This is a genomic window from Maricaulis sp. (assembly GCF_017642925.1).
Lineage (GTDB): Bacteria > Pseudomonadota > Alphaproteobacteria > Caulobacterales > Maricaulaceae > Maricaulis.
Map to the genome: position 1 here is coordinate 1 of NZ_JAEPOL010000004.1, position 56,174 is coordinate 56,174.

Here is a 56,174-nt window from a genome sequence, read left to right on the forward strand (position 1 = left end):
AATCGTCTCCTGCGCGGCCTTCGCCCGGTCTTCGGCATCCTTCTGGTCGCCCCGGGCCTTCTCCAGGTCCGTCTCAAGACCGCTAATCGTCTCCTGCGCGGCCTTCGCCCGGTCTTCGGCATCCTTCTGGTCGCCCCGGGCGGTTTCCAGATCCGCCATCGCGTCTGCGATCACGGCCTCTGCCCGTTCGGCCTCCGCGGTCTTGATAGCCAGTTCGGTTTTCGCCTCTGCCAGCTGGCGCCGGAAACGCTTGTGGGTCGCCAGCAGAATGCTCGTTGCCGCAGCAATCTCTGCATCGATCCGGTCGAGCACCTCCGGCCCGGCCTGCCTGCCTCCACCCTCAAGCACCCGATCGACGGCGCCGACAATTCCCGCGACTGTCGCCGAGAAGCGCGCATCGGCTCCCGAACGGGCCGGCTTGAGAAAGGCCTCCAGGTCGTCCTCGACCTCCTGCCGGTTCCGGGGCCAGGCAAACCCGGCGATGTCCGCCAGGCCGAAGATCCGGTCCGGCCAGTTCACAACATCCGCGCCATAATCCAGAACAAGGTTCGGGGCGTCGCCGAGAACCCGCAGCGTGCTGGTATTGGACTGGGCCCACAACAGACCGGCCTCGTCTGCGCTCATCCCGTCCCGCCGGTCGAGCGAGGCGGCGACGTCGGCGGCCGCACGACGGCAATGGATCAACACGGGCCGGTAGCCAGCCTTCGTGACGGCCTCGATCCAGAAACCCGGGATCAGTGCACAGCGCGGGTCCTTGATGACGATGAGTGGCGCATCGCCATAGACCTCGCCGACGAGCGCGGCAGCGTCCGCAATAGCGGACGTGCCGAAAGACGCCGTAATCCGGCTCTCGGGAACCGGGTCATCCCAGCCGAAATCCTGGGCCTCGAGCAGGCGTTCGTTGAAGTCGACAATCGAGCGCGGCTCCCAATAGCCGGTCTCATTGCCCGCATTGGCCGGCAGCACATCCTCGGGCAGGGCTGCGCCGAACAGGTTGGCGATCCGGGTGCAGGCCGACGTGCCGGACCGGTGCATGCCGAGAACCAGGATGGCCGTCTTCTGGGGGGCGGAGGATTTTGCCATATCGCGCCTGCATGCCTTTTCATTATCCTGCGGACTGTCCGGTCCGGTATCTGTGCGCCGGGTGGCCTACGCCTCGGCGTAGCGCCGGATCGCCTCGCCCATATCGCCGAAATACCGCACCTTGCCCTTCTCGAGGAAAAGCCCCTTGTTGCAGATCCGTTCCAGCAGGCGGTTATTATGCGATGCCAGCACCACGATGCCGGCGGCAGCGACGAGCTCCTCCATGCGCTGGGCGGCCTTTTCGCGGAAGGCCGCGTCGCCGGCGCCGATCCACTCGTCCATGATCAGGATGTCGGCATCCAGTGTGGTCGCGATCGAAAAGCTCAGCCGCAGCTGCATGCCGCGCGAATAGGTATCGACCGGCCGCTCCAGATATTCGTCCAGCTCGCTGTAGGCCGCGATCGGCTCGGACAGTTCACGCGCCTGTTTCCAGTTGTATCCGGCTGCCAGCAGTCGCAACTGGATGTTCTCGTAGCCGGTCGCATCCCCATTGATGCCCAGGCCGGTCTCCATGAGCGATTGCACGACGCCCACAGAGTGGACCTTGCCAGCATCCGGAATGACGACACCGGAAAGCACCCGCAGCAAAGAGGTCTTGCCCGCACCGTTGGCACCGACGACGCCCAGCTTGTCGCCCTCGGCGAGGTCGAACGAGACTCCGTCCAGCGCAAGCTGGTGGGTCGGTTGCCCGCGAACCGCGGTAAACAGCGGATATTTGAGCGTGATGTCTTGTGCAGAAAGTTTGGTCACGTCGCGGCCCGGTCAAACCCAATAGAAAATGCGGTTCTTGTTAAGGCGGAAAACCAGCGCGCTGATGGCGCAGCCGGCAATGGTGATCGCCAGCACGATCATCCAGCTGACATACGGCACGGTGCCGTAGACCAGCGGATCGCGGAAAATCGCGATCACGTGCGTGAACGGGTTGTAGTCGGCATACTTGCCGTACTCGCCGAAAGACGCAGGCACCCACAGGATGGGCGTCAGGAAGAAAAGCAGCCGGACGAGGGTCTGGGTCAGGTGGACCAGGTCGCGAACACGCGCACAGATCACGCCCAGAAGAAGCTGGGTCCAGATGCCGTTGATGATCAGTATGGGAATGGACAGCAGGGAGGTCAGCGCAATCCACGGGTCGGGTGCCGGGAAAATCGCCAGAACGATCAGGATGACCAGCCCCGTCAGCGCCAGCTGGATCACGCTCCGCGTCACGCTCTGCAGCACGTAGATGCCATAGGGCAGATCCGTGCCGGTGATCCATCGCGAACTGGCGATGAAAACATTACAGCCTTCAACCAGATTGGCCTGGATGAAGGTCCATATCAGGAAGCCGGTCGACAGCCAGACGGCGAAGAAGGACATTTCCTCGGCCGACAACACACCGAAGATCACGATCTTCACGCCCACGAACATGGCAAAGGAAACAAACAGCCAGGCCGCGCCGAGCAGCGAACGGTGGAAACGGCGGCGCCAGTCGTGCCAGGCCAGCATCAGCCAGAAGCGCCAAAGGCGGATAACAGCAGGCAATTTGATTTCCGGCTGGGTCTGATGAGCGACGGTCACGCGCGTGGTCTTCCTGTTCTGGCCGCACACAAGGCAGCGGCCGTGGACCGGACTTCCTTGGCACAAGATCGGAGCTGTCGCCAACTGCCGAACGGCAGTCGCGGGTGCGAATCGGATGCTTCCAATAGCATCCCCAGTTGCCGCGGGCACGCACTACAAGACAAGCCAGTCCTCCGCCCATTCCAACCGGACACGGTCCATGCGCGGCGGCGCATAGGGGTCGGCAGTGCCCAGACGGGGATGACGTTCAAGAACACGCTGCCATTCGGCACGGTGCCGGTCGCTGACAGGTTCACGGCCACGGCTCGCGGACTCGTCATGAATGCCCGAGACGTCCGGCGTCCAGACGATCGACAATCCGCGGTCACGGACATCGAGACACAGAACAATATCGCTGAAATCCGTCGGCCAGCCTTCGTCCAGCCCGCCGATCTCGCGGTACAGCCCGGTCCGGATGCCCAGGCACGCGCCCGTCACCGCGAAGACGTCCCGCGGCACGGTATAGAGGCCCAAAGGACCGTCGGTGCGCCGCCCCGGTTCCAGATGCGCCGGCAGCCCTTCCCGCGACAGGGTCAGACCGACATGCTGACGCCGCCCGTCGGGATACCGCAGATCCACGCCGACAGCACCGATACCGGGCCGGGCGAGCCAGCCGGACATTACCGTCGTCCATTCTGCACCGAGACCGCGCACATCATTGTTCAGCATCACCAGGTTGGGGCAGGTGGCCAGTGCCGCGCCGGCATTGACCAGCCGGGAGAAATTGAACACCCCCGCCTCCCGGCAGACGCGGGCGCCGCGATCCCGGGCCGCCTCGATCAGCGCAAGCGCTGCGGCATCGCGTGTCTCGTGATCGACCAGGATCAGCTCGTCCTGCGGCCGCAAACCGGCTTCCACGCTCTCCAGGCAGGCCGCCAGCAGGGCCGGCGCATCCCGCGTGGGAATGACAATCGAGACACCGGTATCGTCCACCGGCACGCCCCCCTGGCGGGTCCAGGGTTGGATGACCTGACTGCGTCCGAGGCACTCGCTGAGATGCACATGATTTTCCGACTGGGCGATGTCCTGGGCGGCACCGGCGCGGAAGGCGATATGCCGCGTCATTGCGCTGGAATAGCGGTCGAGCGCCGCGGCGGCAGCCGGCCGCAGAACCTCGCGGCCTGCCACCAGAAAGTCCCAGGACACGCTGTCCGCGCCGGTCCGCCGGAACACGTTGGCGATACGCCGACGGGCGCCCGGCATCAGGCTGTCGCCGAGGCTGTGCATGCGCTCGAACTCGGCCTGCGACAGGCGCTTGCCGGACTCGTCGAGATGCACGATCCGCACCGGCACCGGCTTGAAGCCCGCCATGCCCGCCGACCAGACAAGCGCCCGCCAGGTCGAACGCGGACGCCGGGCCAGCCGGCGGATCAGCCGGCCGGACGCTGCGGCCAGATGCCGGAGCCGCGCCGGTTCAAGCCGCGCCGCCTGCCGCTCGCCCGTTTCACGGTTTTCCAGCTCGGCCGTGACATCGCCGGCGGCAAGACCGACCAGCGCCGTACCCGGACGCAGCCGGCCCGACGCCTGCCATTCGCCGCCGGCACGCTTCACGAACAGGTCGAATTCCTGATAACTGACCGGCGTGTCGGGCAAACTGACGATAACGGGGCGCAAGCGTCTCACTCTCACTCTTCCCGGAAGGGCCGGATTGAACACATGGCGGAAGACAGCTCGAATTCAGCCCTTCCGGCCGGGAAACCTCTTATGAGCCTGAAGTCGGCCGCCTACCGGGCGGCCCTAAAGACCTACACGCATATCGGCACACGCTTCACACCGCGCCGCCAGCCCTACATGCCCGGCATGCCCGTCCGGGTCGAGGGGTTTCATGGCGAAATTCTCGGCATCGGCGAAACCGCCCGGCAGTTCACCGGCGCATTGATGCAAGCCGGACACGATGCGCGGTCTTGGACTATCGACCCGCGGCTTCGCCCCGCTGGACCGGCCGCGGCCGACCGCACTGCAGCGGCCCTGCGGGTGAGCCATCTCAACCCGGATCAATTACTGGAATTTTCCATGCGCATCGCCAGTCCCGGCGAGCGGCGCATGCCCCATGCCGGCTACTGGGTCTGGGAATTGGGATGCGCCCCGCAGCACTGGCGCCGGGCCGCCCGTCTTGTCGATGCCGTGTGGACGCCGTCCCGCTTCTCCGCCGATGCCATAACGCGCATCCTGCCCGGCGACCGTGTCGCCGAAGTCCTGCCGCCACCGATCTTCGCTGCCGGACCAGTTGAAGCCCCGCCGGGGCTTCCTGGACGGGCAGAGGCCGTCCGGGTGCTGGCGCTGTGCGATCTGCGCTCCTCGGCGGCCCGCAAGAACCCGCTCGGCGCCCTGGCCACGTTCGAGGCTGCGTCGGCCTCGGCAGCCCGCCCGGCGCATCTTGTCCTGAAAGTGACCGGCTCGGCGCAATGCCCAAGCGAGATGGCTCGGCTTGCGGCGCGGGTCGGCGACCGGCCGGACGTCACCCTGCTGGTGAAGGACTTCACCGACGCGCAGATGCTGGGATTGATCGAGGCCTGCCCGATCGCGCTGAGCCTGCATCGATCAGAAGGTTTCGGCCTGCTGGCCGCCCATGCGGCCTATCGCGGCAAGGCGGTAATCGCGACGAACTGGTCGGCCCCGACCGAATTCCTGACCGCCGAAGGCGCCGGCCTGGTCAATTACCGCCTGGTCCCGGTCGAGGACGCACAGGGCATTTATCCCGATGGGCAAAGCTGGGCGGAGCCGGACATCGACCATGCCGCCGACTGGCTCGTCAGGCTGATCGATACGCCCGAGCTGCAACAGTCCATGGGAGAGACCGCGCGACAACACGCCGATGCATGCCTCGGCCCGGCAGCCTGGCAGACCCGCCTGGCTAGCCTTCTCGACGGGCTGGACCCGTCGGTTCCGACTCGATGAACCCCAGTGGATCGCGAACCTGCTCCCAGCCAATCTTGCGCACCGTGAAACTGTCGCTGCGACCATTGCGCTCCATCCGGACCTCGACGTCGTAGAGGCCGACCGAGTGGATCGACTCCCCCAGATAACCGCGCGCGATCGGGACGGTCGCGACGGGACGCGCCTGCCAGCGCACAAGCCAGCCGCCGATCATGATCTCGCCGTCCGGCTGGAGCTGCGGATTGACGGTCTCCAGCCAGGCGAGCGCATTTTCTTTCGCTTCAAGCGCCGCGGCAGACTGCTCGAGGCGGAAGGCAGCGTCTGCCAGCGCTCGCTGCAGCTGGTAGAGCGGGATCATCGCCACGGCGATCAGTGCAATCGCCGCCAGAACCTCGACGACGGAAAAGCCGGCGCGCTTTTTGAGAACCCGGTGTTTCACACCAACCTCCCCGCCACAACAGCCGCGGAGAACCCGGCGACAAGGCCAGGCCCGAACGCATAGCGCGCCGCTCCGGCCTGCCCGCGCAGCAGTGCAAGCAATACCGTAACGGCAACAGCGACAAGCAGCGCCGGACCGACCCAGCCCAGCCCGCACCACAATCCACCGGCCGCGGCGAGGCCGTAATCGCCGGTTCCCAGACCCTGTTTCCGGCTCCGAAGCCAGACCGCAAGACTGCCGCACAAGAGGACCGCCAGCGCAACGCCGGCACCGCCCAGCGCGATGGCCCATGTGGCGTAAGGATGCAGAACGGGCGCTGCCAGGAGCCCCGAGATAAGGAGCCCGGCCGATTGCAGGTCCGCAATGACACCCGACCGCCAGTCAAGCCATGCAGCGGCCAGGGCCAGCGGAACGGCAATAGCGATGGCAACCGCAAGCAGGGCATGCGTGCCGGCCACCAGGGCGGCTCCGCCAGCGACCGGGGCGGAGATGAAAAGCGCGATCCGTACGGGCCATCCGGCCGGGGAGGAGCCGAAGCCGGCGGTGTATCCGCCCAGCCCGCCCGCGAGGAGTACGGTCCCTGTTCCGGCAAGGATGAGCAGGGTGTCGGTCACACCGGATCTAGTTCCCGTCTTCGCCGTTGTCGGCACCGTGCCAGGCGCGGATCTGCATCGGCTCGGACGGTTCCCAAAGCGTCGATGCGGCCCGGGTCTGGTTCTGGAAACCCGTATTGATCGCACCGACGAGCGTATCGACGATACGCTGGCGATCGCTGCGGGTGTTGAGGATGTAGGGCGTTACGAGAACAACCAGCATGGTGCGGCGGCTCGACAGGGTTTCATTGCCGAAGGCATTGCCGATGAAGGGCACGTCCTTCAACAGGGGGACGCCCCCATTGCCGCGCGTGAAACGGTTCTCGATCAATCCGCCCAGAACAGCGGTCTGGCCGTCCTGCAGCGACAGTTCGGAGGTCATGCTGCGGTTGGAAATGATCGGGCTGGCGATCGCCTCGTTCTCATTGGTCTCGGCCGAGGAAACTTCCTGGCTGATTGCCAGGTCGATGCGGTTGCCGCTGTAAACCAGCGGCGCCACGGTCAGGATCACACCAGTCGAACGGTACTGTACCGTCTGGAGAATGTCGGACGAGCCCTGGTTCTGGGTATCCGCAGCGCGCTGCGAGGTGATGATCGGCACGTCGGTGCCCACCTGCACGAAGCCTTCGGAGCCGGATCGTGTGATAATGCGGGGCGTCGAGAGCACATTGATCTGGTTGCTGGACGAACCGGCCGTACCCGTCAGCGTCACCTGGCCGGTATCAACGACAGCAGAGATTCCGCTTTCAGTGTTGATGTTGGCGGAGAATTGCGCGGCCGTATCGGTGTCGAAAACGGCGTCCAGACCAAAATTGACATCATCGGTGAGGGTCACTTCGGCGATGGTCACCTCGATCATCACTTCCGGCAGCGGGGTATCGAGCTGGCGCAGCAGCGACTCGATCTCCGAATACTCCGCGCGGGTTCCAAAGAAGATGATCCGGTTGCCCATCGGGTCCACGGTCAGGCCGTCGCCGCCGCCGATCACGCGGGGCGAATTGTCCCGCTGGCTGCGCTGATTGCGCTGGCCGTCCTCGCTGGTCGGTGCGGTCTGCGACGTCTCGGACGCGCTGCCGGCCGTGCCCGGCGCGGCATGACCCATCGCAACATTGACGACCTGGGCGAGAATCTCCGCGCTTGTATTCTGCACATTGTAGACATGCGCGATCCGCGCCTCGGCCTCATAGGCGTCCGCATCCAGACGGCGCGCCGTGGCGACGACATGGTTGGCCAGCGAGCGCTCCCGCGCAAATACCATCAGCTGATTGGTGTAGTTCAGCGGCAGAAGCGTGATCGCCCGCGGCTGACTGCTGCCCAGCGCAACGTAGTAGCCCTCGACCGTCAGGATGGATTGCAGGTCCCGCGCGAGATCCTGGACGGCCCAGTTGCGCGGCGTGAAGGTGATGACCTGTGTCCCTGCAAAGCGCAGCTCGTCCATCTGCTCGACAATCGCCAGCGCGGCATCGACCGTGTCGGACAGTCCGCTGAGCACCATCGAATTGCTGCCGCGGTTGGACCGGATGGTCAGCTGGTCGTCTTCCGGGAAAGCCTGTTCGAGGATGACTTCCATGTCCGCCGCATCGATTGCCGTCAGCTCCACGAACTGCACGATAGGACGCAGGTCGCTGGGCACGCTGGGCCGGGCACGCGAGCGGACGAATTGCGGGATCTGGGCGCGCAGCTCGTCCATGCCGACGATCCGGAACAGCCCGTTCTCATAGGTGACGGCGAGCCCGTAATCCTTCAGCGCTTCTTCGACGAGGGCGAGGAAAGTGCTCGGCGGCATGTCGTGCACGCTGCGGAGAGAAATGATGTCGGAGCGCTGCGCCACGTCCGGACCGATGGAGAAGGGCTGGTTCAGCACTTCGCCGAAGACCGTGTTGACGAAGCTCGGCAGCGGTTGGGGTGGCAGGGTGACATTGATCGCCGGACCGTCGAGCGTTTCGGTTACCGGGTCATAGCGTCCTGTTCCCGAGGTGCCGCGACCGAGAGAGGGCACGGTACGGGAATCGGTTTGCTCCACGCCCGGTTCGGCACCCGGCTCCTGCAGATCGACCGGGCCGTCGCCCGGAGCGCCGCGGCCTTCGCGTGCATCGCCGCCGGACAGTTCAATCCCCAGCGGACCCGATCCGCTGAGCCAGTCGAACCGCTCTTCCCCGCCCGTGCTGGCACAGGCCGAAAGAACGCTCGCCAGCACCACCGGCATGCTCAAAAACCGCAACTTCATACTAGCCTTCCCTGGAGGGGTACGCATCGAGCGTGCGTGTCCGTCCCTCTCGCTCGAACGTAACAGATGTTGCCGAAATCGCAGCCACTTGCCAATTGTCGGCCAGGACATCGCCGATCCGCAGCATCCGGCAGCTTCCGTCTTCGCGTGCAATGCAGATCGTCCAGCCATCACCGCGGTTGAGAAAAGCCGCAAGTGCCGGATCGGCAAACGCCGCTTCAACCGCGTCGATGCCCAGTGCTTCGGTGTCTGTATCAACAGCCACGGCGCTATCGCCCAGTGGCTCGGCATCCGGATAGAGACCGCTGGCGACGATTCGCCCCACAAGCGCGTCCACCTCATCTGCCGTCCACGGGTCGACCGGCTGGGCAATGCGCGCATCGCGGTCGACCGACGCGGTTTGACGGCGCTCGCTGCCCGTCAGTCCGAGCGCCAGTGCGCCGGCTGCCAGAAACAGCGCCAGGAGCAGGCGGAAGCCCGAGGTCATGACGCCTCCCCGGTGGCCGTCTCGACAATGGCCGGCGCCCGCAGCGTGGCCTGGACGATCGTGTTGCCACGCACCCACTGGAAGTCCGATGGCACGACGGCGCCGTCCAGGGTTTGCAGGCGCTGGAAGAAATTCAGGAACTGGCCGTCCCGGTCCCGGGCCGTCAGTGTGATCTCGAACTCCAGCCGCCCGTCCGCCGCGAGCGCGTCCGGCCGCGCCTGCACCTCGACCCGCACCCGGTCCAGACCGGCCTGGGTGGCGGCGCTCTCGATAGCGCTCTGCAGCCGCGCCGAGACGATGCCCGTCGTCGCGCCGCGCCAGAAACTGGCCTCGACCCGTTCCTTCTGGGCGGCCAGTTCCCCCGCCGCATCGAGCCATTGCTGGCCATTCGCCAGGCTGCGCTGGATCGCAAGCGAGCGATCGAGTTCGCGCACATCCTGCTGCCGTGCCGCGACCGAGGTCGCCAGATTGCTCAGCCCGACCGCTGCCAGCAGGACAACAAGTATCCCGACACCGGCCAGCGCCCGTGGTGTAGCCTGCTCGCGAAGGGTATCGATCAGCTTGCGAAGACTGTCCGGCATCAGCTGCGCCCCCCGTTTTCGAAGGTCGCGAAAATCCGCCAGCGATCGGCCCGGCCGCCGGGCTCGAGGCGCACATCGCGCAGCACGGGCGTATCTTCAAGCGCTTCGACCAGACTGGCCAGCGGCAGGTCGGAATTGCCGGCGAGTTCGATTTCCATCCTGCCATCACGGACCGCGAAGGTTTCCAGTGTGGCATCAAACCCGGCGGCAGCTTCTGCGAACACGGCCAGCGCCGCAGCAGGATGCGGTGCTTCAAGCAGTTCCGCATAGGTCTGGAGCGTCCCTGCCAGCGCCATGGACTCGGCGCGGGCCGCAACCACTTCCGACGAGCTTTCGGCAAGCGTCGCCAGCTCGCGCTCAAGCGCGTCCGCCGTCATCGTGGCGCGCAGCCACTGTCCGCCCAGATACAACGCCGGAACCAGGAGCAACAGAATGGCCAGCGCGAGATAATCGCGTGCCCGAATTCGGGACACGGCGTCGCCGGCCCGGTTCACCAGTGCGGCGATATCGACATCGCCCTTGACGTCCGTGCGCTCGGATGTGTCGCCAAAGGCGGGAACGGCCCGCACGAACCGGCGCCACTGCGCCTCGTCCGGCTCATGATCCCACCAGCGGCTGGCGGCGAGCTGGCCGCCCTGCCAGACCTGCCCCTCGAAACCGCCGTCACGACGCCGCAGGACTTCACCCTCGGCGACAGGGTCCAGCAGCGATTCCGGAACGATATCGACTTCGGCTCCAGCGAGCGGTTCCAGGATGTTTTTCGGCCAGCTCCAGATTCCCACTCGTCCACCGGACCAGACCAGCCGGATATCGGGATCCTTGAACGGGGACCGTGCCCGCGCCGCCAGTTTCGCCGCCTGTATGGCACGCATGTCGCGCTGGCCGGCCGGCGCGGGAATGGACTCGAAGTGACAGTGGCGCCGGCTCAGGACCACACGCTCGCCGACGACAAGACGGCGCAGGGGCGTACCGCGCCGGTCGATCGAACCGGCGGCAGTCACCCGGCTATCGACCGGCTTCAGGAAGCGGCTGGATTGGCTCATCCGCGCTCATCCCCAACACGTCACTCACATACTCGCCTCCAATACGGTATCTGTAGGCAAGCGAAAAGGGCGCCCGAACACTTTCCGGTGTCAGCGTATAGACCGAAATCCAGGCGTGCCGCGCCGACCGGTCATGGACAATCACGGCGAACTGGCCTGTTGCCGAGGTCGGGGCCGACAGAATGTCCGCCGCCGGATCGAGTTGCGGCCAGTCAATTCCCGCGAAATCGACCAGATATCCGTCCTGATAGTCTTCATAGGCCTCCTGCGCATCGTCCACCGAGTCGGTGAGCAGCCGGAGCATGGGCATGCCGGCGAGCCGCGCATTGATCTGGCGCGTGCCGCGATCCATGGTCAAAAGCAGGAGCCGGTCGCGGTCCGCGCAGATGTCCTCGCGCGCCCAGCCGGCGACCTGGCAGATTTCCAGCGGACTGACGATCGGCCGGTTCGGCGGCATACCGCTCTCGGAATAGGCTGCCTGTTCGGCGCCGCCCGGACGCCTCAGATCGTCCTCGTCCTGGTAGTCGGCCAGCGCTGCGGCCAGTCCGGCCTGACGCAGGTCCGGAACGCCCAGCGCCGTCATCCGCGCATCCCGTCCATCGACGCCCAGCAGTCCGGCGTTGAAGAAGGCCTGCTGGTCGAGATAGCGCACGACGAATTCGTCGGCGTAGAGACGCGGTTCGCCGTTGGCACGCAGCAGGGTCACCTGGCTCGGGTCCTCGATTGTCCGGCCGACAAAGCGGTCGGTCGCACTGAGACCGCCGATTTCGATACCGTTTACCGACATCGGACTGGTCAGAGCGTGATAGAGAAAGGTCTGGTCGGCTGACAGCGCCCCGATCTCACGCTCGAAGTCCGCTTCCTGCCGCGCATAGCTTTCGATGCCCCGCTGGACCTGGGATGCCGCAACACCGACGATCAGGGTTATGACCACGATCGCAGCCAGCGCCATGGGGAAGGCGTAACCCTCGCGCAAACCGGCGTGTTCCGCGGACCGCTCCCTCATTGCACCATCTCGATATAGTCGGAGACGCGGGGACGCGGCGGCTGCGTCTGCGGCAAACCTAGAAACAGGTCCACCGTCGGCTCGGTACCGGGACCGGAAACGCGCAGGACACGGGGGATGGGCCGGTAGTAAGGCGCCTGGCTATGGCCGAGCGCCACGAACCCGCCGGCCGGTGGCCAGTCGGCGCTCCATCCGTCGCCCGACCGCCTGCCCGCGAAATAGCTCAGCTGCAGCCGCCCTTCCGGCAAGCGCACCACTTCGAACCGCTCGCCACCCTCTTCATAATAGAGAGCAGAGCCCCGGCCCTCATCTTCCACCGTCAGCCTGTAGGGCTGCACGCCCTGGCCATCGAGCCCGATTGTCCGGGCTGTCAGGCCACTGGCCTGACGGTCATCGCCGGCAAATCCGCCATTCGTGTCGGAGTAGGTGACAAGCGTTCCGGCCACGGCATGGCGCAGCGCGTTGACGTCCAGACGGTCATGCAGGGTCGAGCGGACATGGCGCTCGATGCGCAGTCCCGTCGCAGAGGCCGACCGGACGGTCTGAAGAACGAGGGCGGACACGATCGCTGTGATGGCCAGCATGACCAGGACTTCCATCAGGCTGTAGCCTGCGTCCTGGTTATTGCCACGCCCCCCTGTCAGCCGACTAACCCCCGATAAGCGTCCGATCATCCGCGAGACTCATGAACATGCTGTGCAGCTCTTCCCAGGCGGCCTCATCACCTCCCGGAAGCGGCCGCTGTGCAGCCTGGATCTCATCATAGAGTGCCCGCGCCTCCGCATAAAGCGGCTCGCCTTCAAGCTCGGGCAGGATCGTGTCGGCCTCGGCATGGGTGCGTGACGAATTCAGCCGGTCGGCCAGCGGCGCCATGCAATCGGCGCAGTGCGGCTCTCCGAGGAAATCGGCGATATCGTCGAGAAGCGTCTGCGGTTCAGCTTCCAGGCGGGCGAAATCGACCAGTTTCACACGTGCAGAACCCAGAGCCCGCTCGGCCGCCCAGGCTGTACGCGTATGGTGCAGCCACACAGTCAGCGCTTCGGCGGCCGCTTCAACCGGCTCGGCCCCGACGCGATCGAACTTGGCCAGCGAGGCCACGACGGCGTGCGGCGCGCGCAGATGGTGCAGGAAACGGGCGCCGGGAAACATCGGCGCGAGGGCCCAGATGTAGAAGGTGTTCAGCGGCGTACCGTCGACCCAGTGCTGCTTGGTGTCCGTCTTCCGGCGTTTGATGAACAGCGCGTGCTTGTCGAGCTGGCTCGCCCTGGGGACACCCGACTGGCCATAAAGGTCAAGACAACGGCGGCGGAAGGCATCCTGCACGACGGTATCGATGAACCGGCCATGATGCGCGAAGAAGTCCTCGACCGGGTAGTCGACATTGGACAAGTGCGAGCGCTTGCCGCGGTCCGACCCGGATTTGAAGGCCTGATAGGCCCCGACGCACGACGCCGCAATCCAGGCCGTTTCCGGCATGGGCTGGATGTTGGGATGCTGCCCCAGGGCCCACGTCATGACCGACGTGCCGGACCGGGGCGCACCGATGATGAAGATTGGCCGGACGGCGTCGGACGGTGAACCCTCGGAACCCATGGGCGGTATATCCTCATAAATGCAGACCGGCTTTCTAGGGGGATCGCCGGGCGCGCGCAATTGCAGCAATGAGAAAAGGACGCAACAGGTTCCGGGCGTCGCGCAGCAGCCGCAGACTTGCCTCTGGCACGTCTCAGGCGATCCGCTGATCGAGCGAGCAAGTGCGCCGGGCCAGCGAGAACACGTATTCGCGGCCGCGCGGTGTGGTCACCTGCAGCCGTCCGCCATTGCAGACGCCCGCGGGAGAGAATGTCACCGCCTCGTCGACGAGAATATACCAGCCGACCGGGAGTTCGGCGGCCAGCGCCGCCTCGGCCTCGCCGGCATCGATGATGCGTGCATCGATCTGGCTGGCGGCCCGCAGATCGGTGAGACCGATATCGATACTGCGCAGCACGCTTTGCACGCGCTGCTGCTCGATCATGCGGATAAGAGCCGGGGTGGAAACGGTCAGCGCAACCGCGACGATCGCCACCACCACCACGACTTCGAGCATGGTATAGCCTGCGCGGAGATATCCGGGCATGGCCAGGCCCCGCTAGATGCCGATATCGGCGTCGAGACCGCTGCCGCCTTCGGCATTGTCGGCGCCCAGGCTGTATACTTGGCCACGGTCGGACTGCCCCTCGGCGGCACGATAGCGATAGGGGTTGCCCCAGGGGTCGGTCGGAAGATCCTCGTCCAGATACGGGCCCTGCCACATCGCCGAGACCGAGGGGTTCGGCGTGCTCAGAAGGGCGAGGCCTTCTTCATTGGTCGGATACCGGCCGATATCGAGCCGCATGGAATCCAGCGCCGTCTCCAGCATGTCGATCTGGGTCTCCGCGGAGGTCACGCGAGCACGGTCGAGCTGGCCGAACAGGCGCGGCGCCACCAGGGTGGCGAGCACTGCAATGATCGCCACGGCGACCAGGATTTCCATCAGGGAGTAGCCAGGCCGGGCAACCGAAAACCGCTCGCCGGCCGTTTTGAAGACAGCTTTAAGTCTGGACATCAACGCACATTCCGTTTTCAAACTCGGCCTTCAAGTCTAGCACGCCCGTTTTTGACAAGCGAGATTCCATGCCACGTCACCTGTCGCCGGAAGAAGCCGAGGAGCTCAAGCCGGGCTCGGACAATTACCGCGCCTATGTCGGCCCGCCCCGCCGCTTCGGCCTGCTCACCCTGTCGCAGATGTCGCTGCTCGCAGCTCTGGGCCTGGAAGAAACCGATTATGTGCTCGACTTCGGCTGCGGCTCGCTGCGCCTGGGCCGATCGCTCATCCCCTTCCTGCGCGAAGGCCGCTATTTCGGCGTCGACCCCAATCTCTGGCTGATCGATGACGGGTTCAAATACGAGACGGGCGAGGATCTCAAGGCGCTCAAATCGCCGCAATTCTCCGGTTCCGACGCCTTCGACTGCACCGTGTTCGACCGCGAATTCGACTTCATCATGGCCCAGTCGATCATCACCCATGCCGGCGCCGACAATACCCGCAAGCTGATCGAGAGTGCTGGCCGTGCCATGAAGCAGGACGGCATACTCATGCTGTCCTATCTCAAGGGCGAAGCGGGTACGCCACTGCCGGAGGAGCCCTGGACCTATCCGTTCAACGTGCCCTATCCGGAAAGCTGGCTGCAACAGACGTGCGCGGATGCCGGCCTGGTCTGGCGCGAGCTGGACTGGCACCATGCCGGTGCGACCTGGGCTGCTGTCGTGCGTGACGAACGCCGGCTGCCGCTGAACGATCACAAGCTGGGCTATCGCGGTGTCGCCGCACCGCGCTGGCGGGCCTGATAGGCACCACCGCTAGAGCGCGATGTCGTAGAGGCTGGTCATTGCCATCACCAGGCTGACAACGATCGCGCCGACCACCGCGGCAATGAACAGGACGGCCAGCGGCTCGGCCAGCGAGGTCAGCCGCTTGGCCCGGTCCTTGGTCTCGGTCTCGTACATCTCGGCGACAAAGAGCAGCATTTCGTCCAGCGAGGCGGCCGCCCGGCCGGTCTTCACCAGATTGATCGTCATCGAATCGAAATCGGTATAGGCGCGCAGCGCATCCTCGATCGGCTCGCCCGAGCGGATCGCCCGGCGCACTTCCGCGAGGGCCTGCTGCCAGCGCACCGACGTCAGCGAAGCCTCCGCCAGCGCAAGCGCTTCCAGCAAGGGCGCACCGCCTGACAGCGCCGTCCCGGAAATCCGCGCCCAGCGCGCAATCTCGCTGGCCTTCAGGAAAGAGCCGATCACCGGCATGCGGAACAGGAATTCGCGCAGCCCGGTACGGAAGCCGGCATTCTGCGAGAGCATGTAACCGCCGCCGATCAGCCCGGCCAGGCCGATCCCGGCCTCGACCATATGGGCGCGCAGCCAGACGCCGGTCTCGATCACCACGCGCGAGAAGCCGGGCAGTTGCGACCGGTCATCACCCAGCAGCGTGGCGAAGCGCGGCACCACGAAGAGGAAGATGAACAGCACGGCGACAACGCCCATCACCGCGAGGAAGGACGGGTAGGCCAGCGCATTGCGCACCTCGGCGGCCGCGCGCAGATCCTGTTCCATCTGGCCGGCAATATCGTTCAGCGCGCGCGGCAGATCGCCGGTCGCCTCGCCCAGCTCGACCAGGCGCGGCACATAGTCGGGAAAGCCGCGCAGTGACTGCTTCATCGCCACTGAAAGCCGCGTCCCCGAGCGCAGGGCGCGGCGGATCTCGTCCGCCGTCTCGGCCAGTTCGCGGCAGGGCTCGTCGCCGCCGATCGTCTCGAAGGCCGACAGGAGCGGACTGCCCGCGCGCAGCAGCATGGCGAGCTGGCGCATGAAACGGAAGCGGTCCTGCGGCCTTGCCTTGTTGCGGTCGTAACGCCGGTCGGCCAGCCGTGCCTCGCGGATCTGGAAGGCGGAGATCGACTGGGCTTCGAGCTGGCGCAGCGCATCAACCTCATCGGCCGCCGAGATGCGGCCCTCGACTTCACCGCTGCCGGCTTTCAGTCCCTTGTAGATGAAGGTTGCCATGGACCGCCGCTCCTTGAGGACCTAGCGCCGCGTGAACAGGGCCATGCGCTGGTCGCGCGGATGGCCCCATTCGCCGATGATGGTGAGGTCCCAGCCCTCCGGTGTCGCTGCAGACAGCGCATCGTGGCGGATATCGAACGGGTCACGGTCGTGCCAGGTCGCGATACCGCCCGGCTCGTGAATCACCGGATCGCCGTCCGGGCAGTCGTCGGGCCGGTGGAAATAGGTGATGTAGACCCGCCCGCCCGGCACGAAGTGCGGCGCGATGGCGGAAAGACAATCGGTCAGCTGGCCCAGCGGCAAATGGGTAAAGACCGATTGGGCCAGGCCGAAATCGAAATGCACGCCGAAGGGCGAGACGTCCCAGTCCGCCGTCGCGTGCAGATGATTGGGCGGCAGTTTCGAGCCAAGGCCCGCGGGCAGGATCTCGCGTTCATAGCCGGCATCGAGAAGATCGCGGCTGATATCGATGCCGTAATAGCGATCCGCATCGAGATAACGGGTCAGCGGCACGCCGGCGCGCAGCGATCCGCAGCCGATATCGACCAGCCGGTGATGCGGCTTCAGCCCCTGCCCCACCAGGAAGTCATGCTGCAGCGAACCCAGCTCGTCCCACATGCCGCCGATCACATCGCGGTGCTCGCCGACCTCGACGCGCCGGCGCACGAGATCGAGATTGTGGTATTTGGTGATGAAGTCGGTCTCGCGGGTCATTCCGGCCGCTCTCCCCCGGCGAAAGTCTGCACGTCGGCCACGGCGGACGGGCCCAGATCCCCGAACAGCAATGGTGCACGCTGGGGCACAGCATAGTCCATTTGCCGGATCTGTCGGTACTGGTCCGCATAGATGTCCCAGGTGGTGCGCCCGTCCGGCGCGGCGGGTTTCCCGACACCCTTCGCAGTCGTCACGCCGCCATGATGCTGGTGGAAGGTCCCCTCGCCGACCAGCAGGACATAGAGCGCGTCGGGATGCTCGACGGCGCGGCGGAAGAAGTCGTGGTTCACGATACCGCCGCCGGGAATGTCGAATCGCTCGTCATAGCCCCCGATCGCCTTGTAGAAGGCTTTCGAGACGATGATCGCATTGCTCTCGGCGATCGGAGCCAGCCAGCCCTTGCGCGCCGACAGGCCCAGACAACCGATCTCGAACAGGCGATGCCCGTCCTGCGGCCAGCCGATCGAGTCGAGCAGCGCGTCTTCGGTGGCCGCGTCATAGCCCTGCTTCACCGCCTCCTGCTGCACGATATGGCCAAGGTGATAGCCCATCGTCGCGATCACCGGGCAGTCCGACAGGCGCGCCGCCAGCATCGCCTTGCGCAGGATGCCGGGCGTCGCGATACGGGCACCGTCGATCACCGGGCAGACCCATTTGCCGCGCGCCTTGGCCACCCCGAGATTGAGGGCGTAGGCTGGCGAGCCCGGCGCATTCTCGATGTTGAAATAGCGCACATTGGCCGGCCATCCGGCGCGCACCGCTTCGGGAACAGGCCGGCTCGACCCGTTCTCCATCACCAGGATCTCGATATCGCCCGGCGCCATCTCCTGCTGATAGGGCGCGAGGAAGGACTGCACCGTGCGCGGCACTTCGCGCGGCATGTCGTAGGCGACAATGATGACGGAGATGCGCGGCCTAGACAGCATGGCGTTCGAGCTCCTGCCAGATGTCCTCCACCCCGGCCGGCACCGGGCGCGATGCCGCCTGGTGCTTCAGTGCCCGGTCGAAGAACCGACCGGCGGCCTCGGGACGGGGCAATCCCAGATCGCGGGCAATCGCCGTGACCTTCTCCACATAGAGGCCGCCATCGATGTCATAGCGCACGATCGGGAAATCATGCCGCCGCCGCAGGTCGCAGAGCGCGCGGTTATAGGCCGCCCAGAGATCCAGCGCGGCATCGGGATCCATCGGCTGGCCCCAGGCCTTGGCCCGGGTGCACAGCGAGGCGATCACGGCTTCGGGATGCCGGTAGGTGCCGACAAAGCGGGGGCTGAAGCGTGAGAGCCAGCCCTCGATCAGCATGAGGGAGCGCGGATCCTTGCCGCCCCAGGGTGTGTGCGCAGCCGCCGTGGCCGTTGCATCCGTCAGGGCCGCCAGATCGGCCTCGGTCCAGGCGACGGGCGAGGCGGGCGGCCGGTCCCAGGCGGCGTCGTGGCGTTCCAGCAGGGCATCGTGCAGCTGCATGACGGCGAGATTCTCGCGATTGCCGCGCTGATTGTGCGGCGCCTGCGTATTCACCTCGCCCAGATGGAGGCCGGCCGCTTCCAGACAGCCCGCGAGGCAGGAGGTGCCGGAGCGGTGCATGCCGACGACCAGCACGGGGCGATCGTCGCGGATGCCGTGCTTGCCGGCGGTCTCAGGCATGGGCAGCCGAGGCCTGGCCGAGCACACGCAGGATCTCCTCGGTCGAGGTATAGCCCTGCGCCGCCTTGACCAGCCCGTCCTCATACATGGTCAGGAAACCGTCCTTGCGCGCCGCGGCGATGAGGTCGCTCTCGGGCCTGGCTTCATTGATCGCCTGTCGTACGGCATTGGTGAAGCGGGCGACCTCGAACACGGCGACCCGGCCGGAATAGCCGGTGCCGGAACAGTGCGCGCAACCGCGCGCTTCGCGCCAGTGCGGCTGGTTGACGCTGTCGGGCAGGTCGGCCCCGGCACGGCGCACCTCGTCCAGCCGCGCTTCGCCCTGGGCGATTGCGGCCGGGCCGGCCGGTACGCTGCAATGGCCGCACAGGCGGCGCACCAGGCGCTGGCCCATCAGGCCGCGCAGCGAGGCGGAAACCAGAAACGGTTCGACGCCCAGATCGACAAGGCGTTCCACCGCCGACAGGGCGGTATTGGTGTGCAGGGTGGAGAAGACCAGGTGGCCGGTCAGCGCGGCCTGCACGGCGATACCGGCGGTCTCGCCGTCGCGGATCTCGCCGATCATGATCACGTCCGGGTCCTGGCGCAGGATGGCGCGCAGGCCGCGGGCGAAGGTGTAGCCGATATCGGCGCGCGCCTGGACCTGGGTGATCCCGTCCATGTCGTATTCGACCGGGTCCTCGATCGTGATGATCTTGCGCTGGCCGTCATTGACGCCTTCCAGCCCCCGGTAGAGCGTGGTCGACTTGCCCGAGCCGGTCGGGCCCGTCACCAGGATGACGCCATTGCGTTCTTCCAGCAGCGCCTGGAAGGCTTCCATCGACCGGCCTTCCAGCCCCAGCCCCTCAAGGCTGGGCAGGCTCTGCTGCTTGCGCAGGAGACGCAGCACGATGCTCTCGCCCCAGGCGCCCGGCAGGCTGGACACCCGCAGATCGATATCCTGGCCGGCAAAGCGCACCGACTGGCGGCCGTCCTGCGGCAGCCGCCGCTCGGCGATATCCATGCCGGACAGGAGCTTCACCCGCGAGGCGACCGCGTCGAACCGGCTGCGCGGCAATGTGTTCACCGTGCGCAGCACACCGTCGATCCGGAAGCGGATCTGCACATGGCTCTCGAAAGGCTCGATATGAATGTCCGAGGCACCCTGGCGCAGCGCGTCCTCGAACATGCCGTTGACCAGGTCGATGACCGGCGCTTCCTCGGCCATCTCGCGCAGACGGTGAAGATCGTCGGCATCGTCGGCGCTGGCGACGCGTCCGGACGAGCGCAGCGAGGCGAGCGCACCATCGAGCAGGCGGGTCGGCCCTAGCCACATAACGGCCGGTCCGCGCCAGGCGCGTTCCAGCGCCTCGAGCACCGGCGGATGCAAGGGTGCGCGGGCGAAGACGTTCAGCTGCGGCGGCTCGGCTTCAGGCGAAAATTGCTCGGCGGCATAGGGATCGGCGCTTTCCGACAGCATATTGTCAGCACCCGCTTCCCCCTTCTCCCCGGGGAGACCGTGTCCCGAAGGGACGGATGAGGGGGTATGCCGGCTCTCCCGGCCCGTTGAACGCAGAGAGGTGTCTCCCCCCTCTCCCCGGCCCTCTCCCAAGAGAGAGGGAGCGCTTTCAGCTGCTTGCTCATCCTTGGCTTCGAACCACAGCACGGTGTCGTGTTGCAGGAGCCAATCCGGCGCGAGGCCGAGACGGTCGGCTGCGGCACGGTAGGCGGACGGTTCTTCCGGCAGCACCGCCATGTCCAGGACAGGAAAATCGAGCTGGCGCGACAGGGCCGCGAGAAGCACGTCTTCGGAGAGTGCACCCACGCGCAGCAGGGCCTGGCCGAACAGGCCACCGACCTTTGCCTGGAAGCGCGCCGCGGCCTCGACATCCTCTGCCGTGACATGGCTGTCCTCAAGCAGGATCTCGCCGATACGCCGATTGTCCATGAACGCCCTGCCCTTGCTGCCGGCTACGCCCTCGCCTCAGGGCGGCGAGACTAGACGAGAACGTTGCAAAGAAACAGTGTTCCGCTTCAGCAGGGTCGGCAGGTCTGTCCGGGCAACAGCCGCAGCAGCCGCCGGCGTCCGGACAAAAAGAAAGGGCGGCCGAAGCCGCCCTTTCCCGATTCTCGAAACCGAGACGGATTAGCCGTCCAGGTCCTGGTCGACCGTACCGACCGTCATTTCGGTCAGCGAGCCGTCCGGAGCCGTCACGAAGCGGCGGAAGGTCAGGTTGTCTTCCGTCTGCTCGATCGTGATGCGCAGGTCGGCGCGGCCCGGATCATCAGCCAGCAGGGTGGTGATGGTGCCGGAGGTCATGACCATTTCGCCGCTGGCGGAGAGCGGCGAACCGGTTTCCACGATGCCCGGATCGACGAAGGTGCCGTCCGAAGCCGTCAGCACTTCAACGAAGACGCGAGCGTCGGCGTTGGAGATGTTGCTGATGCGGAACACGTTGTTCGAACCGTTGGCCGCAGCGACGGCCGAGGACGCGAACCACGGAACCACAACGGTGGTGCCTTCGCGAACGACCGAAGCGAGCGTGCCCGTGACGTCGGCTTCGTCGATGAAGGCAGCGCCCAGATCGACAGACACGGCCAGCGAGTAGTCGGACGGGTTGATCACGTCGTCGGCGAGGTTGTCGTCCAGGACGATGTTGGACGGACCAAAGCCACCAGCACCGACTGCCGGACCCAGGTCGGCGGTCGACTCGTCTTCAGCGACGTTGTTGGTGCCTGCTTGACCAGCGATCAGGACATCACCTGCGCCGGGATAGGCCGACACATCGCCAGACAGGGTGGCCGTGATGCCATCAACGTCGGTGGTGCAATTGACGGCAGTGCCGTTGAGGTTGATATCGACACCGACATTACAGTCGAGTTCGACCGTACCGATGAGACCATTGCCGCCTGCACCGTCGAACTGGGTGTAGATCGGGTTGGCGTCCAGATCGGCAATGGTGTCGGTCGGGTTCGCAACGATGGAAACGCTGTAAGCGTCGACCAGGGTGACGAAGCCGAGCGTGGCCGTACCGCCGTCAACCGGCGTGGAACCGGAGTCGGTGACCATGTTGGTGGAGATGCCCAGATCGCCCGCACCGGTCAGATCGATCGGCAGGGAGAAGCCGATGTCATCGCCGGACGCGAAAGAGCCAGCCGACGGACCGGTACCAGGGCCGTCGCAGCCGTCGATGCCGGAAACCAGGAAGGTCACCGACGACGAACCAGCAGCGCCGCCCGTCGAAACGGACGCGCCGGAGGCGCAGGTGGCGTCGATATTGGCCAGTGTAACGGCCTGATCGAACGTACCGTTGGTCAGCGTGACCGTCAGCAGAACGTCGTCGGTCGTGAAGACGCCGGCGGTGTCTTGTTCGATATAGAACTCGAAGTCGCCGTTGTGGGCGCCAGCTGCAAAGTCGAGCTCGGCAGCGAGCGCGACAGTGGCTTCAACTTCGAAGCCCGAGGTGGACGTCGAAGCAAGGCCGGTGTTCGCGGCGACCAGGTCGTAGGCGCTCGCCGAGCCGGCGAGCAGAGCAGCCGAAGCGGCACCTACAAGAAGCTTAGTCATTTTCATTTCTGGGTTCCCCCATCTACAAATTTCTAGCCATGGCTGTTCAGCGCCTATGGCTGCCAGGAATTGCGGACACGAATGAGGCTAGAAACGCAGTCCCAAACGCACCCGCGGAGACGCCCCCTCAGTCACTAGAGCGCCGAACAGGGTGGAGTTAAGTCAGTCGGCGAGCGCAGGTCAAGCCAAAAAGTGGGGCTCGGCACGCCGCCTGCACGGGGATGACGCCCCAAAAGCGCCACATTGTCACCTTCCTGCAACGGTTTGACCGATAATGGTGAAATGCAGCTGTTAAACATGCCGCGTGGTTAATTGCCGCAGAGCCGTGGCGCACGGCCACATCCGGCAGGAGAGGCCCGAAACGCTTTCCGGCAGCCGGGCATGTTTGACGCCTTCCCGGGGGATGGGTATCGAACCTGTGTTCCAGCGGAGTCTACGCAATGGTGTTCGAAATCCCCGGCAAAGCCCAAAAAGCGTCTCAGGCTGCCTTCCTCAAGCAAACCTCGCCAGAGGAGGAGGCTGTCGGCCACATCAAGGCCGGACTTCAACATCTCAGCGGCAACAATCTGAAAGGCGCCATCTCGTCCTTCCGCACCGCGCTCGCCCTCTCACCGCGCAACGCGTTTGCGCTGCACAATCTCGGCGTCGCATTGCTGCACACCAACAATCCGCAAGCCGTCACGGCCTCAGCGACGCTGTTCCAGACGGCCATCCTGTTCCAGCCGAAGAATGAGCAGTTCCGGATCAGCCGCATTACCGCGCTTCACCGGCTGGGCCGAAAGGGCGAGGCTCATCGGGCCGTTCTGGACAGCATTCAGCTGCTGGGGGCAACACCCAAGCTGAATGACGCGCTGGCCCGTTTCAAGCGCGAGAAAATCGAACCGGCCCGTGCGATTGCGCCACTTAAATCCGTACCCAGAGACCGGATGCAACAGCTCGATACGCTGGCCGCCGCGCACAATTTGCAGGAACTTGAGCAGCGCGCGAACCTGCTGACACAGCAGGCCCCCGCCGTCCCTCGCCCCTGGCTGCATCTCTACAACGTCATGATGTCACGGTCGCGTCTGCACGAAGCCGAAGCGTGCATGCATCATATCATGGCGCTGGAGCCCGGTTCGGTCGACATGGTGACAACCCAGGCCAACACCTATCGTGCAATGGGCGAGACCGACGCTGCGCTCTATGCGGTGCGTGCCGGGTTGCGCCGCCTCGGGCCCGATACCCGCCTCTACCGTCGCGGTGCCGAGATGGCGGTTCTTGGCGGAGCATATGCGGACGCCATCCAGTTCGGCCGGGACGGCGTCAAGGCCTTCCCAGAAGACCCCGGTGTCTACACCGGTCTGGGCGGCGCCCTGTCGGCCAGCCGGCGTGACGACGAGGCTCGCGAGGCCTTCATGAAGGCGATCGAACTGGCGCCCGACAGCGAGCATCCCTATCAGGCCGCCCTGTCATTCTTCGACACGCTCAACGATTCCGACGCGATGGAGAGCCTCGTTGCCGAAGCAGAAGCACGCGGCGTGTCCTTGGCCGAGCGGCGCAGCGCCCACGTGATTGCGCGACTGGAAACGCGCCGGAACCGGCACCAGGACGCCTATGACCGTCTTATCCCGCATTATGATCCGAAGGCCTCGGACAACATCAACCGTCACATCGCCATGACCCTCGGCCGGGTCTGCGACAAACTCGGCCGCCATGACGAGGCCTTCCACGCCTTTACACACGGCAACCGCCTGGCAGCCGATTTCGAGCGCGGCCGCGGCGTTGTTCGCGCCGAAGACTATACCCACCGCCTCGATATCTGCAGCGAGTGGCTGGACAGGGTCTCCGAGGACGATTCCATCCATGCCCGTCCCTGGGACGAACCCGCCGATGCACCGGTGATGGGCTTTATCGTCGGCTTCCCGCGATCCGGTACAACACTGCTCGACACCATCCTGCGCTCGCATCCCGATGTCGAAGTGTTCGAGGAAAAACCGCTTCTGGCCCACGTATTCCCCGAGCAGGCCCGCCGCAACGGCCTGCCCTCACAGACCAACCGCCGAGACATGGCTGCAAGTTTTTTTGGCTCCGAGCGAACCATGTTGCGAGACATCTACTTCCAGCAGATGGAATCCCTGTCCGAGTACACGCCCGGCGAAAAGCGGGTGAATATCGACAAGCTGCCGCTCAATCTCGCCTATGCCAACCACCTGAAATACATGTTCCCGAACGGCAAATTCATCTTCGCCCAGCGCGATCCGCTGGATTCGGTCCTGTCATGCTTCATGCAGGACTTCGATCTGAACCCGCCCATGATGCATTTCACGGATATCGTCATGGCGGCGCGGCTCTATGACCGTGTCATGAAGCTCTGGTTCAGGGCCGTGGACATTCTGGGCCTCGACCCGGTCGTCGTTCAGTATGAACGCCTGATCGAGGATCATGAAAGCCAGGTCCGCCCGGTGCTCGATCGTTTGGGCATTCCGTGGGACGAGCGGGTCACGAACTATATCGAAACCGCCCGCAGCCGGGGCCGGATCAACACGCCGAGTGCGACACAGGTCATCCAGCCGCTCTATACTACGTCCCGGGCGCGCTGGCGCCGGTATCGCGAGCATCTCGAGCCTGTCATCCCGATCCTGCAGCCCTGGCGCGAAAAGCTGGGCTATGGACCGATCGATGCCGACTGACACCCTCCAATCACCGGAACACCATGCAGATCGAACGCTTCGACATTGACGGCCCGCTCCTGCTCACCCCGCCCCGCTTCGGCGACGGCCGGGGCTGGTTCTGCGAGCACTGGAATGCCCGGCGGCTGGCCGACAAGGCCGGGCTGGACGTGCGCTTCGTGCAGGACAATCTCTCTTTCACCGCGCGGCCCGGTACGCTGCGGGGCCTGCATTACCAGGCCCCGCCCATGGCACAGGGCAAGCTGGTGTCGGTGGTCACCGGTGCCGTGACCGATATCATTGTCGACATCCGCGAAGGCTCGGCCACATACGGACAGCATCTCGCCGTGGAACTCTCCCGCGAGACGGGGGTTCAGCTGTGGGTACCGCCGGGCTTCCTGCACGGCTTCGTCACCCGCACGCCGGATGTGCACATGCTCTACAAGGTGACCGAATACTATTCGGCCGAACACGACGGTTCGATCGCCTGGGACGACCCGGATCTGGGCATCGACTGGGGCGTGCAAGACCCGGTGCTGTCTGGTAAGGACGCGCAAGCGCCGCGCCTGGCCGAGCATCAGGCCCGCAATGGCCGTATTTTCCCGCAGGGATGGGAGCAGACATGAGCAAACGCGTACTCGTCACCGGCGGCGCCGGTTTCATCGGATCGGCCCTGTGCCTGCGCCTGGTGGACCAGGGCTGGACGGTCACCAATCTGGACGCGCTGACCTATGCCGCCGCGCCGGCCTCGCTGGCCGCGCTGGACGGGCACGACCGCTATACGCTGGTGAAGGCCGATATCCGCGATGCCGAGGCCGTAAAGGCCGCCTTCGAGACGGCGCGCCCGGATGCCGTGATGCACCTGGCCGCGGAAAGCCATGTCGACCGTTCGATCACCGGCGCCGGTATTTTCGTCGACACCAATGTGATGGGCACGTTCACTCTTCTGGAAGCCGCCCGCGCCTGGCGCGACAGCCTGCCGGCCGACAAGGCCGGCGCCTTCCGCTTCCTGCATGTCTCGACCGACGAGGTGTTCGGCTCGCTCGGCGCCGAAGGCCTGTTCTCCGAGACAACCGCCTATGATCCGTCCTCGCCCTATTCGGCGTCCAAGGCCGCGTCCGACCACCTCGCCCGCGCCTGGGGCCGCACCTACGGGCTGAACATCCTGGTGTCGAACTGCTCGAACAATTACGGGCCGCGGCAATTCCCGGAGAAGCTGATCCCGCTGATGATCCTCAACGCGCTCGCCGGCAAGGACCTGCCGGTCTATGGCGACGGATCGAATGTGCGCGACTGGCTGTTCGTCGACGATCACGCCCGCGCCCTCATCGACATTGTCGAGCGTGGCCGCGCCGGCGAGACCTATTGCATCGGCGGCAATGCCGAGCGTACCAATCTGGATGTGGTGCAGGCGATCTGCGACATTGTCGACGACCGCCGCCCCGGCGGTGCGGCGCGCCGCGAGCTGATCCGCTTCGTCACCGACCGCCCGGGCCATGACGCCCGCTACGCCATCGACAGCACCAAGCTGCAGGACGAGCTGGGCTGGTCGCCTTCGCTCGATTTCGAGACCGGGCTGGCGCAGACTGTCGACTGGTATCTGGACCATGAAGCCTGGTGGCGGCAGATCCAGGACGGCGTCTACCGCCAGGAACGCCTCGGCCTGCCGGCATGACGCAGACGCCGCGCCCTGTCCTGGTGATCGGTGCCAGCGGCCAGCTGGCGCGCGCACTGGCCGGGGCTGGCGGCGGCGATGTCGTGACAGCGGGGCGCGACCGGTTCGATGCGCTGACCGGCGATGCCGGCGCCCTGTTCGACGAGATCGCGCCGCGGGCCGTGATCAATGCCTCGGCCTGGACCGATGTGAACGGTGCGGAGACCGCGCGCGACGGCGCCATGGCGCTGAACTGCGAGGCTGTCGCCCGCCTGGGCGCCGCCGCAGCCGAACGCGAACTGCCCTTCTTCCACATCTCCACCGACTATGTCTTCGACGGCAAGGCGCCCGCCCCGCTCGACGAGACGGCGACCACCCGGCCGCTCAACGTCTATGGCGAAAGCAAGCTGGCCGGCGAACGTGCGCTGGCCGAAGCCCATCCGGACGCGGTGACGCTGCGTGTGGCCTGGCTGTTCGACGCAGAGGGCGGGTCTTTCCTGAAGGCGATTCTCGGCCGCCTCGAACAGGGTCAGCCGGTGAAGATCGTCGCCGACCAGTATTCCGCTCCCACCTGGGCCGGCGATCTGGCGCGCGATCTTCTGAAACTGTCGCACGAGCACCCGTCAGCGCATGAAGGTACGGCCGGCGTGTTCCATTATTGCGGCGGACGGCACGTCAACTGGGCCGACTTCGCCCGCGCCGCAGCCGCCCTGGCCGGCGACCGCCTGCCCGCACCTGCGGATATCACTGAGATTGCCTCGACCGACTGGCCGCAACCGGCCGAACGCCCGCTCGATACGCGGCTCGACGCCTCGCGTCTCCAGCGCGTCTGGCACATCGAGCCGGGTGACTGGCAAGCCGGCCTGCGCGCCGTGATCGACGCACGCTACAGCTAGAGCTTCTGGTCGAAGGCACCGACTTCCGGGAAATTCGCCAGCACGCCTTCGATCTCGGTGAAGATCGCCGCTACATCCTCTTTTGAGTTCGGGCTTTCGATCACCACAACCAGGTTCGGCGTGTTCGACGAGGCGCGCACCAGGCCCCAGGCCCCATCGGCCAGCGAGAAACGCACGCCGTTGACGGTGTTGATGTCGGCGATCGCACGCCCGGCCACCTGCTCGCCGGCCGCCTTCTTGTCCTCGAAGACTTTCACGATGCGTTCGACGACATCGTATTTCTTCTCGTCATCGCAGGCCGGCGACATGGTCGGCGAGCCATAGCTGACCGGCAGTGCGCGGCGCAGGTCGGCCATCGACTTGTCCGGATTGCGGTCGAGCATCTGCAGCACGGCGCGCGCTGCCACCAGACCATCATCGTAACCGCGGCCGATCGGCGGCTGCAGGAAGAAGTGTCCGGACTTCTCGAACCCGGCCAGCGCGCCCAGCTCCTTCGAGCGGCGCTTGATGTAGGAGTGGCCGGTCTTGAAATAGTCGGTCTTGCAGCCGTGTTCCTTGAGCACCGGATCGATGGTGAACAGGCCGGTCGACTTCACATCCACCACAAAGGTCGAGCCGGGATGCAGCGGCGCCAGATCGCGGGCCAGCATCAGACCGATCTTGTCGGCGAAAATCTCCTCGCCCTCATTGTCGATCACGCCGCAGCGGTCGCCATCGCCGTCAAACCCCAGACCGACATCGGCGCCATGCTCGAGCACCGCATCGCGCATGGCGTGCAGCATCTTCATGTCTTCCGGATTGGGATTGTAGCGCGGGAAAGTGTGATCGAGCTCGCAATCCATCTCGATCACCTCGGCGCCCATCGCGCGCAGGGCCTGCGGCGCGAAGGCCCCGGCCGTACCATTGCCGCAGGCGGCAACCACCTTGATCGGACGGCTCAGCGAGACACCCTCGGCAACATCGGCCAGATAGCGCTCGGCGATACCGGCCTGGCGGACATAGCCGCCGCCATCGCGCGTCTTCGTATCCCCGTTGAGCACGATTTCCTTGAGCCGGCTCATCTCGTCCGGCCCGAAGGTCAGCGGACGCTGGGCGCCCATCTTCACACCGGTCCAGCCGTTGGAATTATGGCTCGCCGTGACCATCGCCACGCAGGGAATATCCAGATCGAACTGGGCGAAATAGGCCACCGGCGACAGCGCCAGACCAATATCGTTCACCTCGACCCCGGCCGCCATCAGGCCGACTTCCAGCGCCTGCTTCACGCTCAATGAATAGGAGCGGAAATCATGGCCGACAACGATCTTCGGCTCCACGCCCAGCTCGTGGATCAGCGTGCCCAGCCCCATCCCCAGCGCCTGAACGCCGTAGAGATTGAGGTCGGGTGCCTGGTCGGACCCGGGATGGCCAAACCACCAGCGCGCATCGTATTCGCGAAAGCCCGTCGGCTTGATCAGGGCTTCATTCTCGAAAGCCCAGCTATTGGGCGTCAGCGCGGCGTGCGGCTTGGCGGTCATGATATCTCCCCGGAACAGGTTCGGCGCGGCTAGCCGTGCGGCCGCCCCACGCTGGTGTATTCAAAGCCGGCGTTATGGGCCTGGTCATGCGTGTAGATATTGCGCAGGTCGACTAGGACCGGCGCCTTCATCGTGGACTTCAGGCGGTTCAGGTCCAGCGCGCGGAACTCGTTCCACTCGGTGATGATCACCAGCGCATCCGCCCCCTCAGCACAGAAATACGGCCCGGAGACGAACTCGACGTTCGACAGGAGCTTCTCGGCCTCGACCGTACCGGCCGGATCGAAAGCCCGGATCGTGGCGCCGGCCTTCTGCAGGGCCGGGATGATCTCCAGGCTCGGCGCTTCGCGCATGTCGTCGGTGTTCGGCTTGAAGGTCACGCCCAGCACGGCGATCGTCTTGCCCTTCACATCGCCGCCGCAAGCCGCAACCACCTTGTCGGCCATCGCCCGCTTGCGCGCATCATTGACCTCGACCACGGTCTCGATAAGGCGCAGCGGCGAGCCTGCATCCTGGGCTGTGCGTGTCAGGGCCAGCGTATCCTTCGGGAAGCAGGACCCGCCATAGCCGGGGCCTGCATGCAGAAATTTGCCGCCGATCCGGTTGTCCAGACCCACGCCCTTGGCGACTTCCTGGACATTGGCTCCGACATGCTCGCACAGATCCGCGATCTCGTTGATGAAGGTGATCTTCATCGCCAGGAAGGCGTTGGCGGCATACTTGATCAGTTCCGAGGTCCGCCGCGCGGTGAACACGATCGGCGTCTCGTTCAGGAAGAGCGGGCGGTACAGCTCGCGCATCAGCGTGCGGGCGCGGTCGTCATCCGTGCCGACGACAACGCGGTCCGGCCGTTTGAAATCGTCGATCGCCGCGCCTTCACGCAGGAATTCCGGATTGGAGACGACAGCGAAGTCGGCATCGGGACGCGTCTCGCGGATGATCCGCTCGACCTCGTCACCGGTGCCCACCGGCACCGTCGACTTGGTGACCACGACCGTATAGCCGTCCATCACCTCGGCCACTTCCTTGGCAGCCGCATAGACATAGCTGAGATCGGCATATCCGTCGCCGCGGCGCGACGGCGTGCCGACAGCGATGAAAACCGCATCGGCCGTGCGCACGGCGTCGGTGAGATCCTGGGTGAAGCTCAGACGGCCTTCGCGCACATTGCGCTCGACCAGAAGGTCCAGACCCGGCTCGTAGATCGGGATCCCGCCGGACTTGAGCATCTCGACCTTGGACGCATCCTTGTCGACACACACGACCTCATGTCCGAAGTCGGCGAAACAGGCCCCCGACACCAGTCCGACATAGCCCGTTCCGATCATCGCCACGCGCATGCGCCACTCCTATTCCGATCGGCCCCGGTATCGCCGAGCCTACCCGGCAGCGCAAGGCCCAAGGCCGACGAGGTACAGCATTTTCCGGTCGTCAGCTCACGGCATCCTCGATCGCGGCGCGAATATCGCCAACGACCTGCTGGATCTTCGCTTCATCGCCCTCGGCCATCACCCGGATCACCGGCTCGGTACCGGAGGCGCGCACAAGCACGCGACCATCCTTGCCCAGACGCTTTTCGCCCGCCTCGATTGCCTTTTTGACCGCCTCTGTCTCCAGCGGAGCGATGCCCTTCTTGACGCGGACATTCTCAAGCAGTTGCGGCGCGGGATCGAACACCTTGAGAAGCTCGCTCGCGCGCTTCTTGCTCTCGTTGACGACACGCAGGACTTGCAGCGCCGCAATCAGGCCGTCACCGGTCGGCGCGTGGTCCGGCATCACGATGTGACCGGACGCCTCGCCGCCCAGATTGATGCCGGTTTGCTTCATGCGCTCGGTGACATAGCGGTCACCGACCTTGGTGCGTTCCAGCGAAAGCCCGATCCCGGAGAGATATTGTTCCAGGCCGAGATTGGACATGACCGTGGCGACGATCGCGTCCTGGCTGAGCTCGCCCTGCTCTTTCCAGTGACGAGCCAGCAGACCGAGGATCTGGTCGCCGTCGATCACGCGGCCCTTCTCGTCACACAGGATCAGCCGGTCGCCATCGCCATCCAGTGCGATACCCAGATCGGCGCGGTATTTCACCACTTCCTTGGACAGCCGCGCCGGCGCGGTGGAGCCGCATTCCTCGTTCACATTGAAGCCGTTCGGCTCGACCCCGATCGGAATGATGTCGGCACCCAGCTCCCACAACACATCCGGCGCCACCTTGTAGGCGGCACCATTGGCGCAATCGAGCACCAGGCGGAGACCGGAGAGGCGCTGGGCGCGCGGGAAGGTCGATTTGACGATCTCGATATAGCGCGCCTGTGCGTCGTCGATCCGCTTGGCCCGGCCCAGATCGGCCGGCTTGGCCAGATCGTCGGTCAGGCTGCCATCCATGCGCTTTTCGATCTTCAGCTCGGCCTTGTCGTCCAGCTTGTTGCCGTCCGGGCCGAACAGCTTGATGCCATTGTCATGATAGGGGTTGTGCGAGGCCGTGATCATCACGCCGAGATCGGCCCGCAGCGAGCGGGTCATCAGCGCCACGGCCGGCGTCGGCAGCGGGCCGAACAGGAAGACATCCATGCCGACCGAGGTGAAGCCGGCGACCAGCGCCGACTCGATCATGTAGCCGGACAGGCGGGTATCCTTGCCGATCACCACCGAATGGCGCCCGGAGTGGCGCACGAAATGCTTGCCCGCCGCCATGCCCAGGCGCAGGGCCGTTTCCGCCGTCATCGGGAATGTGTTCGTCAGGCCGCGAACGCCGTCAGTGCCGAAATACTTCTTGCCCATGAGGCCGCCCTCTCTCTGACCCGCCTCCTATATAGGAGGTTATGCCTTACGCGAAGTGAATCGGTGCGCTGGACGGTCCAGCCTCCATGGGCTAGGCGTTGGAACTCGCTCAGGGTTCTGACAGCGTTCGGGGGAAGACATGTCGCCAATTCGCAAAGCCGTTCTGCCGGTCGCAGGCCTGGGAACGCGCGTCCTGCCGGCGACCAAGTCCATCCCCAAGGAAATGCTGCCCGTCTTCGACCGGCCGGCGATCCAGTATGTGGTCGACGAGGCCCGGGCCGCCGGCATCGAGCATTTTGTCTTCGTGACAGGCCGGAACAAGTCGGCCATCGAGGATTATTTCGACAGCGCCTACGAGCTCGAGGACACGCTGCGCGAAAAGAACAAGACCGCCATCCTCCAGGAACTTGAACGCATCCGGCCGGCGCCGGGCTCGATGAGCTTCGTGCGCCAGCAGGCCCCGCTGGGCCTGGGCCACGCCATCGCCTGTGCTCGCGACATTATCGGCCAGGAGCCCTTTGCGATCCTGCTGCCCGACATGCTGGTCAAATCCGCCAAGAGCTGTCTGGCGCAGATGGTCGAGGCCTATGACAGGGTCGGCGGCAATGTCATCGCCGTCGAGCCCTGCGAAGACCCGTCATCCTATGGCGTTATCGATCCGGTCGACCGGTCCGGTCCGCTGATGAAGATGAAGGGCATGGTCGAGAAACCGCCGCGCGAAAGCGCGCCGTCGAACCTCTTCATCACGGGGCGCTATATCCTGCAGCCGGAGATTTTCCCGCTGCTGGAAGACCAGGGTGCCGGCGCCGGCGGCGAGATCCAGCTGACCGACGCCATGGTGCGCCTGATGGACAGCCAGGATTTCCACGCCCTGGAATATGACGGCACGTCCTACGACTGCGGCAGCAAGCTGGGCTATTTCCGCGCCAATCTCGCCTACGCCACATCCGATCCGGAGCATGGCGAAGCCGCCCGCGCCATGCTGAAGGATTTCGGCTAGAGCGTGATCAGGCTGTCCCCTCGCGCCAGTTCCGGTACCAGTCGGCAAAGCGTGGCAGACCGTCTTCCAGACGGGTCGTCGCCTTGTAACCGTAGTCGGCTTCCAGCTTTGCCGTGTCGGCAAAGGTGCGCGTGACGTCGCCGGGCTGCATGGGCAGCATGATCTTTTCGGCCGTCAGCCCGAGCGCGCCCTCCAGCGTCTCGATCATGTCCATCAGCCGCACCGGCGACGAACCGCCGATATTGTAGACGGCATGGCGGCCGCGCGCAGGCGCGTCGGCCAGGATGCGACCGAGCGGTTCGACGATATCGTCGATATAGGTGAAGTCCCGCTCCATATCGCCATTGTTGAAGACCTTGATCGGACGGCCTGACAACATGGCATCGGCGAACAGCCAGTAGGCCATGTCCGGCCGGCCCCAGGGCCCGTAGACCGTGAAAAAGCGCAGCCCCGTCGCCGGAATGCCGTAGAGCGAGCAGTAGGATGCGCTCATCAGCTCGTCGGCGCGCTTGGTGGCGGCGTAGAGCGAGGCCGGCGTTTCCGACGCGTCGGTCTCGGCAAAGGGAACGGCCGAGCGCTCGCCATAGACCGAGCTGGACGAGGCATAGACGAGATGGCTCAGATCGTCGCCCAGCCGCCGCGCCGCCTCCAGGATGGCCAGATGGCCGAGCAGGTTGGAGCGGGCATAGGCGAAGGGATTTTCCAGCGAGTAGCGAACGCCGGCCTGCGCCGCGAGATGCAGGATGCGGTCAGGCTGTTCGCGCTCGACCAGCGCCATCACGGCCGCGTCGTCGGCAAGATCGAGCCGTTCGAAGCGGAATCCCTCATGCCGTTCAAGGCGTGCAAGACGCGCCTGTTTCAGGGCCGGGTCGTAATAGGCGTTCAGATTGTCGAGACCGACCACCCGCTCGCCGGCGGCCAGCAAGGCCTCGCTGGCATGATATCCAATGAAGCCGGCCGCGCCGGTCACCAGGATTGTCAATGAACCTCTCCCCTGCCTGTCCGGCGACAGTGCTAGCGCAATTCGCGAACAGAAACAGTCTTCTTGGAACTTGCAGCCCGGTGCCGTGTCAGCTCAGGCCGACACGCAGCAGGTCGTGCAGGTGCAGGATGCCGACCGGCTTGTGGGCGTCGTCGACAATGAAGAGCTGGGTGATTTTCAGCGAACCGGCCGTCATCTCCCGCAGCGCGTCGGCGGCCAGCGCCTCGCTGCGTCCGGTTTTTGGATTGCGCGTCATGACTTCATGTGCCGGGCGGTCGACCAGGTCATTGCCCATGTGACGGCGCAGATCGCCATCGGTGATGATACCGGCCAGGCGGCCCGTATCGTCCAGCAGGCCGACACAGCCGAAACTCTTGGCCGTCATCTCGATCAGCACTTCGCTCATCGGTGCCACCTGCGGGGCCAGCGGCACGGCATCGCCGGCATGCATGACGTCGGCGACCGATGCGAGCGCCGCGCCCAGCGCACCGCCCGGGTGGAAGGTGCGAAAGTCGGCTGCGGTAAAGCCGCGCGCCTCGAGCAGCGCGACGGCCAGGGCATCGCCCAGCGCCATCATCAACGTCGTCGAGGTGGTCGGCGCCCGCGTCTCGCCACAGGCTTCCGGCGCGTCGGGAACCGCCAGCAGATAGTCCGCCGCCCGGCCCAGCGTGCTGTCGGCCTTCGTGGTCATGGCGACCAGCGGCACACCGAAACGGCGGCAATAGGCGATCAGATCGCCCAGCTCTTTCGTCTCGCCCGATTTCGACAGGGCCAGGACCGCATCCTGCTCGCCGATCATGCCGAGATCGCCATGGCTCGCCTCGGTGGGGTGGACGTAATAGGCAGGCGTGCCGGTCGAGGCCATCGTTGCCGCGATCTTGCGCGCCACATGGCCGGACTTGCCCACGCCGGCGCAGATCACCCGTCCCTTCATCTCCGCGATGCGGTTTACCGTTGCGACGAAGGCCTCGCCGATCGATCCGGCCAGCAGATCCAGCCCGTCCCGTTCGGTTTCAATGACACGGCGGGCCGATGCGGCGGGGTCGAACTCGGGCATGGGATTTCCTCGGGCGAGCGCTGGGCGGACAGGTCAGGTGCGCTCCCATACCAGAACCGCGCACGTCCGGGGAAGAGACGTGCGCGGCCAGAGCGGCGTGGTCGCGTGGTCCATAAGGGGGACGGAGAGGGACCAGGCATTCGTGACGCCGCGATTGTCTACCGGATCAGCAGGCCTTCGCACACGGCTCTGCTGGACTGCAATGACAGGAAACGGCCCGGCAGGGACGACCCCTGAAACGCAAACCCGGAACTACCGGGAGCTTTATACCACAAGGCGCAGGACTTGCCCATGCCCGACTTTGTCCATGACGCCTGCCGCGGGCGCCGCGCCTTGCCCGGGCGCGGCTGGCGGGCTATCGCTGCGCCGGCGCCGCCCGCAGACGCTGCAAGAGGAGACTGACATGCCGCAACTCGCCCTCATCCGGCACGGCCAGAGCGAATGGAATCTGCAGAACCGCTTCACCGGCTGGGTTGATGTCGATCTGACCGATGAAGGCGTCGCCCAGGCCCGCCGCTCCGGCGAGCTTCTGGCGAAGGCGGGCTTCAAACCGCAACGCGCCTATGTCTCGGTGCTGAAACGGGCGATCAGGACGCTGAACTTCACCCTGGAAGGCCTGGACCGGCTGTGGATCCCGGTCGAGAAATCCTGGCGTCTCAACGAGCGGCACTATGGCGCCCTGGCCGGTCTCGACAAGGATGAGACGCGCGAGAAACACGGCGCCGAGCAGGTGAAGATCTGGCGCCGCTCCTTCGACACACCGCCGCCGCCGGTCGCCGAGGATCACGAATTCCACCCGGCCAATGACGAACGCTATGCCGATGTGCCGCGTGAACTCCTGCCGGCCGCAGAGAGCCTCAAGCTGACCCTCGACCGCGTCGAACCCTACTGGACGTCGGAAATCCTGCCGCACCTGAAAAAGGGCGAGACCATCGCCGTCGCCGCCCACGGCAACAGCCTGCGCGCCCTGGTGAAACTGCTGTTCCAGGTCGGCGATGCGGAAATCATGGAGGTCGAGATCCCGACCGGCAATCCGCTGCTGATCGATCTCGACGAGGACGGCACCACCATTCTCGGCGCGCGCTATCTCGACGAGAGCCGCGCCCAGCCCCTGCCGCCCCTTCCCTGATCATGAGCACCGTCGCCGACCGCCGCTTCATGGGCCTCGCCCTGGCACTGGCCCGCGGTCAGCTGGGGCGCACGGCGCCGAACCCGGCCGTCGGCTGTGTCCTGGTGAAGGACGGCCAGATCGTCGCGACCGGCGCCACGGCCGACGACGGACGTCCCCATGCGGAGCGCGTCGCGCTAACCCATGCGGCTGCCATGGCGCACGGATGCACCGCCTATGTCACGCTTGAGCCCTGCGCGCACTACGGCCGCACGCCCCCTTGCGCCCTCGGCCTGATCGAAGCCGGTGTCGCCCGCGTCGTCATCGCCTGCCTCGACCGCTATCACGAAGTCGCCGGACGCGGTGTCGCCATGCTGGAAGCCGCCGGCATCGAGGTTGTCACCGGCCTGGGCGAAGCTGACGCGCAAGCGCTCTACGAGGCTTTCTTCCACCGCCTGGAAGCCGGCCGCCCCCTGCTCTTCGCCGACAGCCGGACTGCCGGTTATGAAACCGGGCTGGACCCGGTCCCGGCCTCCGGACTGGATGCCGCGCTCAAACAGCTGGGAGAGCAGGGCTTTTCCCGCGTCCGCATCGCGCCGGGTACCGAGTTTGCCCGTGACCTGGTCGCCCGCGGCCTTGCACGCGAGGTCGAATACAGCCGCGACACCGTGTATTAACTCTCCCGCGCTAGCGTGGTTCTCTGGTGTCTCCACCGACAGGACTTGCCGATGCAAGGGCGGAAAATCGAATTCAAGATGCTGAACCAGGCGCAGGTCGACATGATCTGCGAACGGCATGAGCGTCTGTGGTCCGGCAAGGCCGGCGGCGCCCGGGCGAGCTTTGCCTACAGCATCGTCGAAAATCTCGACCTGTCGAACCGTGACCTGTCCGACGCCGATTTCTCCGGCGCGGTCCTGCGGGGGGCCAATCTCTCCGGCGCCACGCTGAACAGCGCGATCTTCTTTGCCGCAGACCTGCGGCGCGCCAGCCTGGAAGGCGCCTGCCTGCGCCGGGCCGATCTGCGCGGCGCAATCATGCGCGGTGCGAACCTGACCGGTGCCGACCTCACCGAAGCCGACCTGCGCGAAGGTGCGATCGCCCAGATCGACAAGGAAAAGGGTCTCGCCGTTCTCACCCACAAGACCCAGGGCAATGACTCAGACAAGGCCAATTTCACGGGCGCCAACCTGTCCCGCTCGAAAATGGCCGGCATCACGGCACAGAAGTTCGACTTCACCGACGCGATGCTGCTGGGCACGCGGATGATCCGCGCCAATCTGCGCGGTTCGTCCTTCCAGGGCGCGAACCTGGAGGGCGCCGACCTGTCCGGTGCAGACCTGACCGATACCGATTTCACCAATGCCGTCCTGATCGGCACCAAGACCGTCATGGCCAAGAAGGACCGGATGCGCACGGATGGCGCGCTGACCGAGGCACCGGTCGGGATCGATGCGAACACGCTCGACAACCCGGTCGCCAACCAGATCGCCGAGCACATGAAGTGGTGCGAGACGAACGGCCGTGAAGGCAAGCCCTCCCTGTTCGACGGCACCGATCTGCGCGGACTGACCTCGCTGGCCGGCAAGACACTGACCGCCTTCCACGCCCGCGGCGCGACGCTTTACGGGCTCGACCTGGAAGGTGCGCAGCTGCAGGGCGCCCGGCTGGAGAAGGCGGACCTGCGCATGGTCTCGCTGCGCGGCGCCGACCTGCGCGGCGCCGACCTGACCGGCGCAAACCTCTCCAACGCCGATCTGCGCGACTGCCAGCTGGGACCGCTGCTGCTGGAAGGCAACCGCATCCTGCCGGCTTCCCTGGCCGGCACCCGCGCACGCTATACCGATTTTCGCGGCGCCGACCTGCGCCAGGTGAAAGCCACCGGCGCGGATTTCTCCTACGCGCATCTGGACGGATCCGACGCGCGCCGCGCCCTGTTCGGCGGATCCTGTTTCACCGGAACATCCTTCGACGAACGCTTCCTGGAGCAGGTGGCCTCGATCGAGGGCGCGGTGGATCTCAACGCGGCCTGACCTGCCGCCTTCATCCCGATCCCGGCAATAAAAATGGGCGGCGGACACCTGTCCGCCGCCCAGTCATTCGGGGGATAATCGTGAGTGCAGAAGCGATCAGGCAGCCTTCGTCTTGCCGCCCTCGATCAGCTTCGCCTTGGTCTTGCCGGACCCGGCCTTGATCTCGATCCGCTTCGGCTTTGCGGCCTCGGGGATTTCGCGGACCAGACGGATCGTCAGCAGGCCGTTCCTGAGACCGGCCTCGGTCACTTCGACATGGTCAGCCAGATGGAAGCGGCGCTCGAAGGCGCGCTCGGCGATACCACGATGCACGAAGCGGCGTTCGTCGGCGTCGGTCTTCTCGGCAATCCGGCCGGACACGGTCAGCACGTTTTCCTGGACTTCCACAGTGAGGTCTTCCTCACCGAAACCGGCGACGGCGAGCTCGATCAGGTACTCGTCATCGGCAACGTGCTGGATGTTGTAGGGGGGGTAGCCCTGGGATTCGATCTTGGTGGCCGAGTCCATCATGTCGGCCAAGCGGTCGAAACCGACGATCGAACGGTAGAGCGGGGTAAAATCGACAGTACGCATAACAGTCCATCCTCCTTCAGAGCGATAAACAGGTCCGGACGGGCCGGACGGTTGACGGGGACCGCCACGCACACTGGCCGTGGCCGGTCCGCAGGTCCCGTTGCGGCAACCTGCGCGAATTAGTTGGGGAGGCGATCACGATTTCGCAAGCCCCGCGCGAAGCAATTGCGCCGCTGCGCGGGCTTGGCTAGGACAGGACAACGGAGACAGGGAGAATTCCATATGCGCACCAAGGCCCTTGCTGCCCTTCTTGGCGGTTCGATGTTGCTGGCATCCTGCGGAAATTCGCAGACCGATACGGACGCGGATACCGAAGCGGCTGCACCGGAGACCGCCGCCGAAACGGCTGCCGCGCCGGAAGCCGAAACAGCACCCGCCCCGGATTATTCCGACATCGAGACCGTCCTGGCCGGCGACTGGCGGGGCGAGGCGGCCGCACGCGACGAATGGCGCCACCCGCGCGAAACGCTGGAATTCTTCCAGATCGACCCCAGCTCCACCGTCGTGGAGATCTGGCCGGGCGGCGGCTGGTACAGCGATGTGCTGGGCCCGTGGATCGCTGCCAATGGCGGGACCTATGTCGCCGCACACTTCCCGGCAGACGCTGCCAGCAACTACCAGCAGCGTTCGCGCGCCGCGTTCGAAACCCGTATCGAGAACAACGCCCTGTATGGCGAGCCGCAGCTGGTGAGCTTCAGTGGCGAAGGCGGTCTGGACATGGAAGACGGCAGCGCGGACGCCGTGCTGACCTTCCGCAACGTCCACAACTGGATGAATAACGGCTTTGCCGAACGCGCTTTCGCGGAATTCTACGACGCCCTTCGCCCGGGCGGCGTGCTGGGTGTCGTCGAACACCGCCTGCCTTCGTCGCGCGAACAGGATCCGATGTCGGCCAATGGCTATGTGCAGCAGGCCTATGTCATCGCCATGGCCGAGGAAGCCGGGTTCGAACTGGTCGACACTTCGGAAATCAACGCCAACCCCGCCGATACGGCCGATCACCCGCTGGGTGTCTGGACCCTGCCGCCGGTGCGCCGTTCACCGCAGGAAGGCGATGAAGGCTACGAGGGTTTCGATCGCGAACATTTTGACGCGATCGGCGAAAGCGATCGTATGACCCTTCTGTTCCGCAAGCCGGCTTCAGCGTCCGGGGCCGCCGAAGAATGATGCGCAGCATCCTTGCCATGGTTGGCGCCGCGCTCGTGAGCGTGGCGCCCGCCGTCGCGGACGATACCGCCAGCGAGGTTGAACGCGTCGCTGGCCCCTTGCCGCGTTTCTTCCCGCATCTGGAAAGCTATCTCGACATTCCGGACGCCGAACGCAGCCATTTCCGGATGGCCTACGTGGTGAGCTCGGCCGAAGGCATCCCGCCCGAGGATATCCGGATGTGGTACGATCATGACGGCGAGACGCATCAGTTCGCGCTGGATGCCACGGGCCGCATCACCCGGCTACCCGGACTGCCCGCACTGGATGCCGAACCGGATGTGTGGATCAACCAGCCGGCCGGCGGCGGGTTTTCCCTATCGATGCAGTTCGAGTATTCCGGCCCCGGCGCAACTGAGTTTTCCCGCGACGCGCTCGCCATGAGTGTCGAGCAGGCCAACCGGGCGATCCGGTCAGCTGCGGGCGTCGCCGCACTGTTTGCCCCGCGGATGGAATCCGTTGTCTTTGTTTTCGATGGCGCCGCCCCCGAGGCCTGGGCCGTCGACCGCGACGGTGAACGCGCACCACTGACGGTTCAGGAGAACCGGGCCTTTTTCAGACCGGCCGACCGGAGCAACCGGTCGATCGAGCGCATCGAGTTCGGCCGCGAACCGGTGAGGATCCTTCTGGACAGCTAGATCAGGATCGTTTCCTGCGGAATCGACCCTGCTCCAGAATCCTGAGCGGTCGCGTGATCGAACCGGTGAACCGGTTCCCACTTCACCTGATCACGCTTCAGAATCCTGAGCGGTCGCGTGACCGAACCGGTGAACCGGTTCCCACTTCACCTGATCACGCTCTGGCGTGCCGCGGCGGCGAGCAGGGGCAGAACGCTTTCAAGCAGAGCCTCTGAAGCCGCCGCCACCACCTGGCCGCCGAGGCTCGGATCGCCGCCGCGCCAGTCGGTCACGACCCCGCCCGCGCCCTGGACGACCGGCATGAAAGCCTGGACGTCATAGATCTGAAGCCCGCTCTCGATCACCAGATCGACGCCGCCAGCGGCGAGCATGGCATAGGCATAGGCGTCATATCCGAAGCGGCACAGCCGGGCTGTCCGGCGGACCCGCTCGAACGCTGCCGCTTCATCGCCGCTGAACAGATAGGCATCGGTTGTCGCAAGGATCGCCTCGTCGAGGCTCGTCCGCCCGCTGGTGCGCAATTCCCGCTTCGCACCGCCATGCCACAGGGCCGCCCCGCCCGGCCAGCCCGCAAACCGTTCACCGATATGAGGCTGGTCGATGACACCGACTTCGGGTCGCCCCGCCTGCTCGAGCGAGATCAGCACGGTCCAGGTCGGAAGCCCGGCGATAAAGGCCCGTGTCCCGTCAATCGGATCGAGGATCCAGCGCCGCGCGTTGTCGCGCACCGTTTCGCCGAATTCCTCCCCGAGGATGCCGTCATCGGGCGCACGCTCCGCGAGAACATCGCGCATGGCCTGTTCAGAGGCCCGGTCTGCTGCCGTCACCGGGTCGAAACCCGCCGTCAGCTTGTTTTCCACGGCCAGCCCGGAGCGGAAATAGGGCCGGATCGCCGCACCGGCGGCGTCGGCCATCCGATGCGCGGTTTCCAGGTCGTAGGACGGGTCGTAGCCAGACATGAAAAGGCGCCTAGCATGGCCCTCGCCGCCACGCCAGACGCCTTGTCGTTGTCCCCCCGGACCTCGTATCAGGCGGCGTCGTTCGCCGGTTCATCCGGCTCGAGCGACTTGGCCAGTTCCAGCAGGCGTTTGCGCGGACGCTCGCCCAGCCGGTAGTAGGCGCGGATCAGGTCCATCGTCTCTTTCTGCGAGAGGATGTCCGCCGAAAGGCGCGAGTCATTGTCTGCCTGATCACGCTGCGACAGGCCTTCATAGAAATACTGCACCGGCACATCGAGCGACTCGGCCAGTTCGAACAACCGGCTGGCGCTCACCCGGTTCGCGCCGCACTCATACTTCTGGATCTGCTGGAAGCGGATGCCGACGGACTCGGCCAGCTGCTGCTGCGTCAGTCCCAGAAGCCGGCGCCGGCGGCGCAGGCGCTTGCCCACATGAAGATCGATATCGTTGGTCATACTACTCGCCGCCTGTGCTTCGCGTCTCGAAATGCGCCGCATTGGGACGCACACCTCACAGGGGAGCAAAGCGCGTGCCGCGCGAGGCCGTGCCGCAAATTTCGCTCAGGATGGGTATTGTCAGGCCGGCACGCAGCGCGCCCAGTCAGTTTCAGCCAATTGCCTGACAATCTTGCGCATTTCTGCTTCGAAACCGGCGAAGCCTGGCGCCATCACGACCCTTGCCTCGTCGAGATAGAGGCTGCGATTGATCTCGATCTGGATCAGATGCACCCCGTCGGCGGGCCGTCCGTAGTGCTCCGTCGTATAGCCGCCGGCATAGGGAATGTTCCGAACTGTGACGTAGCCCCGGTCCCGAAGCACGGCCTCGACCCGGTCTGTTATGCGCGGGTCGCAGGAAGAGCCGAACCGGTCGCCCAGGACAAAATCGACACCGCGGGCGGACTGGTCCGGCATGGAGTGCATGTCGATCGCCACCACAAAACCGTGCCCGGTCCGCAGCTCTGCAAGCAGGGCCTCGAGCGTCGCGTGATAGGGTTCGTAGAAGCGCTCGATCCGGCTGCGTGCTTCGGCATACCGCAGGCGGCGGCGATAGAGCGAGCGCCCCTCGACACCGATTCGCGGAACGACACCGAGCCCGGATGCGGCGCGCCGGGAAACCGGCGCCGTCTGATCCGGCAGGCGATCGGAAAACATTCCCGGATCGAGTTCCCACGGTCCACGATTGGGATCGACAAACACACGCGGGAACTGGGCCGTGACCAGATGGGCGCCGAAATCGGGTGCCGACGCGATCAGCGTGTCGACATAGGCGTCTTCGGACCGGCGCAGCTGGTCGAGCGTCAGGCAGGTCATCGACTGCATTTCCGACGTGTAGTGCCGGCCGGAATGCGGCGAGGCGAACACGATCGGCCGGGCCGGGCCGGACGGCCGCGCGACCCGGACCGCATCGGCCGACGCATTTGGATTTGCCGAAACATCCAAGGCGAGCGATGATGGGTTTGCAGCGTCCATGGGTCAAAGAGTGGGCAGCTGCACTCCGCCGGTCAAGCGCTACAGCGCGTTCAGCGGGTTTTTACCAAGCGCGTGTAGGTTGCCGTCAATTCGAGTTTTCGCAAGGGTGGGACCTGAGATGGCAAAGATTCTTCTGGCAGAAGACGACGATTCGATGCGGGACTTCCTCGCCAAGGCCCTGAAACGGGCCGGGCACGAGGTTCTCGTGTGTTCCGACGGGGAAGAAGGACTGGACGCGATCGGCGAACAGCCGGCGCAGTTCGACCTTCTCCTGACCGACATCGTGATGCCCGGTGTCGACGGGATCGAGCTGGCACGCCGTGCCGCAGAGATCGATCCGGCACTCAAGATCATGTTCATTACCGGCTTCGCCGCCGTGGCCCTGAACCCCGGCTCCGGCGCCCCGACCAACGCCAAGGTGCTCTCCAAGCCCTTCCATCTGCGCGAACTGGTCGACGAAGTGGCCCGGGTGATGGCGGCCTGACAGCAGGCTGCACCGGAACGGACCAGCAGGACGCCGCCCTTCGGGGCGGCGTTTTTTTCGCCCCGGAGAGCGGTGCCGACCTTCAGCTCCGGTCGGAGACAGCGCAAAAGAAAAGGGCCCGCTCTTGCGAGCGGGCCCAATCCCTGAAGTCGGTCAGACCGAAGTCTTACCAGGCCTTGCTGACGCGAGCGAAGAAGCGACGGCCCAGGAGGTCGTAACCCGAACCCAGCACTTCGTTGCCGGAGCCGAGCGTGGCACCCGATGCATCCTGATCGATGATCGCCGGCTCTTCGTTGAACAGGTTGTTCACACCGAAGGTAACAGCCCAGGTGTCCTGATCGTAGCTGATCGACAGGTCGTGGTACCAGACCGCGTCCCAGCTATCGACGGCGTCGCCGCCAAGTTCGGACGCCGCTTCGATACGCTCGCCGTAGTCGACGCCGACCACGTTGCGGATCGAGGCCTGCTCGCCGAGGTAACGGGCACGCCACAGCATCGACCAGTCACCGCGTTCGAAGCGGTTGGAGATCGCGCCGCGCCATTCCGGGCTACCCCAGTCGCCGACGAAGTTGTTCAGGTCCGATTCCGCAGTGTTACGGGACAGGATCTCATCGGACTTCGTGAAGGTGGCGTTCATGTCGTAGTTGAAGCCGCCGAGGAAGTTGAAGTCCATGTTGAACCGGCCGTTGAAGTCCCAACCCGTGGTTTCCTGGGTCGCAACGTTGAACGGCGTATTGTCGACGAAGGTCAGAAGACCGGTGTTCGGGTCACGCTGGCGGCGCGCACAGAACGGGTCGTTCGGGAAGTTCGTCGAGTTGTAGCACTGGCCCAGCGAGAAGGCCGTGCCCGGGATCGCGATGGAGTCTTCGACTTCGATGGAGAAGTAGGAGACACGCAGCGACGCGTCGAACCGGTCGGTGAACGGCTGGTCGAACACGAAGCCGAGGCTGTAGGCATCCGAGGTTTCCGGCTCCAGCGAGGGGTTACCCGCCCGGAAGCTCTCGATCGAGGGCGTACCGGTCAGACCCAGCGAGGTCGGATCCACACCTTCGGCGACACAGTTCGCCAGGACCACGGCATCACGATTGTCGTTGGTCGGGTCGTAGGTGTTGCCCGGACCGCGAGCATCGTTCGGAACCACGCACGGATCGGCAAAGCCCGAGGTGAAGCCCGTCTGGCCGCCCAGGAACAGTTCACGCAGGTTCGGCGCCCGGAAGGACGTGCCCATCGTGGCGTTCAGGGTCAGGAAGTCGGTCATCACCCACGACGCACGCGCCGAGTAGGTGGAGTTCTGGCCGTAGTACTCGTGGTCGGTCAGACGACCGGCCAGTTCCAGCGAGATGTCCTCGGCGAACCGGGCGCCGGAGACGAGCGGGATCGCCAGCTCGGCGTAGTATTCGGTCAGCTGAGCGGAACCTTCCGAACGACGGTCGGCGAAGTAGCCGGCCGCAAGGCCGTCGGCGGCCACGGTATCCGTGCCGGAGTCGAGCGTGTCGCGGCGCCATTCGATACCGAACACACCGGAAACCTCACCCGCCGGCAGTTCGAACAGCGGCCCCGTGGTGAAGCCACCGAAGATCAGCTGGTCGACGACCGTCGTCGCGGTGCGGTCGATGCGCAGGAAGTCGTACTCTTCCTGGGTACCGAAGGACGGCGCCGTGGAGCCGTCGTTGGGATAGAGGTTCGGGTGGAACAGGTTCACCGGAACACAGTTGTTCGGAGACAGGAAGCCGAACAGTTCGATCGTGCTGTTGTCGTCGGAACCGCAGACGATTTCGCCATTCTCGACGCGCGTCGTTGCGACGACGGCGGTCAGGAGACCTTCGTCAACAGCCGGACGGCGCGAGTAGCCCATCGACCGGGTGTAGCCGCCGAACACTTCGTACGACCAGGACGGAGCGAAGCTCCAGTCACCCTGCAGACCCGACATGAACCGGGTGTACTGCGTTTCCACTTCGATGTTCGAACGCTCGATCGGCGAGGCGAAGATCGGCACCACGTCGAAGCCAAACGGGTTGTACGGGTTGTCCGCACGGACCGTCGGGAAGAGCTGGCCATGATAACCGGACTTGTAGGTCGTCTGCGAGTTGGTGTGCAGCAGTTCCGTGAACACCGTCACGTTTTCCTGACCCAGGAACCGGTCGATCGTGTAGTCGCCGGTGAACAGGAAGGAGTAACGCTGGGAGTCCGGAATGATGTCCGTGGTCTGGTCGAGATAGGACGAGCGATAGGCTTCGTTCGTGCTGTCGCCGAAGGACCAGCCCGGGATGCCCGTGTCGGACGAGCCCGGCGTGGAATAGACGTCGGTGCCGTACAGGCCCGGATTGGCGTAATAGGACGCCAGGTCCGGCTGACCGTTGACGAAGTAGTTGTAGGTACGAACGCGGTTGATGATCGCGCCTTCGCACTCGGACAGCAGCGAGCCGTCATCGGCGATTTCGATGTCGCGCGAGCAGTACAGGCCGTCGGTCGGGTCGTAGTTCCAGTCGCGGTCGTTAACCTGCAGGCTGTCCTGGTGGAAGTATTCCATCGAGAACATGAACCGGCCGTTCTCGGAAGAGTCGCCAACCATCATGTTCCAGCGGTGCGAACCGCCACCGGACTCTTCCGGCGAGTTCGTGTATGCGCCGACCTGGAAGCCTTCGAAGTTGTCGCGCAGGATCACGTTCACAACGCCGGCAACGGCGTCCGAACCGTAGACCGAGGACGCACCGTCGAGCAGGATATCGATCCGCTGGATGGCGTCGGTCGGAATAATGTCGACGTTCGGCAGCGACGGAGCACCTTCCACACCGGACGGTGCAACGCGGCGGCCGTTGATCAGCAGCAGCGTCTGGTCAGGATTCAGGCCGCGCAGCGTAATCGTGTTGGAGCCGGGACCGGCGTCCGTCACGAAGGCGCCGCCGATCGTGTTGTCGAGCTGGACGCCCTGGGCGACCGACGACGTCTGCAGAATTTGTGCGGTGTCGATCAGGCCCGCATCGCGGATTTCCTGAGAGTCGATCACCTGCAGCGGCGCCACGGAGGCGAACGCATCACGACGGATGCGCGAACCGGTAACGACGATGGTGTCTTCGCTCGCAGCGGTGTCCTCGGACTGCTCGTCCTCGTCCTGCTGCTGGTCTTGAGCGTAAGCCGGAGAAATGGCCAGGCCAGCGGCTGCAAAGCCTGCAAGGATAGTCGAGCGCAGAAGGCGCTCGCGGTCCCAATAAGTGCTCACGATTGTACCCCTTTGTGTATCTGGACGCCCACTCCGGCTTTTGTTCTATCCGTGAGCAGACGCGGTTGGGTCACCCCAACTCAGCGCGCACTATGTCCAACATCGAAACGGATACAAAGCACTCGTGCCGGCGCCGCCGCATTTCCGTCATTTATGTTGCAAAAAAGTCATAGACTGGCAGGGTTCCCGAAAGCACTGCAATCAGGCAGCAGGACTGCACATGCGGCACTTGCACTCCGCTCATCCGGAGGCTAAGAACCGGCTCCCTTGTGACGGATGGGCGATTAGCTCAGCGGGAGAGCACTTCGTTGACATCGAAGGGGTCACTGGTTCAATCCCAGTATCGCCCACCATCCAACTTCCCCCAGGCTCATGACCAAGTCGCCCACGCCAGATGGCGCGCACCCGCGCCGTAACGTTATTTCCAACCAGGTTTCGCCGGACCGGGCCTTCATCCCCGACACCTCGGGAACGCCCTATCGCACCATGAGCGAGATGTTCGAGTATATCTGGCGCGACGGCACTCCCGATCCTGCCAAGTTTGCCGGACTCGACGAAATCGACGTCTCGCACCGCTATGCGATCTGCATGGTACCGCGTTCGGGGAGCACCTTCCTTGCGCACTTGCTGAAGCAGACGGGCTGTTTCGGATATCCCAGCGAATGGCTCGCCATAGCCCTCGCCGAGGACCAGGCACGGGAGACCGGGTCGACCGATTGGGACATGCTGTTCAGGCGCGTCCTCGCCCGCCACGCTTCGCCTAACGGGGTGTCCGGCATCGAACTGGCCCTTGCCCATCTTCTGTGGGGCCGCCAGGCAACCGGCCGCAAGCAGATTCTCGGCCGCGACATGCGCTATTTCTACCTCAGGCGCCGCAATATCGTCCGCCAGGGCATTTCCATGCATGTGGCCCACCAGTCGGGCGTATTGCACTCCTTCCAGATGACTGATGATGCGCGCATCGTCCAGGACGCCGTGCTCTACGACACCAAGGCCATCCGCAACTGGACCAAATTCCTGCACGATGAGGAAATGCGCTGGGAACGCGAGTTCGGCGCGATCGGAATCGAGCCCGTACGGCTCTATTACGAAGATATCGTGCGTCGGCCCGAACGGGTGGTGCGCCTGTTCGCCAATATCCTCGGCCTGCCGGAAACGCCGCTGCCACCGGAAAATGTCGAAATCGCAAGCGTCGGTCATCAACGCGCCGACGAATGGGAAGCCCGCTATCGCGAGGAAGACGCCGACTATCTCGGCGCAATGGCGCGGCACCGCCCCTTCGTCCACCCCCCGGTCCAGATGACATAGCGCTGCACCGGGCGCTTTGCGAACGGCGGCCGACACCCTAGCTGTTGTGCAAAAGGAGGCTGACCCATGGACGACCGCCTGCGTACTGCGCTATCCGGAATCCACGAACGCCAGTCCGGCCGAAATCTGGTCGATGCCGGCCGCATCGAGGCCGCTTCGGTGATGGGAGACACGGCGACCATCATTCTTTCGCCACCCGTCGCCGGCCAGCCCGACCTCGACCGCCTGCAGCCGGAAATCGAGACCGCCGTGACCGCCCTCGACGGCATCGCCCGGACGCGCATCGTGATGACCGCGCATCGCGAAAATCCGGGCAAACAGAAACAGCCGGAAAAACAGCCCCGCAGCGGCGCCACACCCAAGCCCGCAAAGCGCATCATTGCCGTTGCCTCCGGCAAGGGCGGCGTCGGGAAGTCGACCATCGCCGCCAATCTCGCCGTGGCCCTGGCCCGTGAAGGGCTGAAGGTCGGTCTGCTGGACGCCGACATCTATGGCCCGTCCGCGCCGCGCCTCTTCGGCCTCACGGATGTGCCTGGGCTTCAGAAGACGGATGCCGGTGTGCAACCCGTCATGGCGCATGGCGTGAAGATCGTGTCGATGGGCTTTGTGGTGAAACCCGGGGCCGCCGTCGTCTGGCGGGGACCGATGGTGCAGGGCGCCATCCGGCAATTTCTCGCCGACACCGATTGGGGCCAGCCCGATGTGCTGATCCTCGACATGCCGCCGGGTACCGGCGATGCCCAGCTGGCCATCGCCCAGGACATTCCGGTCGACGGGGCCGTGATCGTCTCGACACCCCAGGATCTCGCCCTGGACGATGCCCGCAAGGCGATGAATCTCTTCGACCAGACCCATGTGCCCATTCTCGGCATGGTCGAGAACATGTCTGTCTTCATCTGCCCGCATTGCGGTGAGGGCAGTCACATTTTCGGTCATGGCGGCGTAAAGGCGGAAAGCGAGGCCCTGGGGGTCGACTATCTGGGCGACATCCCGCTGCACCCCGATTTGCGCACCCGTTCCGACGCCGGCGAACCGATGGCACTGGACGACGGCCCGGTCGGCAAGGCCTTTGCCCGCGTCGGCCGCGCCGTCATGTCTGCAGCTGAAACGGCGTCCAAGCCGGCACCGGAAATCGTCTTCGAGTAGGCGCCGCAGAGCATTTTCAGCAAAAATGGGAACCGGTTTTGCGGTTCGAAAATGCGATCACCAAGGACGGGGCATTTTCAGCAAAAGTGGGAACCGGTTTTGCGGTTCGAAAATGCGACCACTAGAACGCTAGAGCAATTGCACGGGCCTCAATCGCGACGAAATTGCTCTAGCGCGAGGACGCAAGCGGTGCCAGGCGGGTCGGAACGATGCCGCCCGGTGCGCGCACGTCAAAGGCTTCGCTGACAACCGCTTCGGACAGGGCGGCATCGGCCGGACCGTCGGCCAGGATGGCGCCCCGCTTCATCACCAGGACTCGGTCGGCAAAGCGGGCAGCGAGATCGAGGGCGTGCACGGCGACAATCACCTGCGTTCCCGCCTTCGCCGCGTCCTGCAGTATCTCCATCACACCCAGCTGATGCCGGATATCGAGGGCGGCGGTCGGTTCGTCGAGCACCAGCAAGGGCGCATGGCCGGCAAGCGTCCGGGCGATCAAGGCACGCGCGCGCTCGCCGGACGACAGCGTGTCGAACCGCCGGCCGGCCAGATCGGCAATACCGGTCTGCTCCATGGCCTGATCGATCGCGGCGCGATCATCTGTACCCAGGGCCCGCAGGGGCTGGCGCCAGGGCGCACGCCCCAGCGCGACGAGATTGCGCACGGTCATCGGCCAGGCAGAACGTCCGTCAGGCGCCAGGTAACCGATCATCCGCGCCCGCTCGCGCAGCGGCAGATCCGCAAGCGGGCGTCCGTTCAGCGCCACGCTGCCGTCGGCCGGCTGCAACAGGCCGGCGGCCAGCTTCAGCAGGGTCGACTTGCCCGCCCCGTTCGGACCGACGAGGGCCGCAATGCCGCCGCCCTCGAAGGACAGGCTGGTCCGGCGCAGCAGAAGCCGGTCGCCATAGCCGAAATCGACATGATGGAAATCCAGCCGGCTCATGGCGCCACCCGTTGCGATGTGCGCACCAGCCAGAGGAAGAAGGGTGCGCCGATCAGTGCCGTGACCACACCGAGATAAAGCGGCATGCCGGGCCCGGACACGAGCCGCACGAACAGGTCGGCCAGTGTCACCAGAAGGGCGCCTCCCAGCATGGAGGGCAGGATCAGGGCTCCGGGGCGGTGCGCCACCAGCGGACGCAGAAGATGCGGCAACACGAGCCCGACGAAACCGATCGCACCGGCCACCGCTACACCGCCGCCGACAGCCAGCGCGGTTCCGGCGACCACGGTCAGGCGTTGCCGCCGCAAATTCACGCCCAGACTGACCGCCGTCTCTTCGCCCAGGCTCAGCGCATCCAGACTGCGTCCCGTCGTCGACAGGATCGCAAGACCGGCGAGGATCAGCGGGGCGGCGAAGGCGATCTCCGTCCAGCTGGCATCTTTCAGCGACCCCATCAGCCAGTAGGCGATCTCGGCCAGCGCCCACGGGTTGGGGGCGAGATTCATCAGCAATGCCGTCAGGGCGCCCGCCATCGCATTCACGGCCACACCCGACAGGATCAGCGTGGTTGCAGACGCGCCGCGCCCCGCGATCAGGAAGAGCAGGGTCACGCCGGCGGTTGCGCCGAATACGCCGGCGAGCGGCAGCGCCAGCGCAAACAGGGAAGCCAGTCCGAAGTACAGCGCCGTAACGGCACCAAGGCCGGCACTCGCCGATACGCCCACGACGCCGGGATCGGCCAGCGGATTGCGGAAGAAGCCCTGCATGACGGCGCCAGCCCCGCCAAGCCCGGCACCGATCAGAACACCCAGCAGGACACGCGGCAGCCTGAGTTCGCGCAGGATCAGGGTGTCGAGTGTCGGCGTGGCGGAAAACAGTCCGTCAATTGCTGCGAGCCCCGTACCGCCGCAAAACAGCGACAGGCCGACAGCCACCGCGAGACCGGCCGTCAGCCCTGCCACCAGAAAGCCCCGCCCGCTCATGACGGCACCTGCCGCGACCAGTCGTCGATGATATCGGCGATGCGCTCGGCCGCGTCGATCAGGCGCGGGCCGGCACAGGGCCAGTCGCTGGCCGGGATGGTTTCGCTTGCCCCCTGCGTCAGCACGCGCCGGTAAGCCGAATGGCGCGCCGCACGGTTCGACAGGCCGGTATAGCCATCGGTGAAAAAACTGGTGAGCACGATATCGGCCTCCACGGCGAGCACAGTCTCGGGGTCGCCGGCCGGCCAGCCGGTTACACCCTCCTCCGCCATGACGTTGACGCCACCGGCCGCCGCGATCGCCGCGTCGATATAGGTCCCGTCACCGGCCGTTCCGCCGGACGCGCTCAGATAAAGCACGCGGGGCCGCACACCCCGTTCCGCGCTGCGCGCAGACAGCGCTGCCAGACGGCGGTCAAGCGACGCGACCGCCTCACCGGCTTCCGCGTCGCGATGCAGATGACGGCCTAGCGCAACAAGATTGGCGCGCACGCCATCGAAATCGCTCGCCCAGCTCAGCTCGAAGGTTTCAAACCCGGTCCGTTCCAGCATGCGGCGCGTCCGCGCACCCTCGCCCGCCCCGAACACCGTCAGGCCCGGCGCCAGCGCATAGAGCCTTTCTGCATCATTCCAGGCCCTGGGAAGGCTGCGTGCCCAGTCCGGCGCCGCCGAAACCGGATGGTCGGCCTGCCAGGACAGGGCCGCAATGCGACCCGGTCCCGCCAGTTCCAGGACATAGGCGTCGGCGCACAAGGATGTGGACACGACCCCGTCCCGGGCATGCAGAACGCGCACGCCGCCGCCGGCGAAAGCCGGACTAGCCGTTGCGCAGACGCAGGCCAAGATACAGGCCGCGGCCCGGCGTATGATAGCCGAACACATCCTGATACTCCTCATCGAGCAGGTTCTCACCGCGCACATAGAGCTCCAGCGCATCGGTCGCTTTCCAGCGCACCTGACCGCCCACCAGCGTGTAGGCATCCAGTGTCACCGTCTGGAAAGACCCGAAATCCGTATCCAGCTGATCGCCGGTATGGTCGATGGTCAGTGCGCCGGACCAGTCGAGATTCGCCGGATGCCAGTCGAGCGTCAGCGATGCCAGCTGTTCCGGCCGGCGGATCTCCGCGACGCCGTTCTCCTCGCTCTCCAGCAGCGAGAGCGATCCGAATGCCGACCAGCTGCCGGAAATATCCCAGCTGCCGGACAGTTCGACGCCCGAACGGTTGGAGAGCGATGCGGCGTTCAGCGCGGTCGAGGGGAAGGACGCGTAGTCGGTGTAGATCTCGTCCTCGAGCTCGGACTCGAAATAGACGGCGGAAAGGGTCGCACGCCCGTCCAGCAGGGTCTGGTCCCAGCCGATCTCCCAGCCCGACGAGCGCTCGGGGTCCAGGTTCGGATTGCCGACAAAACTGCCCGGGAAATAGCCGAACAGTTCGTAGATTCCCGGATTCTTGACGCCTTCGCCAAAGCTCACCCGGGCCCGGCCATCCACAGAATCAAACGCCCAGCCGGCGCCGACGCGCCAGGTCGTGGCATCGTCGAACCGGTCGTGAATATCGCGCCGGACGGACGCGGTCAGCGTGAGCGCGCCATGGTCCAGACCGTAGTCGGCCGCGAAAGCGCTCGCCTCGATCGAGGGCGACTGGTTGGACCCTGCCCCCGGCGCCGTGAAGGATTTCAAACGATCCCGGTCGTGTTCGACGAGCCCCGTCAGACGGTGCTGCGTCTCGCCCGTCGACCAGCGGCCGGTGACTTCATAGTGAGACTGAAGCCGCTGTCCCAGCGAACGGCCGGTCGATGCCCCGTCCGCATAGTTCTCGACCTCGTCATCGGTCAGCTGCACCGCCAGTTCGTGCTCGATCCGGAAACCGCCGGCCGAATGTTCAGCCAGCAGCGCCGCGCGGGCAAAAACGGTCCGGCCGTCCGTGTTCCGGTCGACATCGTTCAACAGGCCGTCGAAATCGGTGTCGCTGTCGAACGCGCTTTCGTAGGACAGCCACCGGGCCGAGCCTTCAAACCGGACAATATCGTTGAGCGCGTAGCCGCCGGCGAGATTGACGGTCTCGTTCTCATAGCCGTCTTCCTCGCCGCCCGTGCCCGACACATCGATCCCGTCGCTGCGATAGGCACTGCCGGACAGGGTCAGCCAGCCTTTTTCGAAGGTCGAGGCGATCCGGCCATTGCCATGGAAGGTCCCGAATTCACCGCCCTCCAGTCCCAGCGAGGTTGTCATACCCGTCGTGGGCCGAGCCGTGGTCAGACGCACGACACCGCCAATCGCGTCGGCACCCCACAAGGCCGACTGTTCGCCGCGAGACACCTCGATCGAACCGAGATCGCTGAAGGCGAAATGCGCGAAATCCGCTTCACCGGTGAAGGGATTGTTGGCTTCCACGCCATCGATCAGCACAAGAACGTGATTGGCCTCGGCGCCGCGCGCCCGGATCTGGGTCAGCGCGCCGGGCGCCCCGGAATGCGAGACTGCCAGGCCCGGAACGGCCCGCAGGATATCGGCTGCAAAGACCGAGCCCCTGGCCTCGATATCATCGGCATCGAGCCGGGAAATACTGGCCGTCGCATCATCGGCCGGAATCGGCACGCGGGCGGCAGTGATCAGGATGACATCATCGTCCTGCGCGTCCTGGGCCAGGACAGCGGGTGAAATCAGGAATGAACTGGCCGCCAGCGCCAGCGGCAGCGATTTGTGTATGCGCATGTACCACGTCTCCACAGCATGGTGACCGGCCGCACGCGCGACCGGCGGGTTGCAAGGAGTCGTCGAAAACGGAAAATCCGCGCCAGCCTCGTGTTTTCCCGCACGAGCGGACAGACGACGGCGATGGCAGGTCTTCCGGCTTGCGGGTCAATGCGGACGATGCCCCTTCCCGGAGCTTCGAGCTCCAGTGGTTACATGCATCGCCGCTCGCCGCTTACGGCTGCGGGCACAGCGCCGGACTTGGACATCACCAAAAAAGTGGTGACCGCACCGGCTTCCCGATTAATCCCGTGAGGGAACCATCGCGGCGCGGACGCTAGGGCCGGCCGCGGCAAAAGGCAATGCCAGTGCCCCGAATGTAACAGTGTGTATCACTCACGTGACGCCAATTGGGCTTCCAGGTTGCGGATACGTTGGTGAAGTGCACGCTCTTTGACACGGTCCGGCTGCGACAGCGCACGTTCGAGCGCACGCAGCTCGCGCTGGGTTTTCCGCCAGCGCTGCCACAGCAGAAACACCTTCGGTCCCTCGACCAGATAGCGGCGCCACATCCGGCCCGGCTCCTGCACGAGACGGTGCAACCACTCCAGCCGTGCCCGCTGGATCCAGACCGGTGCCCGGCGGGCCTTGCCACCCAGGAAGTCCAGAGACGCACCCACGCACAGTCCGACACCCGTGCAATCGCCGCGGTCAAGACAGGCTTCCGCGATCATTTCCTGCTGCGGAGACCCCACGCAGATCAGGACAAAGCGCGACGGATTCTCGGCGACAAAGCGGGCACATTCCGCAACCGCTTCCGGATTGTTGCGCAGCCCCATCGGCGGTTCGTGCCAGCGCACATCTTTCAAGCCATAGCGTGCCGTCACGGCATCGATGACGGCGCGATTGCCGCCAATGATCGTCAGCGGTTCGGCCGGGTCGATTGCGGTGTCGAACAGGCGTGCCGTCAGGTCCGAACCCGGCGCGATATCGATGCGCTCGCCCGACATGCGGCCGATCAGTTCCAGGATGCGGCTATCGCAGACCGTCAGCCAGGCCTGGGCATAGAGCGTGGCGAGCACGGTGTCGTGCTCGAGCCGGACCAGATGGTCGACATTGGGGGTGACGACAAAGGCGAAGGGGCTGGCCGGATCGCGTTCGGTGATGCGGCGCAGGGCCGTATCCAGACCGATCTTGTCGAAGGCCGAGTTCAGAAACCAGATATGACGCGAACCATTACGCCGTTCGACGAAGCTGCCGCTGGCTGCTGCCTGCATGATCTGACACCCTTTGTCCCGTTACGCGCCACGCGTGACCGTCTCACCCTCACCGATGCAAACCGCGCGCCGTTTTCCCCGGTGGCGTGCATCCAATCGGACCTCCTGCGGCATCCAGAGGAGCAAAGGTCGAGGAGGGCCCGGCATGCTTGTGAAAACGGAAGTTCTGGCAGCCATGGCGACACTGCCCGCCGTCTCGCTGGCGCTGCCGCCGGTGACCGGTCTGAATGTCACCTTGTCGATGGGCGCGTATTCCGTCGTTCTGGAAGGAGACGGGGCACCGGATTTCCGGATCGATACGACCTGTTTCGCAACACCCTGCCCGCTCGCCGAACTGAGCTTCGAAAAGTCAAACGAGACGCCGGACGATCTGCTGCCGGAAGCGGTGTAGCGTCCTAACCGCCGCGTCTCTGGCGGCGTATCTCGAAACGTGCCGGCCCGAACGCTTCGGCCGCGGATCGCGGCAAGGCAGACACATGCCCATGCGCAAGCGCCGCGACATGCTCGGCCAGCAGCGGCGCGTGCGCGAAGCCGCGCGACCCCAGACCGGAGAGAATGAAACTTCGCGGCCCCAGCGCCCCGGCAACGGGGAGCCGGTCCGGCGTCGAGGCTCGTACACCATGCCAGGTCCGCACGACCTCGCCGATCTTCAGTGAAGGGAAATGCCGGCCGAACGCCGCGCGGAAACCGGCAATGGCAGGCTCTTCCGGTCCGGCATCCTCGCCGGCCACATGGGTGGCACCGACCAGCACACCGCCCGGCGCCGCACAGGCATAGCCGCCCCAGGTCACAGGCTGTACGGGGGCTTCCCCCGCAAAGACTGCGACCTGCCCGGCGCTCGGCGAAATATCCGGATACCAGGCCGTCATGCCAGCGCCGCAGGCGTAGACGACGCAATCCGCGCGGTACAGCGTCTCGCCATCTGCATCCGCCAGCAGGACGTCGCTGTCCGTCTCGAAGACTGATGCGATCCGCGCCTTGTGCACCAGCACGTCGCCCAGCATCTGCGCGACGATGCGCGCGGGTTCGATCCGGGCCGCGGCGCGCATCTGCAGCACCGACCCGTCCCACTCGACCCGCTCGTCCATCAGGGCTGCGATACCGGCGAAACGTTGCGCTTCGCGCTCATCCTTCGCCAGCCGGACAACACCGCCGGGATAGAAACCATCGAAGCCTTCATAACATCTGC

The 56,174-nt window shown here is 65.3% G+C and carries 52 protein-coding genes, 1 tRNA gene, 1 pseudogene and 1 riboswitch (1 of these 55 running past the window's edge); of the genes and pseudogenes, 17 read left to right on the forward strand and 37 right to left on the reverse strand.

The annotated features are described in order from the left end of the window. The 4 genes and pseudogenes from JJ918_RS04105 to JJ918_RS04120 all read right to left on the reverse strand — a co-directional run. Nucleotides 1-1,083: pseudogene (locus JJ918_RS04105) on the reverse strand (hypothetical protein); the annotation flags it as partial. Between the two features lie 66 nt (nucleotides 1,084-1,149). Beyond that, the gene (locus JJ918_RS04110) at nucleotides 1,150-1,833 is read right to left on the reverse strand and encodes an ABC transporter ATP-binding protein (RefSeq protein ID WP_291883642.1); all 684 of its coding nucleotides are present in this window, start codon (nucleotides 1,831-1,833) and stop codon (nucleotides 1,150-1,152) included. 12 nt (nucleotides 1,834-1,845) lie between these two features. Further along, complete coding sequence (locus tag JJ918_RS04115) at nucleotides 1,846-2,640, reverse strand: ABC transporter permease (protein ID WP_291883646.1); 795 nt, start codon at nucleotides 2,638-2,640, stop codon at nucleotides 1,846-1,848. 153 nt (nucleotides 2,641-2,793) lie between these two features. Next, nucleotides 2,794-4,302, reverse strand: a complete 1,509-nt coding sequence (locus JJ918_RS04120; protein WP_291883649.1) for a glycosyltransferase — start codon at nucleotides 4,300-4,302, stop codon at nucleotides 2,794-2,796. Nucleotides 4,303-4,383: 81 nt separating this feature from the next. Here JJ918_RS04120 and JJ918_RS04125 point away from each other — a divergent pair, with 81 nt between their 5' ends. Continuing rightward, on the forward strand, nucleotides 4,384-5,577 hold the full coding sequence (locus JJ918_RS04125) for a glycosyltransferase (protein WP_291883652.1): 1,194 nt from the start codon (nucleotides 4,384-4,386) through the stop codon (nucleotides 5,575-5,577). On the opposite strand, the gene JJ918_RS04130 is transcribed toward JJ918_RS04125, so the two are convergent. The 11 genes from JJ918_RS04130 to gspG all read right to left on the reverse strand — a co-directional run bounded on the left by JJ918_RS04130 (nucleotide 5,534) and on the right by gspG (nucleotide 14,519). Next, entirely contained in the window at nucleotides 5,534-5,995 is a 462-nt protein-coding gene (locus JJ918_RS04130; protein WP_291883654.1) for a prepilin-type N-terminal cleavage/methylation domain-containing protein, read from the reverse strand. The two genes, JJ918_RS04125 and JJ918_RS04130, sit on opposite strands and share 44 nt — an antisense overlap. Then, entirely contained in the window at nucleotides 5,992-6,609 is a 618-nt protein-coding gene (locus JJ918_RS04135) for an A24 family peptidase (RefSeq protein ID WP_291883657.1), read from the reverse strand. The genes JJ918_RS04130 and JJ918_RS04135 overlap by 4 nt, the downstream gene beginning before the upstream one ends. 7 nt (nucleotides 6,610-6,616) lie before the next feature. After that, nucleotides 6,617-8,815 (reverse strand): hypothetical protein, encoded by a 2,199-nt coding sequence (locus JJ918_RS04140; RefSeq protein WP_291883660.1) that lies wholly within the window; start codon nucleotides 8,813-8,815, stop codon nucleotides 6,617-6,619. A 1-nt stretch (nucleotide 8,816) separates the two neighbouring features. Next, entirely contained in the window at nucleotides 8,817-9,302 is a 486-nt protein-coding gene (locus tag JJ918_RS04145; RefSeq protein WP_291883664.1) for a hypothetical protein, read from the reverse strand. Then, nucleotides 9,299-9,883 carry a hypothetical protein gene (locus tag JJ918_RS04150; protein ID WP_291883667.1) on the reverse strand — a complete coding sequence of 195 codons (585 nt, stop codon included), beginning with the start codon at nucleotides 9,881-9,883 and terminating at the stop codon, nucleotides 9,299-9,301. The genes JJ918_RS04145 and JJ918_RS04150 overlap by 4 nt, the downstream gene beginning before the upstream one ends. Next, the gene (locus JJ918_RS04155) at nucleotides 9,883-10,926 is read right to left on the reverse strand and encodes a hypothetical protein (protein WP_291883670.1); all 1,044 of its coding nucleotides are present in this window, start codon (nucleotides 10,924-10,926) and stop codon (nucleotides 9,883-9,885) included. Before JJ918_RS04155 ends, JJ918_RS04150 begins: the two co-directional genes overlap by 1 nt. Next, complete coding sequence (locus JJ918_RS04160) at nucleotides 10,889-11,932, reverse strand: type II secretion system protein GspK (RefSeq protein WP_291883673.1); 1,044 nt, start codon at nucleotides 11,930-11,932, stop codon at nucleotides 10,889-10,891. The genes JJ918_RS04155 and JJ918_RS04160 overlap by 38 nt, the downstream gene beginning before the upstream one ends. After that, the gene (locus JJ918_RS04165) at nucleotides 11,929-12,531 is read right to left on the reverse strand and encodes a hypothetical protein (RefSeq protein WP_291883676.1); all 603 of its coding nucleotides are present in this window, start codon (nucleotides 12,529-12,531) and stop codon (nucleotides 11,929-11,931) included. The genes JJ918_RS04160 and JJ918_RS04165 overlap by 4 nt, the downstream gene beginning before the upstream one ends. 49 nt (nucleotides 12,532-12,580) lie before the next feature. Further along, nucleotides 12,581-13,525, reverse strand: a complete 945-nt coding sequence (locus JJ918_RS04170) for a sulfotransferase (protein WP_291883678.1) — start codon at nucleotides 13,523-13,525, stop codon at nucleotides 12,581-12,583. 133 nt (nucleotides 13,526-13,658) lie between these two features. After that, nucleotides 13,659-14,051, reverse strand: coding sequence for a prepilin-type N-terminal cleavage/methylation domain-containing protein (locus JJ918_RS04175; RefSeq protein WP_291883680.1), 393 nt, complete (start codon nucleotides 14,049-14,051; stop codon nucleotides 13,659-13,661). Between the two features lie 12 nt (nucleotides 14,052-14,063). After that, nucleotides 14,064-14,519, reverse strand: a complete 456-nt coding sequence (gene gspG, locus JJ918_RS04180) for a type II secretion system major pseudopilin GspG (RefSeq protein ID WP_291883683.1) — start codon at nucleotides 14,517-14,519, stop codon at nucleotides 14,064-14,066. Between the two features lie 68 nt (nucleotides 14,520-14,587). Between gspG and JJ918_RS04185 the strand changes: the two genes are divergently transcribed. Beyond that, entirely contained in the window at nucleotides 14,588-15,301 is a 714-nt protein-coding gene (locus JJ918_RS04185; protein ID WP_291883686.1) for a class I SAM-dependent methyltransferase, read from the forward strand. Nucleotides 15,302-15,313: 12 nt separating this feature from the next. Here JJ918_RS04185 and JJ918_RS04190 read toward each other — a convergent pair whose 3' ends face one another. The 6 genes from JJ918_RS04190 to JJ918_RS04215 form a co-directional block, all read right to left on the reverse strand. Beyond that, the gene (locus JJ918_RS04190; RefSeq protein WP_291883689.1) at nucleotides 15,314-16,513 is read right to left on the reverse strand and encodes a type II secretion system F family protein; all 1,200 of its coding nucleotides are present in this window, start codon (nucleotides 16,511-16,513) and stop codon (nucleotides 15,314-15,316) included. 21 nt (nucleotides 16,514-16,534) lie between these two features. Continuing rightward, the gene (locus JJ918_RS04195) at nucleotides 16,535-17,227 is read right to left on the reverse strand and encodes a class I SAM-dependent methyltransferase (RefSeq protein WP_291883692.1); all 693 of its coding nucleotides are present in this window, start codon (nucleotides 17,225-17,227) and stop codon (nucleotides 16,535-16,537) included. Beyond that, the gene (locus tag JJ918_RS04200) at nucleotides 17,224-18,153 is read right to left on the reverse strand and encodes a glycosyltransferase (protein WP_291883695.1); all 930 of its coding nucleotides are present in this window, start codon (nucleotides 18,151-18,153) and stop codon (nucleotides 17,224-17,226) included. Before JJ918_RS04200 ends, JJ918_RS04195 begins: the two co-directional genes overlap by 4 nt. Further along, nucleotides 18,143-18,871: a sulfotransferase gene (locus JJ918_RS04205; protein ID WP_291883696.1), complete on the reverse strand. Its 729-nt coding sequence runs from the start codon at nucleotides 18,869-18,871 to the stop codon at nucleotides 18,143-18,145. The genes JJ918_RS04200 and JJ918_RS04205 overlap by 11 nt, the downstream gene beginning before the upstream one ends. Beyond that, entirely contained in the window at nucleotides 18,864-20,798 is a 1,935-nt protein-coding gene (locus JJ918_RS04210) for a type II/IV secretion system protein (protein ID WP_291883699.1), read from the reverse strand. Before JJ918_RS04210 ends, JJ918_RS04205 begins: the two co-directional genes overlap by 8 nt. A gap of 198 nt (nucleotides 20,799-20,996) precedes the next feature. Beyond that, nucleotides 20,997-22,418 (reverse strand): hypothetical protein, encoded by a 1,422-nt coding sequence (locus JJ918_RS04215; protein ID WP_291883700.1) that lies wholly within the window; start codon nucleotides 22,416-22,418, stop codon nucleotides 20,997-20,999. A 440-nt stretch (nucleotides 22,419-22,858) separates the two neighbouring features. On the opposite strand from JJ918_RS04215, the gene JJ918_RS04220 reads away from it, so the two are divergent. Genes JJ918_RS04220 through rfbD form a run of 4 tightly spaced genes read left to right on the forward strand, consistent with a single transcriptional unit; the run spans nucleotide 22,859 to nucleotide 27,616 of the window. After that, nucleotides 22,859-25,087 (forward strand): sulfotransferase, encoded by a 2,229-nt coding sequence (locus tag JJ918_RS04220; protein ID WP_291883703.1) that lies wholly within the window; start codon nucleotides 22,859-22,861, stop codon nucleotides 25,085-25,087. A gap of 23 nt (nucleotides 25,088-25,110) precedes the next feature. Next, complete coding sequence (gene rfbC / locus JJ918_RS04225) at nucleotides 25,111-25,692, forward strand: dTDP-4-dehydrorhamnose 3,5-epimerase (protein ID WP_291883705.1); 582 nt, start codon at nucleotides 25,111-25,113, stop codon at nucleotides 25,690-25,692. After that, nucleotides 25,689-26,741 (forward strand): dTDP-glucose 4,6-dehydratase, encoded by a 1,053-nt coding sequence (gene rfbB, locus JJ918_RS04230; RefSeq protein WP_291883706.1) that lies wholly within the window; start codon nucleotides 25,689-25,691, stop codon nucleotides 26,739-26,741. Before rfbC ends, rfbB begins: the two co-directional genes overlap by 4 nt. Further along, nucleotides 26,738-27,616, forward strand: coding sequence for a dTDP-4-dehydrorhamnose reductase (gene rfbD / locus JJ918_RS04235; RefSeq protein WP_291883707.1), 879 nt, complete (start codon nucleotides 26,738-26,740; stop codon nucleotides 27,614-27,616). The genes rfbB and rfbD overlap by 4 nt, the downstream gene beginning before the upstream one ends. On the opposite strand, the gene JJ918_RS04240 is transcribed toward rfbD, so the two are convergent. The 3 genes from JJ918_RS04240 to glmM all read right to left on the reverse strand — a co-directional run bounded on the left by JJ918_RS04240 (nucleotide 27,613) and on the right by glmM (nucleotide 31,911). Further along, entirely contained in the window at nucleotides 27,613-29,133 is a 1,521-nt protein-coding gene (locus JJ918_RS04240) for a phosphomannomutase/phosphoglucomutase (protein ID WP_291883709.1), read from the reverse strand. The genes rfbD and JJ918_RS04240 overlap by 4 nt on opposite strands. Nucleotides 29,134-29,162: 29 nt before the next feature. Continuing rightward, nucleotides 29,163-30,473: a UDP-glucose/GDP-mannose dehydrogenase family protein gene (locus JJ918_RS04245; RefSeq protein WP_291883712.1), complete on the reverse strand. Its 1,311-nt coding sequence runs from the start codon at nucleotides 30,471-30,473 to the stop codon at nucleotides 29,163-29,165. A gap of 91 nt (nucleotides 30,474-30,564) precedes the next feature. Continuing rightward, nucleotides 30,565-31,911 (reverse strand): phosphoglucosamine mutase, encoded by a 1,347-nt coding sequence (glmM, locus tag JJ918_RS04250; protein ID WP_291883713.1) that lies wholly within the window; start codon nucleotides 31,909-31,911, stop codon nucleotides 30,565-30,567. A gap of 139 nt (nucleotides 31,912-32,050) precedes the next feature. Here glmM and galU point away from each other — a divergent pair, with 139 nt between their 5' ends. Beyond that, entirely contained in the window at nucleotides 32,051-32,911 is an 861-nt protein-coding gene (gene galU / locus JJ918_RS04255; RefSeq protein WP_291883715.1) for a UTP--glucose-1-phosphate uridylyltransferase GalU, read from the forward strand. Nucleotides 32,912-32,918: 7 nt separating this feature from the next. Here the strand turns inward: galU and JJ918_RS04260 are convergent, their stop codons facing one another. Next, nucleotides 32,919-33,893, reverse strand: coding sequence for an NAD-dependent epimerase/dehydratase family protein (locus JJ918_RS04260; protein ID WP_291883716.1), 975 nt, complete (start codon nucleotides 33,891-33,893; stop codon nucleotides 32,919-32,921). Nucleotides 33,894-33,981: 88 nt separating this feature from the next. Beyond that, nucleotides 33,982-34,950 carry an SIS domain-containing protein gene (locus tag JJ918_RS04265; protein ID WP_291883718.1) on the reverse strand — a complete coding sequence of 323 codons (969 nt, stop codon included), beginning with the start codon at nucleotides 34,948-34,950 and terminating at the stop codon, nucleotides 33,982-33,984. 403 nt (nucleotides 34,951-35,353) lie between these two features. Here JJ918_RS04265 and gpmA point away from each other — a divergent pair, with 403 nt between their 5' ends. Genes gpmA through JJ918_RS04280 form a run of 3 tightly spaced genes read left to right on the forward strand, consistent with a single transcriptional unit; the run spans nucleotide 35,354 to nucleotide 38,088 of the window. Then, on the forward strand, nucleotides 35,354-36,079 hold the full coding sequence (gene gpmA, locus JJ918_RS04270; protein ID WP_291883720.1) for a 2,3-diphosphoglycerate-dependent phosphoglycerate mutase: 726 nt from the start codon (nucleotides 35,354-35,356) through the stop codon (nucleotides 36,077-36,079). Between the two features lie 2 nt (nucleotides 36,080-36,081). After that, nucleotides 36,082-36,735 (forward strand): bifunctional diaminohydroxyphosphoribosylaminopyrimidine deaminase/5-amino-6-(5-phosphoribosylamino)uracil reductase RibD, encoded by a 654-nt coding sequence (gene ribD, locus JJ918_RS04275; protein WP_291883722.1) that lies wholly within the window; start codon nucleotides 36,082-36,084, stop codon nucleotides 36,733-36,735. Between the two features lie 51 nt (nucleotides 36,736-36,786). Continuing rightward, nucleotides 36,787-38,088, forward strand: a complete 1,302-nt coding sequence (locus JJ918_RS04280) for a pentapeptide repeat-containing protein (RefSeq protein ID WP_291883724.1) — start codon at nucleotides 36,787-36,789, stop codon at nucleotides 38,086-38,088. A 96-nt stretch (nucleotides 38,089-38,184) separates the two neighbouring features. On the opposite strand, the gene JJ918_RS04285 is transcribed toward JJ918_RS04280, so the two are convergent. After that, nucleotides 38,185-38,661 (reverse strand): Hsp20 family protein, encoded by a 477-nt coding sequence (locus tag JJ918_RS04285; protein ID WP_291883726.1) that lies wholly within the window; start codon nucleotides 38,659-38,661, stop codon nucleotides 38,185-38,187. A gap of 222 nt (nucleotides 38,662-38,883) precedes the next feature. Here JJ918_RS04285 and JJ918_RS04290 point away from each other — a divergent pair, with 222 nt between their 5' ends. Next, a complete protein-coding gene (locus JJ918_RS04290; RefSeq protein ID WP_291883729.1) occupies nucleotides 38,884-39,828 on the forward strand; it encodes a class I SAM-dependent methyltransferase in 945 nt (314 codons plus the stop codon). After that, nucleotides 39,825-40,505, forward strand: a complete 681-nt coding sequence (locus tag JJ918_RS04295) for a hypothetical protein (protein WP_291883732.1) — start codon at nucleotides 39,825-39,827, stop codon at nucleotides 40,503-40,505. Before JJ918_RS04290 ends, JJ918_RS04295 begins: the two co-directional genes overlap by 4 nt. Nucleotides 40,506-40,651: 146 nt before the next feature. Here JJ918_RS04295 and hisN read toward each other — a convergent pair whose 3' ends face one another. The 3 genes from hisN to JJ918_RS04310 all read right to left on the reverse strand — a co-directional run bounded on the left by hisN (nucleotide 40,652) and on the right by JJ918_RS04310 (nucleotide 42,903). Continuing rightward, a complete protein-coding gene (hisN, locus tag JJ918_RS04300) occupies nucleotides 40,652-41,464 on the reverse strand; it encodes a histidinol-phosphatase (protein ID WP_291883749.1) in 813 nt (270 codons plus the stop codon). A 68-nt stretch (nucleotides 41,465-41,532) separates the two neighbouring features. Next, on the reverse strand, nucleotides 41,533-41,919 hold the full coding sequence (locus JJ918_RS04305; protein ID WP_291883751.1) for a helix-turn-helix transcriptional regulator: 387 nt from the start codon (nucleotides 41,917-41,919) through the stop codon (nucleotides 41,533-41,535). Nucleotides 41,920-42,039: 120 nt separating this feature from the next. After that, nucleotides 42,040-42,903 carry an N-formylglutamate amidohydrolase gene (locus tag JJ918_RS04310; protein WP_291883753.1) on the reverse strand — a complete coding sequence of 288 codons (864 nt, stop codon included), beginning with the start codon at nucleotides 42,901-42,903 and terminating at the stop codon, nucleotides 42,040-42,042. 148 nt (nucleotides 42,904-43,051) lie between these two features. Between JJ918_RS04310 and cpdR the strand changes: the two genes are divergently transcribed. Then, entirely contained in the window at nucleotides 43,052-43,417 is a 366-nt protein-coding gene (gene cpdR / locus JJ918_RS04315) for a cell cycle two-component system response regulator CpdR (RefSeq protein WP_075188630.1), read from the forward strand. 166 nt (nucleotides 43,418-43,583) lie between these two features. Here cpdR and JJ918_RS04320 read toward each other — a convergent pair whose 3' ends face one another. Beyond that, nucleotides 43,584-46,637, reverse strand: a complete 3,054-nt coding sequence (locus JJ918_RS04320) for a TonB-dependent siderophore receptor (protein ID WP_291883759.1) — start codon at nucleotides 46,635-46,637, stop codon at nucleotides 43,584-43,586. Nucleotides 46,638-46,915: 278 nt separating this feature from the next. Here JJ918_RS04320 and JJ918_RS04325 point away from each other — a divergent pair. The 3 genes from JJ918_RS04325 (at nucleotide 46,916) to JJ918_RS04335 (ending at nucleotide 49,091) form a co-directional block, all read left to right on the forward strand. Beyond that, a tRNA-Val gene (locus tag JJ918_RS04325) sits at nucleotides 46,916-46,990 on the forward strand. Between the two features lie 19 nt (nucleotides 46,991-47,009). Beyond that, nucleotides 47,010-47,945, forward strand: coding sequence for a Stf0 family sulfotransferase (locus tag JJ918_RS04330; RefSeq protein ID WP_291883762.1), 936 nt, complete (start codon nucleotides 47,010-47,012; stop codon nucleotides 47,943-47,945). A 66-nt stretch (nucleotides 47,946-48,011) separates the two neighbouring features. Then, nucleotides 48,012-49,091, forward strand: a complete 1,080-nt coding sequence (locus tag JJ918_RS04335) for an Mrp/NBP35 family ATP-binding protein (RefSeq protein ID WP_291883764.1) — start codon at nucleotides 48,012-48,014, stop codon at nucleotides 49,089-49,091. A gap of 169 nt (nucleotides 49,092-49,260) precedes the next feature. Here JJ918_RS04335 and JJ918_RS04340 read toward each other — a convergent pair whose 3' ends face one another. The 5 genes from JJ918_RS04340 to JJ918_RS04360 all read right to left on the reverse strand — a co-directional run bounded on the left by JJ918_RS04340 (nucleotide 49,261) and on the right by JJ918_RS04360 (nucleotide 54,985). After that, nucleotides 49,261-50,031 (reverse strand): ABC transporter ATP-binding protein, encoded by a 771-nt coding sequence (locus JJ918_RS04340; RefSeq protein ID WP_291883766.1) that lies wholly within the window; start codon nucleotides 50,029-50,031, stop codon nucleotides 49,261-49,263. Further along, nucleotides 50,028-51,014, reverse strand: coding sequence for an iron ABC transporter permease (locus JJ918_RS04345; RefSeq protein WP_291883768.1), 987 nt, complete (start codon nucleotides 51,012-51,014; stop codon nucleotides 50,028-50,030). The genes JJ918_RS04340 and JJ918_RS04345 overlap by 4 nt, the downstream gene beginning before the upstream one ends. After that, complete coding sequence (locus JJ918_RS04350; protein WP_291883770.1) at nucleotides 51,011-51,778, reverse strand: ABC transporter substrate-binding protein; 768 nt, start codon at nucleotides 51,776-51,778, stop codon at nucleotides 51,011-51,013. Before JJ918_RS04350 ends, JJ918_RS04345 begins: the two co-directional genes overlap by 4 nt. A 52-nt stretch (nucleotides 51,779-51,830) precedes the next feature. Next, on the reverse strand, nucleotides 51,831-53,729 hold the full coding sequence (locus tag JJ918_RS04355; RefSeq protein ID WP_291883771.1) for a TonB-dependent siderophore receptor: 1,899 nt from the start codon (nucleotides 53,727-53,729) through the stop codon (nucleotides 51,831-51,833). A 107-nt stretch (nucleotides 53,730-53,836) separates the two neighbouring features. After that, nucleotides 53,837-54,048, reverse strand: a riboswitch (cobalamin riboswitch). A gap of 52 nt (nucleotides 54,049-54,100) precedes the next feature. Beyond that, on the reverse strand, nucleotides 54,101-54,985 hold the full coding sequence (locus JJ918_RS04360) for a WecB/TagA/CpsF family glycosyltransferase (RefSeq protein ID WP_291883773.1): 885 nt from the start codon (nucleotides 54,983-54,985) through the stop codon (nucleotides 54,101-54,103). Nucleotides 54,986-55,130: 145 nt separating this feature from the next. Between JJ918_RS04360 and JJ918_RS04365 the strand changes: the two genes are divergently transcribed. Beyond that, nucleotides 55,131-55,376, forward strand: a complete 246-nt coding sequence (locus tag JJ918_RS04365) for a hypothetical protein (RefSeq protein WP_291883775.1) — start codon at nucleotides 55,131-55,133, stop codon at nucleotides 55,374-55,376. A gap of 4 nt (nucleotides 55,377-55,380) precedes the next feature. Here the strand turns inward: JJ918_RS04365 and mnmD are convergent, their stop codons facing one another. Then, on the reverse strand, nucleotides 55,381-56,174 hold the final stretch of the coding sequence (gene mnmD / locus JJ918_RS04370; RefSeq protein ID WP_291883778.1) for a tRNA (5-methylaminomethyl-2-thiouridine)(34)-methyltransferase MnmD. Its footprint extends 943 nt past the window's final position; the window shows 794 of its 1,737 coding nt (coding positions 944-1,737); its start codon lies off the right edge, out of view; the stop codon is at nucleotides 55,381-55,383.

Excerpts from the sequence above, each read along its gene's own strand:
- JJ918_RS04280 (WP_291883724.1), top strand. The coding sequence starts at position 36,787 with ATGCAAGGGCGGAAAATCGAATTCAAGATGCTGAACCAGGCGCAGGTC.
- JJ918_RS04150 (WP_291883667.1), bottom strand. The coding sequence starts at position 9,883 with ATGCCGGACAGTCTTCGCAAGCTGATCGATACCCTTCGCGAGCAGGCT.
- JJ918_RS04175 (WP_291883680.1), bottom strand. The coding sequence starts at position 14,051 with ATGCCCGGATATCTCCGCGCAGGCTATACCATGCTCGAAGTCGTGGTG.
- JJ918_RS04295 (WP_291883732.1), top strand. The coding sequence starts at position 39,825 with ATGATGCGCAGCATCCTTGCCATGGTTGGCGCCGCGCTCGTGAGCGTG.
- JJ918_RS04155 (WP_291883670.1), bottom strand. The coding sequence starts at position 10,926 with ATGAGCCAATCCAGCCGCTTCCTGAAGCCGGTCGATAGCCGGGTGACT.
- JJ918_RS04160 (WP_291883673.1), bottom strand. The coding sequence starts at position 11,932 with ATGAGGGAGCGGTCCGCGGAACACGCCGGTTTGCGCGAGGGTTACGCC.
- JJ918_RS04355 (WP_291883771.1), bottom strand. The coding sequence starts at position 53,729 with ATGCGCATACACAAATCGCTGCCGCTGGCGCTGGCGGCCAGTTCATTC.
- JJ918_RS04365 (WP_291883775.1), top strand. The coding sequence starts at position 55,131 with ATGCTTGTGAAAACGGAAGTTCTGGCAGCCATGGCGACACTGCCCGCC.
- JJ918_RS04190 (WP_291883689.1), bottom strand. The coding sequence starts at position 16,513 with ATGGCAACCTTCATCTACAAGGGACTGAAAGCCGGCAGCGGTGAAGTC.
- ribD (WP_291883722.1), top strand. The coding sequence starts at position 36,082 with ATGAGCACCGTCGCCGACCGCCGCTTCATGGGCCTCGCCCTGGCACTG.
- galU (WP_291883715.1), top strand. The coding sequence starts at position 32,051 with ATGTCGCCAATTCGCAAAGCCGTTCTGCCGGTCGCAGGCCTGGGAACG.
- rfbD (WP_291883707.1), top strand. The coding sequence starts at position 26,738 with ATGACGCAGACGCCGCGCCCTGTCCTGGTGATCGGTGCCAGCGGCCAG.
- JJ918_RS04265 (WP_291883718.1), bottom strand. The coding sequence starts at position 34,950 with ATGCCCGAGTTCGACCCCGCCGCATCGGCCCGCCGTGTCATTGAAACC.
- cpdR (WP_075188630.1), top strand. The coding sequence starts at position 43,052 with ATGGCAAAGATTCTTCTGGCAGAAGACGACGATTCGATGCGGGACTTC.
- JJ918_RS04290 (WP_291883729.1), top strand. The coding sequence starts at position 38,884 with ATGCGCACCAAGGCCCTTGCTGCCCTTCTTGGCGGTTCGATGTTGCTG.
- JJ918_RS04195 (WP_291883692.1), bottom strand. The coding sequence starts at position 17,227 with ATGACCCGCGAGACCGACTTCATCACCAAATACCACAATCTCGATCTC.
- JJ918_RS04305 (WP_291883751.1), bottom strand. The coding sequence starts at position 41,919 with ATGACCAACGATATCGATCTTCATGTGGGCAAGCGCCTGCGCCGCCGG.
- JJ918_RS04215 (WP_291883700.1), bottom strand. The coding sequence starts at position 22,418 with ATGACTAAGCTTCTTGTAGGTGCCGCTTCGGCTGCTCTGCTCGCCGGC.
- JJ918_RS04240 (WP_291883709.1), bottom strand. The coding sequence starts at position 29,133 with ATGACCGCCAAGCCGCACGCCGCGCTGACGCCCAATAGCTGGGCTTTC.
- JJ918_RS04125 (WP_291883652.1), top strand. The coding sequence starts at position 4,384 with ATGAGCCTGAAGTCGGCCGCCTACCGGGCGGCCCTAAAGACCTACACG.
- JJ918_RS04245 (WP_291883712.1), bottom strand. The coding sequence starts at position 30,473 with ATGCGCGTGGCGATGATCGGAACGGGCTATGTCGGACTGGTGTCGGGG.
- JJ918_RS04210 (WP_291883699.1), bottom strand. The coding sequence starts at position 20,798 with ATGGACAATCGGCGTATCGGCGAGATCCTGCTTGAGGACAGCCATGTC.
- JJ918_RS04170 (WP_291883678.1), bottom strand. The coding sequence starts at position 13,525 with ATGGGTTCCGAGGGTTCACCGTCCGACGCCGTCCGGCCAATCTTCATC.
- hisN (WP_291883749.1), bottom strand. The coding sequence starts at position 41,464 with ATGTCTGGCTACGACCCGTCCTACGACCTGGAAACCGCGCATCGGATG.
- JJ918_RS04340 (WP_291883766.1), bottom strand. The coding sequence starts at position 50,031 with ATGAGCCGGCTGGATTTCCATCATGTCGATTTCGGCTATGGCGACCGG.
- rfbC (WP_291883705.1), top strand. The coding sequence starts at position 25,111 with ATGCAGATCGAACGCTTCGACATTGACGGCCCGCTCCTGCTCACCCCG.
- gspG (WP_291883683.1), bottom strand. The coding sequence starts at position 14,519 with ATGTCCAGACTTAAAGCTGTCTTCAAAACGGCCGGCGAGCGGTTTTCG.
- JJ918_RS04165 (WP_291883676.1), bottom strand. The coding sequence starts at position 12,531 with ATGGAAGTCCTGGTCATGCTGGCCATCACAGCGATCGTGTCCGCCCTC.
- JJ918_RS04140 (WP_291883660.1), bottom strand. The coding sequence starts at position 8,815 with ATGAAGTTGCGGTTTTTGAGCATGCCGGTGGTGCTGGCGAGCGTTCTT.
- gpmA (WP_291883720.1), top strand. The coding sequence starts at position 35,354 with ATGCCGCAACTCGCCCTCATCCGGCACGGCCAGAGCGAATGGAATCTG.
- JJ918_RS04220 (WP_291883703.1), top strand. The coding sequence starts at position 22,859 with ATGGTGTTCGAAATCCCCGGCAAAGCCCAAAAAGCGTCTCAGGCTGCC.
- JJ918_RS04205 (WP_291883696.1), bottom strand. The coding sequence starts at position 18,871 with ATGCCTGAGACCGCCGGCAAGCACGGCATCCGCGACGATCGCCCCGTG.
- JJ918_RS04330 (WP_291883762.1), top strand. The coding sequence starts at position 47,010 with ATGACCAAGTCGCCCACGCCAGATGGCGCGCACCCGCGCCGTAACGTT.
- glmM (WP_291883713.1), bottom strand. The coding sequence starts at position 31,911 with ATGGGCAAGAAGTATTTCGGCACTGACGGCGTTCGCGGCCTGACGAAC.
- rfbB (WP_291883706.1), top strand. The coding sequence starts at position 25,689 with ATGAGCAAACGCGTACTCGTCACCGGCGGCGCCGGTTTCATCGGATCG.
- JJ918_RS04285 (WP_291883726.1), bottom strand. The coding sequence starts at position 38,661 with ATGCGTACTGTCGATTTTACCCCGCTCTACCGTTCGATCGTCGGTTTC.
- JJ918_RS04200 (WP_291883695.1), bottom strand. The coding sequence starts at position 18,153 with ATGCTGTCTAGGCCGCGCATCTCCGTCATCATTGTCGCCTACGACATG.
- JJ918_RS04185 (WP_291883686.1), top strand. The coding sequence starts at position 14,588 with ATGCCACGTCACCTGTCGCCGGAAGAAGCCGAGGAGCTCAAGCCGGGC.
- JJ918_RS04345 (WP_291883768.1), bottom strand. The coding sequence starts at position 51,014 with ATGAGCGGGCGGGGCTTTCTGGTGGCAGGGCTGACGGCCGGTCTCGCG.
- JJ918_RS04145 (WP_291883664.1), bottom strand. The coding sequence starts at position 9,302 with ATGACCTCGGGCTTCCGCCTGCTCCTGGCGCTGTTTCTGGCAGCCGGC.
- JJ918_RS04360 (WP_291883773.1), bottom strand. The coding sequence starts at position 54,985 with ATGCAGGCAGCAGCCAGCGGCAGCTTCGTCGAACGGCGTAATGGTTCG.
- JJ918_RS04335 (WP_291883764.1), top strand. The coding sequence starts at position 48,012 with ATGGACGACCGCCTGCGTACTGCGCTATCCGGAATCCACGAACGCCAG.